At 70.9% G+C, this 55,804-nt stretch carries 58 protein-coding genes and 2 pseudogenes (1 of these 60 only partly in view); 22 read left to right on the top strand and 38 right to left on the bottom strand.

The window, feature by feature from the left end; genetic code table 11:
* Positions 1-73 precede the first annotated feature (73 nt).
* From AB0I68_RS05760 to AB0I68_RS05695, 14 genes are all read right to left on the bottom strand, one after another.
* On the bottom strand, positions 74-1,057 hold the full coding sequence (locus tag AB0I68_RS05760) for a hypothetical protein (RefSeq protein WP_363175923.1): 984 nt from the start codon (positions 1,055-1,057) through the stop codon (positions 74-76).
* 12 nt (positions 1,058-1,069) lie between these two features.
* Positions 1,070-1,978 (bottom strand): hypothetical protein, encoded by a 909-nt coding sequence (locus AB0I68_RS05755; RefSeq protein ID WP_363175922.1) that lies wholly within the window; start codon positions 1,976-1,978, stop codon positions 1,070-1,072.
* Between the two features lie 3 nt (positions 1,979-1,981).
* The gene (locus AB0I68_RS05750; RefSeq protein ID WP_363176113.1) at positions 1,982-4,393 is read right to left on the bottom strand and encodes a phage tail tape measure protein; all 2,412 of its coding nucleotides are present in this window, start codon (positions 4,391-4,393) and stop codon (positions 1,982-1,984) included.
* A gap of 231 nt (positions 4,394-4,624) precedes the next feature.
* A complete protein-coding gene (locus AB0I68_RS05745) occupies positions 4,625-5,113 on the bottom strand; it encodes a hypothetical protein (protein WP_363175921.1) in 489 nt (162 codons plus the stop codon).
* Positions 5,113-5,634 (bottom strand): hypothetical protein, encoded by a 522-nt coding sequence (locus AB0I68_RS05740; RefSeq protein ID WP_363175920.1) that lies wholly within the window; start codon positions 5,632-5,634, stop codon positions 5,113-5,115. The genes AB0I68_RS05745 and AB0I68_RS05740 overlap by 1 nt, the downstream gene beginning before the upstream one ends.
* Before the next feature lie 12 nt (positions 5,635-5,646).
* On the bottom strand, positions 5,647-6,078 hold the full coding sequence (locus tag AB0I68_RS05735; protein WP_363175919.1) for a minor capsid protein: 432 nt from the start codon (positions 6,076-6,078) through the stop codon (positions 5,647-5,649).
* Positions 6,075-6,425 (bottom strand): hypothetical protein, encoded by a 351-nt coding sequence (locus tag AB0I68_RS05730; protein WP_363175918.1) that lies wholly within the window; start codon positions 6,423-6,425, stop codon positions 6,075-6,077. Before AB0I68_RS05730 ends, AB0I68_RS05735 begins: the two co-directional genes overlap by 4 nt.
* Entirely contained in the window at positions 6,422-6,745 is a 324-nt protein-coding gene (locus AB0I68_RS05725; RefSeq protein WP_363175917.1) for a hypothetical protein, read from the bottom strand. The genes AB0I68_RS05730 and AB0I68_RS05725 overlap by 4 nt, the downstream gene beginning before the upstream one ends.
* On the bottom strand, positions 6,739-7,134 hold the full coding sequence (locus AB0I68_RS05720; RefSeq protein ID WP_363175916.1) for a hypothetical protein: 396 nt from the start codon (positions 7,132-7,134) through the stop codon (positions 6,739-6,741). The genes AB0I68_RS05725 and AB0I68_RS05720 overlap by 7 nt, the downstream gene beginning before the upstream one ends.
* A gap of 2 nt (positions 7,135-7,136) precedes the next feature.
* Positions 7,137-7,385, bottom strand: a complete 249-nt coding sequence (locus AB0I68_RS05715; protein WP_363175915.1) for a hypothetical protein — start codon at positions 7,383-7,385, stop codon at positions 7,137-7,139.
* The gene (locus AB0I68_RS05710) at positions 7,385-8,395 is read right to left on the bottom strand and encodes a major capsid protein (protein ID WP_363175914.1); all 1,011 of its coding nucleotides are present in this window, start codon (positions 8,393-8,395) and stop codon (positions 7,385-7,387) included. The genes AB0I68_RS05715 and AB0I68_RS05710 overlap by 1 nt, the downstream gene beginning before the upstream one ends.
* A gap of 17 nt (positions 8,396-8,412) precedes the next feature.
* On the bottom strand, positions 8,413-9,114 hold the full coding sequence (locus tag AB0I68_RS05705) for a hypothetical protein (protein WP_363175913.1): 702 nt from the start codon (positions 9,112-9,114) through the stop codon (positions 8,413-8,415).
* A 78-nt stretch (positions 9,115-9,192) separates the two neighbouring features.
* Complete coding sequence (locus AB0I68_RS05700; RefSeq protein ID WP_363175912.1) at positions 9,193-9,363, bottom strand: Rmf/CrpP fold protein; 171 nt, start codon at positions 9,361-9,363, stop codon at positions 9,193-9,195.
* Positions 9,364-9,374: 11 nt separating this feature from the next.
* Positions 9,375-11,630, bottom strand: coding sequence for a phage minor capsid protein (locus AB0I68_RS05695; RefSeq protein WP_363175911.1), 2,256 nt, complete (start codon positions 11,628-11,630; stop codon positions 9,375-9,377).
* Between the two features lie 122 nt (positions 11,631-11,752).
* Here AB0I68_RS05695 and AB0I68_RS05690 point away from each other — a divergent pair, with 122 nt between their 5' ends.
* Positions 11,753-12,301: a hypothetical protein gene (locus AB0I68_RS05690; RefSeq protein ID WP_363175910.1), complete on the top strand. Its 549-nt coding sequence runs from the start codon at positions 11,753-11,755 to the stop codon at positions 12,299-12,301.
* A gap of 9 nt (positions 12,302-12,310) precedes the next feature.
* On the opposite strand, the gene AB0I68_RS05685 is transcribed toward AB0I68_RS05690, so the two are convergent.
* The 15 genes from AB0I68_RS05685 to AB0I68_RS05615 all read right to left on the bottom strand — a co-directional run bounded on the left by AB0I68_RS05685 (position 12,311) and on the right by AB0I68_RS05615 (position 22,503).
* Positions 12,311-13,786, bottom strand: coding sequence for a phage portal protein (locus AB0I68_RS05685; protein ID WP_363175909.1), 1,476 nt, complete (start codon positions 13,784-13,786; stop codon positions 12,311-12,313).
* Positions 13,773-14,225 carry an HNH endonuclease signature motif containing protein gene (locus AB0I68_RS05680; RefSeq protein WP_363175908.1) on the bottom strand — a complete coding sequence of 151 codons (453 nt, stop codon included), beginning with the start codon at positions 14,223-14,225 and terminating at the stop codon, positions 13,773-13,775. The genes AB0I68_RS05685 and AB0I68_RS05680 overlap by 14 nt, the downstream gene beginning before the upstream one ends.
* Before the next feature lie 68 nt (positions 14,226-14,293).
* Entirely contained in the window at positions 14,294-15,526 is a 1,233-nt protein-coding gene (locus AB0I68_RS05675; RefSeq protein ID WP_363175907.1) for a PBSX family phage terminase large subunit, read from the bottom strand.
* Entirely contained in the window at positions 15,526-15,984 is a 459-nt protein-coding gene (locus AB0I68_RS05670; protein ID WP_363175906.1) for a helix-turn-helix domain-containing protein, read from the bottom strand. Before AB0I68_RS05670 ends, AB0I68_RS05675 begins: the two co-directional genes overlap by 1 nt.
* A gap of 3 nt (positions 15,985-15,987) precedes the next feature.
* Complete coding sequence (locus AB0I68_RS05665) at positions 15,988-16,497, bottom strand: hypothetical protein (protein WP_363175905.1); 510 nt, start codon at positions 16,495-16,497, stop codon at positions 15,988-15,990.
* 134 nt (positions 16,498-16,631) lie between these two features.
* A complete protein-coding gene (locus AB0I68_RS05660) occupies positions 16,632-17,411 on the bottom strand; it encodes a hypothetical protein (RefSeq protein ID WP_363175904.1) in 780 nt (259 codons plus the stop codon).
* Positions 17,408-17,761 carry a hypothetical protein gene (locus AB0I68_RS05655; RefSeq protein ID WP_363175903.1) on the bottom strand — a complete coding sequence of 118 codons (354 nt, stop codon included), beginning with the start codon at positions 17,759-17,761 and terminating at the stop codon, positions 17,408-17,410. Before AB0I68_RS05655 ends, AB0I68_RS05660 begins: the two co-directional genes overlap by 4 nt.
* Entirely contained in the window at positions 17,758-17,949 is a 192-nt protein-coding gene (locus AB0I68_RS05650; protein WP_363175902.1) for a hypothetical protein, read from the bottom strand. Before AB0I68_RS05650 ends, AB0I68_RS05655 begins: the two co-directional genes overlap by 4 nt.
* Complete coding sequence (locus AB0I68_RS05645; RefSeq protein ID WP_363175901.1) at positions 17,946-18,188, bottom strand: hypothetical protein; 243 nt, start codon at positions 18,186-18,188, stop codon at positions 17,946-17,948. The genes AB0I68_RS05650 and AB0I68_RS05645 overlap by 4 nt, the downstream gene beginning before the upstream one ends.
* Complete coding sequence (locus AB0I68_RS05640) at positions 18,185-18,997, bottom strand: hypothetical protein (protein WP_363175900.1); 813 nt, start codon at positions 18,995-18,997, stop codon at positions 18,185-18,187. Before AB0I68_RS05640 ends, AB0I68_RS05645 begins: the two co-directional genes overlap by 4 nt.
* Positions 18,994-19,941, bottom strand: coding sequence for a mucin-2 (locus tag AB0I68_RS05635; protein WP_363175899.1), 948 nt, complete (start codon positions 19,939-19,941; stop codon positions 18,994-18,996). The genes AB0I68_RS05640 and AB0I68_RS05635 overlap by 4 nt, the downstream gene beginning before the upstream one ends.
* A gap of 186 nt (positions 19,942-20,127) precedes the next feature.
* A complete protein-coding gene (locus AB0I68_RS05630; RefSeq protein ID WP_363175898.1) occupies positions 20,128-21,030 on the bottom strand; it encodes a recombinase RecT in 903 nt (300 codons plus the stop codon).
* The gene (locus AB0I68_RS05625) at positions 21,027-22,085 is read right to left on the bottom strand and encodes a lambda-exonuclease family protein (RefSeq protein ID WP_363175897.1); all 1,059 of its coding nucleotides are present in this window, start codon (positions 22,083-22,085) and stop codon (positions 21,027-21,029) included. Before AB0I68_RS05625 ends, AB0I68_RS05630 begins: the two co-directional genes overlap by 4 nt.
* The gene (locus tag AB0I68_RS05620; protein WP_363175896.1) at positions 22,082-22,357 is read right to left on the bottom strand and encodes a hypothetical protein; all 276 of its coding nucleotides are present in this window, start codon (positions 22,355-22,357) and stop codon (positions 22,082-22,084) included. The genes AB0I68_RS05625 and AB0I68_RS05620 overlap by 4 nt, the downstream gene beginning before the upstream one ends.
* Before the next feature lie 14 nt (positions 22,358-22,371).
* The gene (locus AB0I68_RS05615) at positions 22,372-22,503 is read right to left on the bottom strand and encodes a hypothetical protein (protein ID WP_363175895.1); all 132 of its coding nucleotides are present in this window, start codon (positions 22,501-22,503) and stop codon (positions 22,372-22,374) included.
* Positions 22,504-22,709: 206 nt separating this feature from the next.
* On the opposite strand from AB0I68_RS05615, the gene AB0I68_RS05610 reads away from it, so the two are divergent.
* Positions 22,710-23,156, top strand: coding sequence for a helix-turn-helix transcriptional regulator (locus tag AB0I68_RS05610; protein WP_033214554.1), 447 nt, complete (start codon positions 22,710-22,712; stop codon positions 23,154-23,156).
* Positions 23,157-23,544: 388 nt separating this feature from the next.
* On the opposite strand, the gene AB0I68_RS05605 is transcribed toward AB0I68_RS05610, so the two are convergent.
* Positions 23,545-25,290: a recombinase family protein gene (locus AB0I68_RS05605; protein WP_363175894.1), complete on the bottom strand. Its 1,746-nt coding sequence runs from the start codon at positions 25,288-25,290 to the stop codon at positions 23,545-23,547.
* Positions 25,291-25,332: 42 nt separating this feature from the next.
* Here AB0I68_RS05605 and AB0I68_RS05600 point away from each other — a divergent pair.
* A pseudogene (locus AB0I68_RS05600) lies at positions 25,333-25,620 on the top strand (phosphoribosyltransferase family protein); the annotation flags it as partial.
* Positions 25,621-25,699: 79 nt separating this feature from the next.
* Here the strand turns inward: AB0I68_RS05600 and AB0I68_RS05595 are convergent.
* The 3 genes and pseudogenes from AB0I68_RS05595 to AB0I68_RS05585 all read right to left on the bottom strand — a co-directional run bounded on the left by AB0I68_RS05595 (position 25,700) and on the right by AB0I68_RS05585 (position 30,227).
* Complete coding sequence (locus tag AB0I68_RS05595) at positions 25,700-26,608, bottom strand: Yip1 family protein (protein ID WP_363175893.1); 909 nt, start codon at positions 26,606-26,608, stop codon at positions 25,700-25,702.
* 821 nt (positions 26,609-27,429) lie between these two features.
* A pseudogene (locus AB0I68_RS05590) lies at positions 27,430-29,631 on the bottom strand ((Fe-S)-binding protein); the annotation flags it as partial.
* A gap of 110 nt (positions 29,632-29,741) precedes the next feature.
* On the bottom strand, positions 29,742-30,227 hold the full coding sequence (locus AB0I68_RS05585) for a sugar transferase (protein ID WP_363175892.1): 486 nt from the start codon (positions 30,225-30,227) through the stop codon (positions 29,742-29,744).
* A gap of 480 nt (positions 30,228-30,707) precedes the next feature.
* Here AB0I68_RS05585 and dnaK point away from each other — a divergent pair, with 480 nt between their 5' ends.
* From dnaK to AB0I68_RS05565, 4 genes are read left to right on the top strand one after another with little or no spacing between them, the layout of a single operon-like run.
* The gene (dnaK, locus tag AB0I68_RS05580) at positions 30,708-32,552 is read left to right on the top strand and encodes a molecular chaperone DnaK (RefSeq protein WP_363175891.1); all 1,845 of its coding nucleotides are present in this window, start codon (positions 30,708-30,710) and stop codon (positions 32,550-32,552) included.
* Positions 32,552-33,223 carry a nucleotide exchange factor GrpE gene (gene grpE, locus AB0I68_RS05575; RefSeq protein ID WP_363175890.1) on the top strand — a complete coding sequence of 224 codons (672 nt, stop codon included), beginning with the start codon at positions 32,552-32,554 and terminating at the stop codon, positions 33,221-33,223. The genes dnaK and grpE overlap by 1 nt, the downstream gene beginning before the upstream one ends.
* Positions 33,224-33,271: 48 nt before the next feature.
* Positions 33,272-34,456, top strand: coding sequence for a molecular chaperone DnaJ (gene dnaJ, locus AB0I68_RS05570; protein WP_363175889.1), 1,185 nt, complete (start codon positions 33,272-33,274; stop codon positions 34,454-34,456).
* A 1-nt stretch (position 34,457) separates the two neighbouring features.
* Positions 34,458-34,928 (top strand): helix-turn-helix domain-containing protein, encoded by a 471-nt coding sequence (locus AB0I68_RS05565; RefSeq protein ID WP_363175888.1) that lies wholly within the window; start codon positions 34,458-34,460, stop codon positions 34,926-34,928.
* A gap of 87 nt (positions 34,929-35,015) precedes the next feature.
* Here AB0I68_RS05565 and AB0I68_RS05560 read toward each other — a convergent pair whose 3' ends face one another.
* The gene (locus tag AB0I68_RS05560) at positions 35,016-36,029 is read right to left on the bottom strand and encodes a helix-turn-helix transcriptional regulator (RefSeq protein WP_363175887.1); all 1,014 of its coding nucleotides are present in this window, start codon (positions 36,027-36,029) and stop codon (positions 35,016-35,018) included.
* 102 nt (positions 36,030-36,131) lie between these two features.
* On the opposite strand from AB0I68_RS05560, the gene AB0I68_RS05555 reads away from it, so the two are divergent.
* Together AB0I68_RS05555 and AB0I68_RS05550 are read left to right on the top strand one after the other, a co-directional pair.
* A complete protein-coding gene (locus AB0I68_RS05555; protein ID WP_363175886.1) occupies positions 36,132-36,359 on the top strand; it encodes a hypothetical protein in 228 nt (75 codons plus the stop codon).
* Positions 36,356-36,670, top strand: coding sequence for a hypothetical protein (locus tag AB0I68_RS05550; RefSeq protein WP_030299141.1), 315 nt, complete (start codon positions 36,356-36,358; stop codon positions 36,668-36,670). The genes AB0I68_RS05555 and AB0I68_RS05550 overlap by 4 nt, the downstream gene beginning before the upstream one ends.
* 149 nt (positions 36,671-36,819) lie before the next feature.
* Here AB0I68_RS05550 and AB0I68_RS05545 read toward each other — a convergent pair whose 3' ends face one another.
* On the bottom strand, positions 36,820-37,233 hold the full coding sequence (locus AB0I68_RS05545; protein ID WP_363175885.1) for a TIGR03618 family F420-dependent PPOX class oxidoreductase: 414 nt from the start codon (positions 37,231-37,233) through the stop codon (positions 36,820-36,822).
* A 92-nt stretch (positions 37,234-37,325) separates the two neighbouring features.
* Between AB0I68_RS05545 and clpB the strand changes: the two genes are divergently transcribed.
* Positions 37,326-39,911 carry an ATP-dependent chaperone ClpB gene (gene clpB / locus AB0I68_RS05540; RefSeq protein WP_363175884.1) on the top strand — a complete coding sequence of 862 codons (2,586 nt, stop codon included), beginning with the start codon at positions 37,326-37,328 and terminating at the stop codon, positions 39,909-39,911.
* A 299-nt stretch (positions 39,912-40,210) separates the two neighbouring features.
* Positions 40,211-40,756, top strand: a complete 546-nt coding sequence (locus AB0I68_RS05535) for a YbjN domain-containing protein (RefSeq protein WP_363175883.1) — start codon at positions 40,211-40,213, stop codon at positions 40,754-40,756.
* A 13-nt stretch (positions 40,757-40,769) separates the two neighbouring features.
* Here AB0I68_RS05535 and AB0I68_RS05530 read toward each other — a convergent pair whose 3' ends face one another.
* Both AB0I68_RS05530 and AB0I68_RS05525 read right to left on the bottom strand, forming a co-directional pair.
* Complete coding sequence (locus tag AB0I68_RS05530) at positions 40,770-41,858, bottom strand: hypothetical protein (RefSeq protein WP_363175882.1); 1,089 nt, start codon at positions 41,856-41,858, stop codon at positions 40,770-40,772.
* Positions 41,859-42,071: 213 nt separating this feature from the next.
* Positions 42,072-43,289 carry a pyridoxal phosphate-dependent aminotransferase gene (locus tag AB0I68_RS05525; protein WP_363175881.1) on the bottom strand — a complete coding sequence of 406 codons (1,218 nt, stop codon included), beginning with the start codon at positions 43,287-43,289 and terminating at the stop codon, positions 42,072-42,074.
* Positions 43,290-44,007: 718 nt separating this feature from the next.
* Between AB0I68_RS05525 and AB0I68_RS05520 the strand changes: the two genes are divergently transcribed.
* From AB0I68_RS05520 to AB0I68_RS05490, 7 genes are all read left to right on the top strand, one after another.
* A complete protein-coding gene (locus AB0I68_RS05520) occupies positions 44,008-44,550 on the top strand; it encodes a DUF2617 family protein (protein ID WP_363175880.1) in 543 nt (180 codons plus the stop codon).
* A 140-nt stretch (positions 44,551-44,690) separates the two neighbouring features.
* Complete coding sequence (locus AB0I68_RS05515) at positions 44,691-46,331, top strand: polyamine aminopropyltransferase (protein ID WP_363175879.1); 1,641 nt, start codon at positions 44,691-44,693, stop codon at positions 46,329-46,331.
* Between the two features lie 47 nt (positions 46,332-46,378).
* Positions 46,379-47,269, top strand: a complete 891-nt coding sequence (locus tag AB0I68_RS05510) for an SRPBCC domain-containing protein (RefSeq protein ID WP_363175878.1) — start codon at positions 46,379-46,381, stop codon at positions 47,267-47,269.
* A 34-nt stretch (positions 47,270-47,303) separates the two neighbouring features.
* A complete protein-coding gene (locus AB0I68_RS05505; protein ID WP_363175877.1) occupies positions 47,304-48,092 on the top strand; it encodes an aldose 1-epimerase in 789 nt (262 codons plus the stop codon).
* A 30-nt stretch (positions 48,093-48,122) separates the two neighbouring features.
* Positions 48,123-48,686, top strand: coding sequence for an orotate phosphoribosyltransferase (gene pyrE, locus AB0I68_RS05500; protein WP_363175876.1), 564 nt, complete (start codon positions 48,123-48,125; stop codon positions 48,684-48,686).
* A gap of 225 nt (positions 48,687-48,911) precedes the next feature.
* On the top strand, positions 48,912-49,934 hold the full coding sequence (gene fbaA, locus AB0I68_RS05495; protein ID WP_363175875.1) for a class II fructose-bisphosphate aldolase: 1,023 nt from the start codon (positions 48,912-48,914) through the stop codon (positions 49,932-49,934).
* A 239-nt stretch (positions 49,935-50,173) separates the two neighbouring features.
* Complete coding sequence (locus AB0I68_RS05490; protein WP_363175874.1) at positions 50,174-50,578, top strand: hypothetical protein; 405 nt, start codon at positions 50,174-50,176, stop codon at positions 50,576-50,578.
* Positions 50,579-50,663: 85 nt separating this feature from the next.
* Here the strand turns inward: AB0I68_RS05490 and AB0I68_RS05485 are convergent, their stop codons facing one another.
* A complete protein-coding gene (locus AB0I68_RS05485) occupies positions 50,664-51,956 on the bottom strand; it encodes a transposase (protein WP_363175873.1) in 1,293 nt (430 codons plus the stop codon).
* A 199-nt stretch (positions 51,957-52,155) separates the two neighbouring features.
* Here AB0I68_RS05485 and AB0I68_RS05480 point away from each other — a divergent pair, with 199 nt between their 5' ends.
* The 4 genes from AB0I68_RS05480 to AB0I68_RS05465 all read left to right on the top strand — a co-directional run.
* Positions 52,156-52,569 (top strand): DUF3151 domain-containing protein, encoded by a 414-nt coding sequence (locus tag AB0I68_RS05480; protein WP_363175872.1) that lies wholly within the window; start codon positions 52,156-52,158, stop codon positions 52,567-52,569.
* A 263-nt stretch (positions 52,570-52,832) separates the two neighbouring features.
* Positions 52,833-53,678: a tryptophan 2,3-dioxygenase family protein gene (locus AB0I68_RS05475; RefSeq protein WP_363175871.1), complete on the top strand. Its 846-nt coding sequence runs from the start codon at positions 52,833-52,835 to the stop codon at positions 53,676-53,678.
* Positions 53,671-54,963 carry a kynureninase gene (gene kynU / locus AB0I68_RS05470; RefSeq protein WP_363175870.1) on the top strand — a complete coding sequence of 431 codons (1,293 nt, stop codon included), beginning with the start codon at positions 53,671-53,673 and terminating at the stop codon, positions 54,961-54,963. Before AB0I68_RS05475 ends, kynU begins: the two co-directional genes overlap by 8 nt.
* A gap of 156 nt (positions 54,964-55,119) precedes the next feature.
* A protein-coding gene (locus AB0I68_RS05465) for an alpha/beta hydrolase (protein WP_363175869.1) crosses the window boundary here: on the top strand, positions 55,120-55,804 show its 5' portion. Its footprint extends 200 nt past the window's final position; 685 of the gene's 885 nt are visible here — the first part of the coding sequence; its start codon is at positions 55,120-55,122; its stop codon lies off the right edge, out of view.

Raw genomic sequence — 55,804 nt, 5'->3', positions numbered from 1 at the left:
GTCGAGCACCTGATCGGTGCGCAGGTCGCACAGGACGACCCGGTACGCGGGGGCGATCAGACGATCACCCCCTTTACGCGTCGAGGGGGTACTGCACCCCGGAGAGGGCGGCCCACGTGGTCAGTCCCGCGCTGGAGATGAGCCGTAGCTGCCCGCTGGTCTGCGCGTCGAGTTTGATCGCTGCGCCGCCTGCTGCGATCGGTACGGATGTGAGGGCGGCGGGGCGGCAGTTTGCCGGCAGCACTGCGGTGAGCAGGTTCCCGGTGTTCGGCGGCGAGCCCGAGGTCGCCCACGAGACGCCGCCTCTCAGCTGTAGGAAGGGGACGCCGGCGACGGTGATCCGCCGGTACTTGATGTCGCCCTGCGCGTTGCCGTTGTTGGTGTAGCCCGAGGCGAGGGTGAGCGGTGTCCACCCGACGGTGGGTTCGAGGGGCTGCCACGCTGCGCCGTCCCACCGGTCGAGGCCGGTCCCGTTGTCGCGGTACTGGCCCGGGTACGAGCCGGAAAAGCCGAGTCCCCATCCGCGGGGGATGATCCCCGCGTACGACGAGGTGTAGCGGCGGCGGTCGGCGAGCGCCGAGGCCCAGGTGATCCCGCCGGTACCGGCCGAGGTGCCGGCGGGAACCGTGATCTCCCACAGCCGCAGCGCGGCGGCGGGCAGGGTCGGGGCGACGGGGGGCGAGGTCGCGGCGCCTTGGATGATCTCGGCGCGGGCGAGGGTCTGCCCGTTGATGTCGTACGAGGAGTCGAGGACGCGCAGCACCACGGCGTCGATGCGCCCGAACTGCGCGTGTCCGTCGGCGACGGTGAGGGTCTCGGGCGCGGTGACGGCGACGGGGTAGGCCCCTTGCGCGTCGGTGCCCTGCACGAGGGCGCGGCCGACGGCGAGCTGTACTTGCATGGCGGCGATGCCCGTTGCGGCGAGCGCGGTTCCGCCGGCGATCACGCCGTCGCGGGAGGTCATCGCGGACTCGGGCGCCATCGTGCCGAGCGGCACGAGGCGGGTGTCTTCGCGGGTCTGGCCTGCGGGGAGCAGCCATCCGGCGCGCACGGTCACGTCGGTACCTCCTTACCAGTAGGCGGAGCGCCATCGCAGCGAGCACGAGGCGCGGGGGTCGGTTGATCCGGGCGCCGCCCGGAACAGGAGCGAGGTCGTGCCGGGGGCGAGGACGAACAGGTTCTCGGGGGCACTGCGGGCGGTCGCGGTGTATAGCCGCGCCGCGGTCCCGTTCAGGGTGACCGTGCCCTCGCGGGTGTCGGCGAGCAGCTCGTCGTCGAGCGCGAGGTCGATGTCGTACTCGACCGCCTCGCCCGTGGCGAGGTTGGTCACGGACGGAAGGGAGACCGGGCCACGGATCGAGATCACGGGATGGCTCGGGGCGTCGCCCTCGTTGACGGCGAGCAGCGACCCCGTACTGCCAGGGCTTCCGAACTGGACGGGGTAGAGCAGCCGTTCCGGCCCCGGGGACACCTGCCAGTCGAGGCCAGGCTCGGCCGACGGTAGACCGGTCTCGGCCTGCTGCTCGACGAGGCTGTACCGGCGCGGGTCGGTCGCCTCGAATTGGAGCGCCGCCCCCTGCACGATGCCGATCGCGTACCCGCCCACTTGGACGGGGACCGAGCGGCGTAGGCAGCGGGCGAAGGAGAGCAGGGGCGGCTCGTCGTCGAGCTGCACGACGAGCGGCTGCTCGTCGTCGCGGAGCGCGGTCGCCGCGCGCAGGGTGCGCACGGCGGCGCCCATCCGGCGCGGCTCTGTACGGATCACGACGTCGTCGATCGTGATCGTCCGCGGCTGTGCGAGCAGCCGGCCGAGGTAGGCGCCGTGCGCATCCGACCGGGGAACCGTGCCCGAGTCGAGGGCGGGGGAGTCCTCCCAGCCGTCGAGGGTCCGCCACCGGTAGGCGGTGCCGGGGCCGAGCAGCAGCTCGTCACCGAACTGGACGTGTCCGGGGACGGCGACGCGGTCGCCCGCAGCCATCGGTCACCCCCTGCCCTTGGCGTGCCAGGCGAGCGCCGCCGCGGTCTGATCCGCGGTCGCGCTGCCTGCGTTCCAGTTCTCGATGTGGACGGCCGGACCGCCCCAACCCCCGCCCGAGCGCGCGCCGTTGCCGGGTGCGCCTGCGGTGGCGAACTGCGGGCCGGCGGGTACCGGGACGAGGCTGCGCATGGTGCGGTCGATCGCGGGGGCGCCCGCTTTGATGCCCTCGACGATTCCCGCGGGGATAAACTTTCCGATCTTGTCGCGCATGAGGCGACTCGGAGAGTGAATTCCGAGCGCCTTTGCAATGGGCCCCGGAATGAGATTCTTGGCCCAAGACATCAGGGTTGACCGCAGCCAACTGCCCATGCCCCGGATGCCGTTCCACAATCCGTAGATCAGATCACGGCCACTGTCGTAGAGCATCGAGCCGAAATTGCCGAAGTATCCGGCGATCATTCCGGGCAAACCTCGCACCCAATCGAGCATTTCACCGGCCTTGCGCACGGTGCCCGACTTGATCGAATCCCAGTGCTTGATAATCAGCCCGACGAGCGTCCAGTTCAGGAAGAAATCAACGATGCGGCCCGGGATGCCGCGGACCCATTCAACGGTGGCATTCCAGGCGGATACGGTCCCGCTCTTGATGGCATCCCAGTGCTTGATGATCAGCCCGACTAGCGTCCAGTTCAGGAAGAAATCGAGGATCATCTGACCGACCCACTTGAGCTTGCCCCACACCCAATCCCAAGCGGCCGACGTCGCCGAAACGATCGTGTCCCAGTTGGCGACGACAAGCGCAACGATGCCGACCACGGCGGCGATGATGAGCCCTACCGGGCCCATGGCGATAAGCCAGGCAGCGGCCATGCGGGCGCCTTGAATCAGGCTCTGCGTGCCCATGAGCACCCACGCGCCGACCACGCGCAGCGCGGCAGCAGCCGCGCCCGCGCCCTGAGACACCCACCCCGCCAACATCATGATGTTGAGCGCGACGAACCTCGCTGCTGCAACGGCGCCGGCCGCGGTCTGCGTGGCCCAACCGGTGACAACGGCCGTGGTGGTTGTCCATGCGGTGATGCCGAGCGCGACGAGCGTCGGGATCATCAGGACCGTGATCACGCCGGCGGCGATCGAGAGCGCCGTCGAGTGCTCGCCGATCCACCCGACCGACGCGCGCAGCGCGCCGCCGAGGCCACCCTCGCCGATCCAGTCGGCCGCCGTTTCGAGCGCGGGAACGACGTTGTTCCCGAGTACAGTTACGACTTTGTCGATCGCCGCCCGCTTGAATGCCTCGAATTTCGTCGCGGCATTGTCTCGCATTGCGTCGCCCGCCGCATCCGTCGCGCCCTTGACATTGCCGAGGGCGGCGACGGCGGTTTTCGGGTCGAGCTTGAAAAGGGCTTGCTGTAGATCCTCGGCCTTGGTTCCGAATAGCGCGACGGCCGTCGCATTTCGCTCGGCGGGGTCCTTGATTGCCTTGATGCGGGTAAGGACTTCCCCGAGGGCTTTCGAGGCTTCCGGTCCACCCTTGGTGAACGTCTTCGCCATTACGTCCGCGTTGAGCCCGATGGACTGGAAAGCCTCTACGCTTCCCTTGCTCATGTCCTTCGAGCGGATCGCGAACTCTTTCAGCGCGTCCGCGACCGTATCGGCGTCGCGTGCGCCGCCTTGCAGGCCCTGCTGCATGAGGCCCATTGCTGTCTGGGCGTCGAGCCCCAAGTCTCGGAACTGCGTGGGGTATTCGGCGAAGGTGTCGAGCAAATCCTCGGCCGCATTGGTGCCCGACTGACTGCCCTTTACGAGCACGTCCATTGCTTCTTCGGCGTTCTTCGCGATGCCGGATTTCAGCATCACGCCGACGGCGCGGGACACCTTGCCGACGTCCTCGCCCATGACCGAGGCTGTATCAGCGACGCGGGTCGCCATCTGCTTGATCTGGCCCTGCGTCGCCTCGGGCGGCAGCAGACCCTGCTGCGCGATCCCCTTCAAGATGTCGGCGCCGTCGGCGACGCTCTCGACGATGGCGCCTGAGTAGAGGGCGCCGGCGACCTTGCCGTATTCCTTGGCCACCGGGCCCGAGGTGCCGAGCTGCGCTTGCAGCTTGCCGGCGACCTTGCCGCGGTCCATGGCTTCGGCGATGCCGCCCATGAGCGCGGTACCGATCGCCCCGCCTACCGCGGCGGCGGCGAAACCTTTCAGCGCGGCCCCCATGCCGGAGGACGCGCGCTCGCCGCCGTCGGCCGCGCCCTCGGCGAGACCGTCGCCGAGGGCGTCGCCCGCTTCCTGCCCTGCCTGATCGGCCGAGGCGGCGATCTGGTCGCCGCCCGCCTGCACCGCGGCGCGGGCGCGCGCCATTCCGGCATCTGCGCCCGAGTCGTCGATCGTGATCGTGGCGGCGAGCTCGCCCACCATGAGGGCCACGGGCTCACCTCCTGGCGGGTGCACCTCCCGTCGGGGAGGCATCGGGCGGAGGGGTGAGCACCCGGGCGAGGCGAGACTCGGCCGAGAGAAGAGCGAGGATGCGTACGCGCAGCCATCGCCAGGAACGGGCTTGCAGCAGCCCGGGGTCGCCTACGTCGATGCCGTAGACCTCGTGCAGATCAGCCTCGACGAGCGGCCACTCGGCGAGGATCGCCGCCCAAGTCAGTGACGCTTGCGGGCCTTCTTGCCCGCGCCGCGGGCGGGCGCCGGGCGGGTACTCGTACCACTCGTAGAGCCCCGACTCGGCGTCGAACTCGCCGCACCCGACTGGTGCCGGCGGGCCGCCCGGTTCGGGGCCAGTCGAGAAGGGTCGCCGGCCGCGGTCCAGTAACGTTCCGCGGCCGTCTTGTCCTGCGCGATCCACACCATGGCGGTGATCGCGCAGTGTTTGAGGGTCGGCCACTTCACGCCGTCGGCGATCATCTCGTCGTGAGCGGGGCCGAGTACGTCGCGGTAGAGGTCGCGCTCGGCGGCGTCGCCGAGCACCTGTTCGTCGGCGCGCCCGCCGTCCGCGGCGACCGCGGCGGCATGGATGAGTGCCTGTGTCCGCAGGCCGATCTCGGCCGACGGCGCGGGCACGGTGTAGAGGCGGCCGGCGACGGGCAGCTCGATCGACTCGTCGAGCAGTTCGCCGAGTTCCTCGAACGCCACTACGCGTCACCCCCCTTGGCAGCGAAGGTTCCGCCACCGGCCGCGGGATTGGTGATCTCGGCGAGCGGGCCCGATCCGGTCAAGGTGACCTTGATCGTGTCGACCTCGTCGGGGCCGCCCCCATCCGGTTCCCACGTCACCAGGGCGAGGCCCTGCTGCGCGTCGTCGGCGCCGTTGCGGTCGAAGTAGCGGACGCTCACGTACGACTTAGCGCCGAAGCTGCGGGATGCCTTGCGCAGGGCCTCTTGGGCGCTGTTGAACTTGCCGGTCACGGGGTGCGCGCGGTGGGCGATCGTGGTCTCGATCGACCACGCGAGCATGGTCACGGCCTGCTCGCTCCACCCCTCGGCGTCGTAGGTCGTCACCTCCTGCTGCGTCGGTTCGATCTTCGGCGTGAACTCGGTGACTCCCGGAACGAGGGTCCAAATCGGGGTGCCGGGCGTCGTGCCCATGTCCAGCTCAAGGCGGTAGCGGCGGGCGAGCGCGGTTACGGTCTCGGCCGGGGGCGTCGGGGTACTCAAGTGGGCGCCTCCTTATTCGAGGTGGGGGTGCGCCCGATGGGCGCGAACGTGGAAGTTGGCGGAGCGCTCCCAGCGGCCGGCCGAGTCGGCGCCGATCGGGGCGGCCGAGACGCGGTAGACGAGTTGCACGGGGACGGCGCCGAAGCGGTGCGGTCCGGACGCGTGCAGCACCTCGTGCACCTGGTCGTCGAGGGCGTCGACCTCGCGGGGGTCGGCCCCCGCGCGGGTGCGCGCCTGAACCCCGGTGGTCGTGTCGGTGAGCACGGGGGAGTCGGTGACCGGGTAGGCGGCGAGGCAGATCACGCGGTCGGGAACGGGGGGAAGTGCGGCGATGGTGATCGCGGTCTCGCCCGCGGCGTACACGCCGTCGGGGCGGTAGATGCCGACCCCCTGCTCGTGCAGCAGGCGGGCGAGACCGTCGAGCAGGTCGACGGTGTAGGTCATGAGCGCAGCGCCCGCCGGATCTGCGCGGCGATCAGGGCCTGCACCTCGCCGGCGGTCTCGGGCAGTACCGACTCGACGTACTTCGCGGAGCGGCCGGGGGAGTGCCGGGCGGTCATGTCCTCGTGGACCCGCGCGGCGTACGGGGTGTCGTAGCTGACGGCGGCCGTCATGGTGGCCTCGTCGACCGAGGTCGCGCCGGAGCGTTCGAGGGTGCCCTCGGCGATCGGTACGCGCTGCCTGCTCGCCCCGAGCACGTGCTCGGCACTGAGCAGCAGTCCGCGGGCGGCGGCCTGCTTGATCGCGGCGGTGGCGGCGTCGCCGTTCCAGCGCAGGCGGGCACGGCTCATTCGCACATCACCTCCGAGCAGGCCGGTACGGGCAGGCCCGGGGCGCTGTGGCGGGTGATCGAGAGCGCGGTCGCCGTCCGGCCGTCAGGCAGGGTGACCCGCGATCCGGGCGGACAGTCGAGATCGGGCGCGGCGATGACCTGCGCGCTACTGGTGACCTCGCGCCCGTCGGGCGTGCGCACCATGCGGACGGCGGGCGAGATGAGGGCGGGCACGGCGGGGACTGGGGCGCCGTAGCGGGGCCCATACGCGGACTCGCCGAGGTACGGCTCGATCGTGATGCGGTGGCGCAGCAGCACCTCGGGGATACGGCTCACCATCCGATCACCCGCCCCGGGGTCAGACCCGCGCGGCGCAGCGCCCGGTCGGCGCGCGGAGCGAGCTCGACGCCGGCCGCCGCGGTGCGCGAGCTGCGCCCCGACAGGCTCACTGGGCCGATGCTGACCGAGTCCCAGAGTCCGCCGGCGCCGGTCCCGTCATCGCCGCCGGCGAGCTGATGCTCGACCTGCGCACAGGTGGCGTTGGCGAGGGCGGCGCGCACCTCGGGGTCGAGGGGGTCGCCGTCCTCGTCGACGGGGTAGATCGCGGTGAGCAGGGCCGAGTCGATGTCCTCGCCGGCCCGTGCGAGGAGCCGTTCGGCGTCCGCGGGGGCCGGTTGCCCGGTCCATGCGGCGAGCTGCTCGGGGGTCGCGTAGGGCTGGCGGGCCACGATCACCCCCTCTTGCTGCGGGCAGCAGAACGGCCCGTCGACGTGGTGTCGGCCGGGCCGTCCTGCTCGCTGTGCTGCTCGGTATCCGGCGGATCGTCGCCGAGGGGCTCGACCGTGTAGCCGGCCCCCTGGCAGTAGCCGATCACGGCCGGATCGCTCGTGGTCGCGATGCCGTCGACGAAGGGAATCCCGCCGGGCCCGTCGCCGGTGAAGTCGGTGACCGGGGCCGTGATGCGCATGATCACGGGCATCACGCGCTCTTGATGTTGCGCAGTACCGCGGCGGCCTTCGTCGCCTTGAGAACGGGGGCAACCGGCCCCATTTCGACTTCACCGGTCTTGACGGCGCCGGAGCGGTCGAACTCGGGGAGCCACGTGTTCACGAGCGGCGAGCCGCCCCCGACAGAGGCACCGTGGAACCCGTCGAGCCCGTACCGGACGGCGTACAGGTCGCCGAGACCGGTCACGTTCCCGCCCCCGCCCGCGCCGTCCGGGTCGCGGGTCACGAGGCCGATCACATCGGCGTTGCTCCCCGCCTTGCTCTTGAGGTCGATCAACGGGATGCCGTTGTACGCGGTGACCGGACGGCCGAACGCGTCGGTCGTCTTGTCGAGCTGCTCGGTCCATGCCGCAATCCGCTTGAAGAGCGACAGGGTCTTGCGGTTGCCGTAGATCACATCGGGGGCGTCATCCATGGCGGCGAGCCAGTTGTCGATGTGGGTCTGCGCGGCGAGCGCCGCGGCCTTGTCGTTGATCGCGGTCCAGTCGAGGAACCCGGCGGCGACGCCGTTCGCGAGCGGCAGGTACTCGGTCGAGCTACCGGTGAGGATCTTCGAGAGACCGTCGAACCCGTTCGTCTCGACGGCCTTATCGCCGTTGATCACGGCATCGGCGAACCGCGCCCGCGATGCCTTGATGAGCTGCTGCATATTGAGAGTGACGGCGCCCGAGGCGGCCGGCCCGATGCGGGCGATCACCCGGTCGATCTGGAACGAGCCGCCGAGCGGAACGAGATCGACGGTGTAGCGCTGCGTCTGGACCTCAGCCGGGGTGTACTCCGAATTGAGCGCGCGGAAGTCGGCCGAGCGCTGCGTGATCAGGCGCCGGTATCCGTAGGTGAGGGTGTCGCCGCCGGTCGGCGACACGACGTTGTCGAAGGTGAGGCGGTCGAGGATGTCGGACGACTTCCGGAACTCGTCGATCACCATCGTGTCGACGTCGTCCTGCGCGTTGTTCCGCGCCTCGGCAAGGGAGGTAGGCAAAGCGTTTCTCCTGGGGGTTAGGCGCCGCTCATGCGGGCGGCGACGGCGTCGTGCAGCGTGGCGGCGCGGCGCTCGCCGCCCGGGGCACCGTGGAACTCGGCGCCGCCGCGGGGCGGCCCTGCGGGTGCGGCGCGGTAGAGGTCGGGGTCGGCCGTGACTGCCGTGGTGATTGCGGCGGCGAGCTTGGTGTCGAACTCGGCCGCGGTCGGATCGAGGTCGGCGACCGAGGCAAGGAAGCTGCGGGAGTTCAGCAGGCGGTCGCCGCGGGCGCCCTGGTCGGCGGCGGCGCGGGCGACGGCGAGTTCGACGCGGGCCGAGCGCAGTTCGCCGGCGTGCTCGGCGAGCAGCCGGTCGCGTTCGGCGACAGCGGCGGCGAGCTTGGTCGGGTCCTGCTCGGCCTCGCCCCCGTTGGGGTTGAGCGCGCGGGTCACGGCGTCAAGGGCGGCGCGTAGATCGTCGCGCTCGGCCGCGGCCTGCTCGGCTCGGGTCGTTGCCTCGGCGAGCTGCTGCTCGGCGGCGGGATTCGCGGCCGGCAGGGCGGCGGGGTCGGTGTTCGGGGCGGTGGCCGGGTCCGCGGCGGGCGCGGTGCCCGGGTCGCCGCCCTCGCCCGAGCCGCCCTTGATGGGCCAGATCGGGCGGCCGTCGCGGCGGAAGCCGAGGGCGTGCTCGCCCGTGCGGGGGTGGGTGGGCAGGGTGCCGTCGAGGATGTTCTCGGGCATGGTGGGTCGGCCCTCCGGGGCTCGTGCGGGCATGAAGGAAGAGCCGCCGGATCGGCGGCCCTATAGAGGGGGGAGCGGCTACGGCTCGGGTGGGTCGAGCTGCTGCTCGGCGGCGACGTACCCGCGCACCCATGCGGCGCGCAGCAGCGGCTCGTCGCCGCGGTGTGGGCACTCGGTCGCCGGGCGGCCGGCGACCGCGGCGGCGGCGCCGGACTCGCGGGCGCGCACGGCGTCCTCGCGGAACCCCAAGCGATCACCCCCTAGAACTTGTTGCGTTGGTCCTCGCGGGCGGCGCGTGCGGTATCTCCTGCGGCGGTCCGGGCGCCGGTCACTTGCTCGGTGAACTCGGTCAGCGTGACCCGCGGCGAGACCTCTTCCCAGAAGCGGATCAGGTCCTCACTCGCCCTCGCGTAGGCGACGTGTGCGGGGCCGCTGAACAGAGAGAACGGGTCGACGCCGGCGGCGCGCGCCCGACGGTTCAGCATGAATCCGTTGGTGTAGTCCTCGGCGGCGAGCACCTGCAAATAGACGTGCTCGCGGTACATCTCCCGGATCTCCTTGCGGCTGTACGCCTCGCGAGCCGCGCGTGCTTCGAGTTCCCGCTCGTACGCCCACCGTTCGACGGCGGACATGTGCTCGGTCCCGTCGGGGCCCTTTTCGAGGTCGCGTCCGTAGGCGCCCCACTCGTCGGGGTCGGCCGGCGGCGGGTCGTCGAGGCGTACGGGCTGCATGGCCTCGTCGAGGGCGGCCCGGGTGGCGAGGGTGTCGGCGACTCGTGCGCCCGCGGGGGCGGGCGGCGGCGCGGTGGGGTACCGGCGGTCGATCTCGGCGGCGATCCGGGCGGCGTCCTCGGGGGAGGCGTAGCGCACGCCCCACACGAGCAGGTCGTCGCCGAGTGCGGACAGGTCGGCGGCGAGCCTACCGGCCGGTAACAAATTCTCGAGCGCGGCTCTGCGGTGAATTTCAGCGCCGATCGCCGCCCGGTCCTCTGGAACGTTGCGGGCGCGGGCGGCGAGGTCGCGTTCGGCCATGCCGACGAGGTCGCGGCGGATACCGGGCATGGCGGCGTCGATGTCGCGCCGGTCCATCTCGCCCATGATCCGCAGCATGTCGTCGTCGCCGAGGTGGAGGGCGACGGCGGCGAGCTCGTCGTCGGAGAACTGCGAGAGGTTCTCGACGAGCCGGCCCTGCGGCCGGATGCGGTCGAGCAGCACCTGCTCGTCGCGGCGCTCGGCCTCGCCGCGGATGCGGTCGAGGTCTCGCTGATCGAGCACCCCGGGCCGGATCGCGGCGCCGAGCTGCTCGTCGGTCATCTCCGGCAGGGTGCGCTCGTCGCCAGAGCGGACGCGCGCGGCCTCGAACGCGTCCTGCGGCGGACGCGGCGCCGTGCTCGGCAGGTTGCCGGCCCCGGGCTGCTCGCGCTCGCGACGCCGGATGAGCTCGGGGTGATCGGCGAGGTGGGCGCGCTGGTTGCCCTGCCACTGCCGCACCTTGGCCTCGGCCACCCGCCGAGCCTCGGGGGTCGTGGCTGCGGCGGCGCGGTTCTTCCAACGCCGAATCCCGCGCTCGATCGCGCGCTGCCGCTGCGTGGCCTCGTACCCGTCGGGGTCTTCGGAGTGCTCGACGGGGGCCCGGGTCACCCCGGGGAGGAATGCCGACAGGCTGTGCCTGCAATTGGGGTGCTGGAAACCGCGCTGCCGCGCCTCGTCGATGCTGCCCGCGATCTCTACGAGGACGGTGCGCCCGTCCTCGACGGCGTGCTCGACCTCGACCGTACGGGCGCCGCCCGGTCCGTCGAGGCTCAACACCTTGCCCTCGAACGGCTTGCAGATTGGGCACTCGTGCGGCGCGTTGCTGACGATCACGAGGTCGAGGCCCGCGGCGCGCAGCTTGTCGCCGTGCGCCTCGACCGCGGCCCGTCCGGTCGCGGTCCGTACCGCCATCTCCGCATAGGAAGTCATCTGCCACGCGCGCCCGCCACGGTCGACGAACGTCCGCAGCCCCCGATCGGCAAACCGTTCCATCGCGGATTGGGTGGCCTGCCTGCGGGTGTCGACGCCGAGCAGGGGAGTCGCCGACACCTCGGCGATCACCTGCCGATAGTTGTCCTCGACGCCGCGGAGAATCCCGCGGTGCGTGGCCGTGACGAGCTCGACGGTCTCGGCGGCGAGCCGATCGACGGCGCGCGTGTTCGGCGTCGTCTCGGCAATCCGGCGCAGGTCGTTGTCGTGCAGCGCCCCGAGTTCGGCGAGCCCGGACCGGGCGCCGACGTTGTACGCCTCGGCGACGGCGTCGAACACGTCCAACCGCGTGGCCTCGGCGAGGGCATCGACGACACCCTGCGCGCCGCGCCGCAGCGCCTGAATGTCCCTGAGCTTGTTGGTCGCCCACCCCGGGGCCTCGAACCCGTCGGCCAACTGACGGGCCACGATGCCGAGCAGCCGCTGCTCGGCGTCCGCGTAGAGGTCGCGGACGCCGACCGAGAGATCCTCGACCATTCCCGGGTGGATCGGCACGAGCGCCCCCTCCCGTGATCAGCCGAGAAGCGGCCGTTAGTACCCTGCCAACTTGCCGCTCAGGGGACAGCGAGGGCTAATGGAAGAGGGGAACTCTCGGTGAGCGAAAAGGGGCGCTTGCGATGTTCGCTAACGCCGTGAATCTAGCTGCTGATTCAACTTTCAATGCCACTTTTTGGCTCGCCCTTGCGGGCATATTGGCCACGCTGCTCGGTACTGTTGGCGCGGGAATTCTTAGCTACCGGGCAACCAAGTCCACAGCCGAGAGCGCTGCGAGTGCTCAACTTGCACTCAAGCAAGAGGAGGAGCGGGCTAGTACTCGTTCGGGGAAGCGTCGCGAAAAGCTCGCGGCCATTGACGGGTTCATGGATGCGGCAGACGCTTACTGGCAAATGGAAAACGATCTGTGGGATCGAGTCAAAAACAACGAGCCGATACGGTCCTTTCGAGCGGAAACGGCAACGGCTACCGCACGTCTAACTCAATCGAAAATCAAGCTTGAATTGGTCTCCGGTAAAGAGCTGCGCGATGCGGTGAACGCCTACGTTGATGCAATGGTGGAGACTGCTAAAGCCGTTAGTGAAGAGCATAAATGGAGCCCTCCCGATAAGGGCCTGTATCACGCCATGATGGATCGTGGGCGAGACGAGCTCAATTACGAGAACGTGTGAGCAGCATGATTAGGGGAGAGCGCCGGCCTGCATCGGGTCGGGCACGGCCTGCCCGGTCTCGGTGAGGATGCGGCCGACCTCGGCTTGCACCGCGTCCTCGTCCCACTCAGGGTGGATCATCCGAACCTTGGTATCGACGCTGACGGCCTGCGCCTGCTGGTACAGGGAAAGGGTCTGCGCGAGGGCAGCCGGGTCCTCGCTCACGGTTCCGCCGAACGCGATCCGGGGACGCTCGGGCACGATGCCCCGACTGAACATGATCCGGTCGAGCAGCAGCATGACGTGCAGCATCTCGCCGAGGGGCGGTGACCAATACCGGATCTTCTTGCCTCGGGTGGTGAGGCTCCGGCGCTCCTTGGCCTTGACCTCGGTCGCGGTAATCGCGGCCCCCTGGTCGTCGATGCCGAAGGTCTGCGCGGCGTAGCCGGCGGACCGGACGGCTTGCCGGGTCGCGGCCTCGGCGCTCCTCTCGTGTTCCTCGACCCGGATCGCGAACTGACTCAGGGTGATGCCGCCCTGTTCGGTGGGCGGGATGTTCAGGAGCTGCCAGATTTCCCGGTCGTCGTCGAACGAGGCGCCGCGGCCGGGGCCGTGGTCGCGCAGGTAGGCGTCGGGGATGATCAGGCGGGCGCGGGCGAGGCGGATGTCGCGAATCCAACTCGTCCATGTCGTATCGAGGGCGTCGAGCAGGTCGTACAGCGGGGCGGCGTAGTCGGAGCGTCCGAAGTCCGAGCCGCGGTGCTTCCTGTTGGGGCCGATGTTGCGGACGTAGGCGGCGGTCAACCGCTCGATGCCGGTTTCGATCGACTCGCCGTCGGGGCCGAGGGCGTCGGCGAGCGGGGCGACCGCGGGATGCTCGGTCAGCGGGACGCGCCGGCCGAGGTTGTCGGGTGTGCCCTGGTAGAGGGCGTGCAGGATGCGCCCGCGCTCGTGCCGTTCGAGGTGGCGGAGCACGGTCGCGCCGTCCGAGGCAAGCTCGTGCCAGAAGGTGACGGCGCGCAGGATGCCGAACGAGAACTCGGGTACCGCACTGTCCGGGTGCACGGTGGTGAGCAGCGGCCGGTCGACGAGCGAGTGATCCCAGGTGATCCGCAGGTACACGCCGCCGAGGGCGGCGGCGACCTCGGCGGATTCGAGCAGGGTGTTCGCGATGCCGTCGGCGTCGGTCAGTTCGTCGAGCCGGTCCTGCGTCGGGCGGTCCGTCACGGTGAACGTGGGCGGCTCGGAAAAGAGGAGATCCGCGCTCGCGGTGGCGATGTCGCCGGCGAGCGGGATGTGCAGGCGAGCGTCGCGCTTGCCGGGCGTCGGTGTCCGGCGGCGCCCCCACAGGCGCGAGGTGCCGTCCTTGCGTGTCGGGCTGTTGCCGTAGACGGCGGTCAGCTTCGCGGGGTCGCCCGAGTACCAAGCGTCGTCGACGCGGATCTCGGCGAGGGTGGCGGCGAGGTGCGGCGGGGGCCACGGGGCGTTGGTGTCAGGCAGCGGCACAGTCCACCCCCGTCCTGCTCCGAGCGCGCGTGCGGGCGCGGGCGCGCGCGGCCGTGCGGCACGTGCGGCACTTACGGGTGCCGTTGCCGGCCGCCCGGTAGGTGTTGGCCTCGTCGAACGGATGGCCGTGGATGCACTCGGTCTGTCGGGCGCGGGCGGCGACGTGCGACTCGCCCCTCAGTACGTTGACCCTCTGCGTCACCGGTTCCAGGTGGGCGGGGTTGACGCACCCGCGGTTGCGGCACAGGTGGTCGATCACGAGACCGGCGGGTATCGGGGCGACGAGCGCCTCGTACGAGGCGCGGTGCGCGTACTGGCGCTCGCCGCCAACGGCGATGCGGGCGTACCCGTTGGGCATGAGGTAGCCGGTCCACTGCCAGCAGCCGGCCGGGGTGTCGGTGACGCGGGCGAGGAATCGGTCGGTCCAGTCGGCGCGCATGGCGGCCCCCCTTGGGCATGGCAAAGCCCCCGCGCCGACTCGGCGGCGGGGGCCGTGGTCGGGTTGGGTTATGCGGCGTGCGTGAGCAGGGGACGCCACTCGTGCGCCGTCGAATGGATCACGTAGCGCAGGGCGTCGACGCTGTGATCGTCTTTCTTCACCGGCTTGTCTTCACCGCGGGCGGCGGCCTCTTCTGACCACACGTAGTTGGGCAGCTCGCCGAGCAGCCCCTCGCACGAGCGATGGATGCGCAGCAGGCCGGCATCGAGGGCGTTCGACACGCTGCGAATTCCGTCGATGACGTCGTTCACCGCGCGGGTGACGCCGGGGTGCCCGTCGGCCCAAAGCTGATTGGAGTACGAGGCGGCGCTCGGGTCGATGAACGTCCACTCAGGGACGACGTCCAGTTCGGCGAGCCAGTCGCGGACGGCGCGGCTGTACTGCGCGTCGGTCATCTGGCGGTGTGCGGCGCGGGAGTCGTGGCGCCACTCGTTCACCACGTACAGCCGGTCGTCGTCGCCGAGGCCGAGCAGCAGTGAGGCGAAAGGGTTCGCCGTGCCGTAGTCGATGCCGACCCAGTAGCGGCGCATCGGGGGCAGCTCGTCGACGACGTGCTGCTGCTCGTCGTACGCGTCGTAGATCGCACCCTCAGCGACGACCCACTCGCCGAGGATCATGCGCCGGCGCCAAAGGCCGGTGAACTCGGCGGCGAGCGCGGCGACGTACGCCTCGCTCAACGAGGGGTTGTCGGCGAGGCGGAAGTGAAAGGCGGCGAGGTCGAGGTCGCCGGCGCGGTCGAGGTAGTCGGTCCGCAGCCAATGCCGGGGCGAGTCGGGGTTCGTGGTCCCGATCAGCTTCGCGCCGGGGGCGGAGAGGCGGGCGAGGAGCTGCCGGAAGAACGCGGCGGGCAGCAGCGTGACCTCGTCGCAGTAGGCGAGCGAGGCGGTCATGCCGCGCAGGCGTCCCTCGGCGCGCGCGTCCGAGGCGCCGACGAGGTGAACGACGCGCCCCAGGATTACGGCGGTTGTGGCGCCGCGGGTGTGGTGGACCTCGGCCGCGACGTCGCCGAACAGCGTTGGGTCGGCGAGGACGTCGAGACAGTTCCGCTCGATCGTCTGGAGAGACCGGCCGCAGATGACGATCAGGCCCGAGGCGGGGGCGCGGCGGATCATGAGCAGGAAGCAGACGAGCGAGGCGATCGTCTTTCCTGACCTGACGCTGCCGTGCCAGATGTTGATACGGCGGGTGGCGCCCCGGATTGAGGCGACCTGTTTCGGGGAGAGCGGGGCAAGGGTGGTCACTACACCCCCTCGTGATCACCCCCGGCCGGCGGCCCGAGCAGGGCGTCGGCGAGGCGGTCGAGCATCGAGCCGCCGCTGCTCCCGTTGCTGCTGTGGCGGGCGAGCTCGGCGACGCGGGCGTGCACTTCGGTGAGGGCGCGGGCGGCCGTGGCATGGTCGCGGGCATCGCGGGCCGACTCTGCGCCCGCCGTGCGGGCGACTTGCCCGAGGGCGCCGTCGAGGGCCTCGTCGGCGAGCTGCTCGCGGCGTGCGGCAGCATCTGCTCGTCGGGCCTCGGTCGCGGCGGCGACGCGGGCGCCCCCTGCGAAGGTGAGCCCCTCGGCCTTTGCGATCTTGCTTACGGTCGCCGCGCTGCGCCCGGTGAGTCGGGCGATCTCGTTGCGGCTCTTGCCCTCGGAGTGGAGGCGGCGCACCTGCTCGCGGTCAAGGTGGTTGATCGGTCCAGGCAGAGCGGTCACCCCCTATGGCGCTGTACCGAGCGCTGAGCGTGCCCGTTCGCGGAACTCGGTGCACACGCGACGGAGGTCGCGCAAGGCACTTTGGAATGCGTTGGTCGTGATGATCGAGGGCGCGGGAGCGGCGTGGGCGTCGATCGCGATGTCGTGCGCCGCCGCGGCTGACGAGAGAACGTCGTAAGCGATGTGGCACAGAGCGTCGGACTCAGTTACTTGAATGCGGCCCACTTGCTTCCGCAGGTCCCCGAGCTTCGCGTTAAGTTCCGTAGACAGTTCATCCGGAACCGGGCCGGGGGCCTCCCAGAAGCGTTCCAACAGGCCGCGCAGTTCTTCCGCCAGAGACAGGAAGTCGCCGTATCTCGCCTCGCGTTGCTCCCGTCCGCGTTGGTCCTGCTCACGACTCCACTGGGAACGCTCGCGCGAGTTGGTAAGCCAACCGCCGAGGTAGGCGCCGCCGAGTGTTCCGACCACTCCTGTCCCTGCTGTCGCCAGGGCCAACCATGATGAAGCTGCCATGAGTTGATCATGCCGTGTCAGCTCTGCGAGCGGTGAAGGAATAAGACATGCGTACGCCCCGCCGCAGGGGGGCGCGGCGGGGCGTACGGGATCGGGGGGTTTCCGGGCACGCCGGAGACGCCCCCAACATTAGGTCACGAACTGATAACGGCGCAAGCCTGTTCGGTGACGATGTCTCCCGACTCCATCGAGGCGGCGAATCGGGCGAGCAGGGGGCCCATGTCGGACCGCTCCCACACCCGGTGTCCGTCGAGGTCGAGGCGGGCCGGCGCCGAGCACTCCGGACCGCCCGAGCACGTGATGCGCTGCACGTCCCCCGAGGCGGAATACAGGGTGAGCGGGGCCGCGCACCACGGGCACGGGTACCGGCCGGCCGCTCCCCGTTCGTCGTGGCGGAGGGTGCGCAGTACGCGGTCGGCGCACTGCCGCGCGACGCGGTGCGCCTCGTGCAGCGCCCACTCAGGCAGGGGACCGAACAGCGGGTCGGGCCCGTCGGTCTGCTCGCCGAGCACGCGCCCCTCGACGTACACGCTTGCCCAGTGAGCGCCCTGCGCCCGCGATCCGGGCCCGTGCTGCGTGCGGTAGTTCCAGCGGTGCAGCTCGTCGAGGGGAGTGCGTTCCTGCGCCACGGCGGCGCAGGTGTCGGCGAGGTCGAACAGTGCAGTCTCGACGGCGACCACGGCATCGTGGGCGGTCAGGTTCAGCGGCGCGGGGTGCGCGCGCAGGGCGTACGGCTCCCGGTCCTCGACGAGCAGGGGCCCCTCGGCGACCTTGTCGAGGAACGCGGTCGTCTCCCTCGGCGGCCAGTCGGCCGCGGTGGGCGGGGCCTCGACGGCGGCGAGCAGGGCGCCCCACTTGTCGCGCACGAGGCGCAGGGCGGCGACGGTCTGATCTGTGGCACGTGTGTGGTTCATCGGTCCCCCTCGGTGACGACGTGCTGCTCGCGCAGGGCCTCGGCCTCGGCGAGCGCGCGGTCGCGGTCGGCCTCGGTCTCGACGAGGGCCTGCTCGGCGGCCTCGATCCGGGTGTGCAGGCGCATCGCTGCTGCCTGCTGTCCGCCGGCGCTGCGGCGGTGGGTGTCGCTCTCGGCGATCTCGGCCTCGACGTCGGCGCGCAGGGCCGCGCAGTCCTCCGGGGTGAGCACGCCCCGGTCGGCGCGGGCGAGCAGCAGCAGGAACCGCTCGCGGCGCGCCTCCCGGGTGAGTTCACGAACGAGGACTCGGCCGCGGCGGGAGTCGGTACGGGTACGGGCGTGCAGCGTCATGCGGGCGTGTCTCCGTTCGAGGCTCGGCGGGCGGCCGACGAGCAGGCGGTGCAGCAGGGCGGGCAAGGCAGTGAGGCGAGGGTGCGCGCCTCGCGGTCGAGGCGGCCGTCGAGCCGCACGGCGCCGACGAGGGCGGCGACAAGGGCGAGGGCGAGCGCGGCGACGAGGGCGAGCAGGGCCGAGGTCATGCGGTTCTCTCTCCGTCCGTACGGGCACGGCGGAACAGCCGGACGAGGGAGCGCCGAGCGCGCGGTTCCCGCGCGCGAGGCGCGACCGGTCGCGCGTGGTGGTTGCTGTTGATCTCCCATCCGTCGATGGCGAGGCGGTCGAGCAGGGATGCGGCGGTGAGTGTGGCGAGGTGGGGGTGCACGTCGAGCGTGTCGGTCAGGTGGGCGGCGATCGAGGCGCGGGCGGCGGGCGGGGTCATGGGCGCATTCCTCCGGCGGTGTGGCGGGCGCGGTTCTCTCGCGGGACGGGCGGGGCGGACATGAGGCGGGCGATGCGGTGCTGCTCGGCCTCGTCGTCCTCGACCGATGTCGCTCGGATGCGGGCGGGGTGGGGCTCGGGCGCGTTGCAGTGCTGGCCGGGGCCGGCGCCGCACTCGGGGCAGGTGGCGAACTGGACGGCGTGCGCGTCGCGGCGGCGGCCGTGAACGGTGATCCGCAGCTCGATCCCTGCGCCGCGCTTGCAGAGGCGGCGAGGGGCTGCTCGGCAGGTCTCGACAGGGCAGGCGACGGCGAGGGCGGGCATTGCGGCCCGTTGGTTGGGCAGGGTCGCGCGGACGGCGGACCGCTGCTCGGGCGTGATGTACGGGCGCGGCTCGTCGTCGACGGACCGGCCAACCCCGGCGGTCAGGGCGAGGACGGCGGCCGGCGGGGCGGCGTCGAGTGCCTGCGTGATCGAGCGCGGGGGCAGGTGTCCGTCGGCCGCGGCGGCGAGCTGCGCGCGCCGGCGCTCGGTGAACTGCGCTCCGGTCTCGGCCGGGTTGCCGTTGTAGACCGGGTGGGCGGCGCCGATCCGGGCCTCGCGGATACGGGCGCGAATCCTGCGCACGTCCGCGGGGGTTGCCCGCTTCTCGGTCACGCCGTAGTGGTCGGCGACGGCGCGACGGGTGTCGTCGTCGAGGGGGACGTCGCGCAGGGCGTAGGCCCATGCTCGGGCGTCCGCCTCGCCGATGGTGCGCAGGTCGAACGCGGCGCACAGGGCGAGGACTTCGGCAGCGTCTGCGGGTGTCATTGGGCGTTCTCCTGTTCTCGGAGTTGGGCGGCGAGGTCGAGGCCGGCGCGCACCCGCTGATCGGTGGTCGAGGGGCGGGCGGCCCCGGGATTGAGCGGTACGACGTTCGGACCGGCCCCGGGGGCGCGCGGGGGCGGGGTGGGCAGGGAGCGCCAACCCGAGACGAAGTAGCGGGCGGAGCGCGGGCGAGTGCGGGCGGCCTGCCAGGCACCGCCGGCGTGATCGACGAGGACCTGTACGCCGCACCGCTCGATCAGGGCGTGCAGCAGCAGCCACTCGGCCGAGGAGAGTTCCCAGGAGACGACCATTCCCGCGGCGCTCATGGCGTCGACGAGGGGCCGTACAGGCTCGGCGATCCGAGGACCTTCGGAGCTAGCTTGTTCACCTCTACTTCCGAAGGAAGTAGAGGGGTAAGGCTTGGTGCTGGCTTGGGAGCCTGTGACGCTATCGACGGCGTCACGCTGTGACACCCCCTCTTGACCTGCGGATTCGCGCTGAAACGGGGGTGCGTTTCGGGTCTGATTCGTTGCCGATCCGCGCTCGTTTCGCGCACGATCCGCGGCCGATTCGCCGCCGATCCGTGCCTCGTTTCGCGTGCGGCTCTTCGCCTTGCGCTCCGCGGCGGCGGCCCGGTTGGCCTCGACCTGCGCCCGGGTCGAGTTCCTTCCGCCCTCGAAAAAGTCGTGCACCATGAAGTCGCCGACGGGGGGCTGCGGGCAGCGCGGGCAGCTGTGCCCGTGCTCGTGCCACAGACCGACCGAGACGAGCTTGCGGACCTGCGGGGCGGTCCCGTACTGGCGGGCGACCACGGCGGGCACGGTGCCCTCGGTGAGGTGCTGCGCGGAGTAGGCGCCCGCCCTCACCCACAGACCGAGGGCGGCGTTACCCGCCTTGACGATCTTCGGGTGCATGTGCGAGCTGTCGTCGATCTTGAACCACGCCACGGCGGGTGACTCCTTCCTGATCTGCGGGGGGTGGGGTGCCCGGCTCGGGCCGGCCGGCGATGGCGGCCGGGGTGTGCAACGGGCAGCGGAAACCGGGCAGATAGCGGCGGGCGCCCGGGGCGCCGCAGTAACGGCGCCCCGCCCCGCTCCAGTGCCGGCACCGGTAGTCGATGGCCGGCCCCGGGGTCACTGCGCGGCCGGCTCTGCGGCCTCGGGCCATCCGGCGAACTGCGAGGGCACGTCCTCGACCGCCGGCTGCTCGCCGCCCTGTACGGACGGCTGCTCGACGATCTCGCCCTCGATGTACTCCCCGGGCACGTCGAGCCCTTCCGGGGTCGCATCGCGCCGCACGGTCCCGTCATGGGCCACGGCGCGGGCAAGCTCGGCCGACTTGGGCAGCAGCTTGAACAACTGCCGTACGGCGGTCTTGCAGGCCATCGCGTCGTAGTCCGTGGACCACGGACCGAAATCCTTCGCCTTGCTCCGCTTGCGGATCGCCTCGACGTCGTCGACGTCGAGCACCACGAACGCGCTTCCCCCATTGGCCAGTCGGGCAACGGCGTAGTAGTGCGTCGCCGGACCCCTCGCCGAGCCGCGCGCCGGGACGTGCCGCAGCTTGGGGTCGAGTCCGTACTCGTACTCGAACTCGTCGCCCTCGTGCACGGTGCCGGTGTCGAGGCCGGCGGCGAGCGGATGTTGCCAAAACAGCTTGATCATGCCCTGGTACCCGATGACGAGCTGTACCTCGTACCCGCGGATCTTCTTGTTCCAGAACGGCAGCAGGTACGCCTCGCCGGACACGCCGCCCGGCTCCAGCCCGAGGGCCGAGCAGGTCATCAGGGCGCCGGCGAACGACTCGCGGCTGCACTCGGCGAGGTGCTCGACCCTGCGCAGCTCGGTAAGCGCGATCCGGGCGATACGGTCGGCGCCGCCCATGTGCGCGGGCAGCGCGCGCTCGATCTCGGGTCGCATCTGCTGCACGAACTGCACGAGCGTGGCGGTCGGTTGCGCGGCTCGGGTGGCGGGGACGGCGGGCGTACGGGTCTGCGCGCCTCGGGTGGCGACGCGGTCGGCGAGATTGCTGGTCATGCTGCGGTGCTCTCTTTCGGGACGACGAGGCGTCGGGCGCGGTGCGCCCGGAACTCGTCGGGGCGCTCGGCGGCGAGGCGCGCGGTATCGAGCGCGTCGACGCGGTGCGTGTACTGCTGCGCGAGGTCCGGGTGCGCGGCGGTGAATCGTTTCTGTGAGAGCGGCCCGTTCTGCTTCCACGTGAACGCGACGGCCCCCTGCGTCTTGACGACCTCGGCCTCGCCCGCGGTGGCTTTCAGCCGGTTGTCGATCTCGCGCAGCTCGTCGGCGGTGCGCTCTTCGCGCGCCTTGAGTTCGCGGCGGCGCTCCAGCAGCGGCAGCACCTCGGCAGGGTCGGCGACGGCCACGCGGCCGGCCGTGACCGAGTAGAGGTGATCGAGCAGGGACTCGGTCGCCTCCGAACCGTCGATCGGCGGCGGGACGCGATCGAGCACGCCCTGCCAAAATTGGCCAACGATCTCGATGAGGTGCTCGACGAGGGTCTCGTCGCGCTCGACGCGGTGAATCAGCAGCCGGTTACCGCCGAGCAGCGCAGCGACGTGCGCGTGCTCGTACCCGGTGACGGCGAGGTACCAATGCGTCTGGAGTGCCGGACCGTCCGGCACGCCGAGCAGCCACTCGTCGAGCTGATAGGCCGAGCGAGTCTTGATCTCCAGCAGGCTCGACGGCGACGAGTCACCCTCGGCGAGCACGTACCGGTCGACGTTCGCCAGCATCCAACGACGCTCGACGTGTGCGAGCGTCCCCGGACCCTCGACGACGCCGAGATTGGTCCGCGCTGAGAACGCGCGGGCGACCGTCGGCTCGTGCTCGTGCCCCCAGAATGCGGCCTCGGCGAGGACGGGATCGAGGGGGCGGTCGAGCGGCAGCTCGCCCACCTTGTCGAGGTAGACCTCGGTCGGCGAGATGTACTTGCTCATCCCCAGAATCGCGGCGACCTCCGAGCCGCCAACTCCCGTGCGGCGCACGGTCAGCCACTGCTCACGGTCGAGACCGGGCGCAGCGACGACAACCGCCGTGGGTGTGACTAGTGTCGGCGCCGGGGCGCCGCTCACTGCCCACCCCCGACGTACCGGGCGTAGACCCGGTGCTCGGTCGAGTTGCCCGAGGTGATCGTGCGGGCGACCGCCTCGAACGATCCCGCTGGTGAGTAGGACGGAAGACGTGCGTTACGGATTGCCTGCGCCGCGGACGCTGCGCGGGTGATGCTGGCCGGCTTGCCGACCACGCCCCACACGTTCGGGTGCGCCCGAAGATCGGCGGCGATTACGGCGTGCTTGGTGTTCCGCTGCTTGGGCGGCGGACCAACGAACTCAACGGTGCTCACGTGCTGCTCTCTCCTCACGCTGCGGACTGCTGCTCGGCTCGTGCTCGGTGGATGTGCGGGGCGAGGATTCGGCGGATCAAGTCGATCTGCTCGGCACTCGGCGACCCGTCGTCGTCCGGCTCGGTCGGCGTCTCTTCAGCGGTCACGGCTCCCCCTCCGCGTGTTGCAGATTTCGAACACTCAAGGGCGTGAAGCGGTACATAGCCCCCGGTTGGTTGTTGCAGATGTCGAACAACGGCAACCGTAGGCGGCCGAAAAGTGCACGTCAACGAGTTAGTTCGATGTGCAGTTCGAGGCGATGGCTGATTAGATGAGAGTGTTCGAGTTATGCAACAAGAACAGGAGTAAGAGAGTGTCGGAGACCGACACCCCCTTCCGCGCTCCGTACGGCACCCCTTTCGGGGACCTGCTGCGCGCTGCGAGAGAAGAGACGGGGCTTTCGTATCGCAAGCTCGCCGCGCGGGCGATCGACCCGACGACCGGGGTCGAGGTGGGCTACACGACTCTGCACCGCATAGCGGCGAACAAGTCGATCATGCTCTCGCCCGGCGTCGTCGGCGCCGTCGCCGCGGCGATAGGCCGGCCCGAGCGCGACGTTCGAATAGCCGCATCACAGCAATATTGCGGACTCGTCGCCGACGACCCGTTCGGGATGAGCGACGACGAGACGACCGTCGTCGTCGTGCACGCTCCCGGCATGGGTCGCAAGGACATGCCGAAGGTCGAGGCACTCCTGCGGCGCTATGCGGCGGGTGAGCTTCCGCCGGAACTTTCCGAGGGGGACCGCTCGTCTTCCTAGATGATCACGTGCTGTCGTATGCGCGTGACCTGCGGTGTTGGGATGAGTAAGGTGGTTCGGGCGCCTTGACTCGTGCAAGTGTTCGAGCCGAGGTTCGTCATGCCACGAGGGGGGCACCACCTTGATCCGCGTCATCCGCACCCAACTCGATACCGGAGCGATCACCGTAGTCCGAGCCACTGAGAACGGACTCACGATCGACATGGACGGCCGCCACATCACCCCCACAGGTGCGGCAAGCCTCCAGCAAGCCCTGAACGGCCTCGCCCCCCACGCGGACGCCGAAACAGGCGCCCAACGCGTACCCGAGGCCGATAGCGCCGGGCGGCGCAGCTAACGAAGAGGGCCGCACGGCATCCGCCGCGCGGCCCTTCCACTGTCCGCCCCCTTATGCAACCTTGGCGAGCTGCTCCTGCTCCGTCACGGTCGGCCGCAACGACTTGCGGACCACAGTCACGTACGAGCTGATCGCCACCCCCGCGCGGCTGTGCCGCCCCTTCCCGACGGGGTGCAGCTTGATTTCGAGCAGGGAGTCGACGACGAGCCGCTGCTGCGGAAGCGTGAGCCGCTTCCATGCGGCCTCGACCTCCTTGCGCGACGGGCCGACAAGATCCTTCACCACGTCGGGCGTACGCAGCGTCGCAGCGACCTTCTCGGCCTCGGCGATCTTCGGCGCGAGACCCGCCTCGATCGCGGCGAAGCTGTCCGCGGACAGCTCGCCGGCGATGGCCTTGTCGCGGAACTCGGTCAACCGGGCGCTGAGGATCTCGGCGTTGGCCTCGGCCTCGGCGATCTTCTCCTGCAACTCCTTATCGCCCGCGGTGTACGCCTTGACGAAGTTCGGCGAGGACAACCAACCGAACAGCTCGCCGAGCACGTACGCGTCGATCGGCTCCTGCTTCCCGCTCACGTGATAGCCCCTGGCCCCATCAACCCCCGGGGTCTTGCACTGGTAGTTCATCCCCCAATCCGTCGGATTGGAGACAACGGGAACCGAGCACTCAGAGCAGCCCATGATCGCCGACAGGAGATACCGCGCCATGCCGGGCCGAGAGTTGGTCGGCTTGCTGGCCCGTGCCTTGATCACCGACTGGCACTTGAGATAGATCCGCTTCGACACGATCTTTGGCCACGCCCCATCACTCGTCACGGCCCCATGGTGCGTACGGGCGCCGGTGTACCGGATGTCGGTCGCGTAGTCCTTGATCGTGGCGCCGTGCCAGACAGCAGCGATCAGCGGCTCGTCACGCTCGTTGAAGTCCTGCGCAATGGCGAGACTGTCCTCGCCCCGGGCGAGCCGCACCACTGCCTCTTCGTACAGCGGCAGGTGCGCAGGGACGGCAGGCTTGAACCGCGACAGGCGGACGACCATGCCCTTAGTCCAGCGCAGCGCCGGCGCCGGTACGCCACGCTTCATGAGATCGGTCGCAATGGCCTTGTACGCCTCGCCGTTCGCGACCCGCTTGCAGATTTCCTTGACGATGGGCGCCTGCTCGGGGTGCTTCTCCTCACACAGGAACGCGCCCGTCTTCTCGTCGTACACGCGCCGATACCCATACGGAGAGGTCCCGTGCGGCCGACCCATGACAGCGTTCGCGCGCAACGTCCGCTTGACGTTGTCGCGCAGCTCGTCGACCTCACGCTCACCGATCAGAGCGTCGAGGCCCGTGCGGAAACGGTCGTCCTTGTTCGACAGGTCGTAGACCTTGCCGCCGTAGCACCACAAGACGCCGTGCTTCGCACACGCGTTACGCAGTCGCGTATACACGTCTAGCTCGCGCTGGAGCCGAGTGGACCCCCACGCGAGAACGATGTCGAGCTTCCCCTGCTCGACCCACTCGATCATGCGCTCGAACTCTTCGCGCTCGCGGTCGCGGAAGCGAGAAGCCGAACGGTCGTCGTCGACGAAGTCCTCGACGAGGTTCACGCCGAGGCGGTCGGCGTCGTCCTGCGAGCCTGCAAGCTGCTCGCGCACCGAGAACCCTCGGCGCCCACTCTTTCCCCGGTAGGCACTCTTCCGCGCGTACCTGCCACCACGCAGACCAGCTAGAGAGCGAGGGCCCTCGCCCCCACCCCCGTTAAGGACCAGCGAGCCGGGATTCTCGCGCTGACCAGTAACAACAGACGTTGTCATGGGCCCACCCTCACACTTCGAGACTGGGTCTTGCACGGGATTACTCTGGAGATGCCGGTCATGCTGGCGCCCGTGCCCGAGGCGATCGACTTCACCGACAAGAAGGTCCTCATCGCCGATGACGTGGCCGACACCGGGAAGACCCTGAAACTCGTCCACGACTTCTGCCTGGGCCACGTCGCCGAGGTCCGGTCCGCCGTGATCTACGAGAAGTCCCACTCGCTCGTGAAGTGCGAGTACGTGTGGAAGAAGACCGACGAGTGGATCAACTTCCCTTGGTCGGTCGAGCCGCCCGTCGTGAAGCGTGAGGGTCAGGTTCTCGACGCCTGATCCGGATGGCTGTGAGAAGGGCCCCGGCGCTTGTGCGCCGGGGCCCTTCTTCCTGTGCCGCTGCTCGGGCGGCGGCTGCCTACAGCGTGCCCAGCTTGATGAGCGACAGCACGGCGACCAGCTGGATCGCGGACGCGCCCAGCGCCTTCGGCCAGGGCAGGTCGTGCGACTTGCTGACGAGCGACGTGAACAGGGCGCCGGCCGCCACCCAGGTGGCCCAGCCCAGCACCTGCACGAACATGTTGTTCCCGCCCAGGAACACGGCGAAGAGCAGGCGCGGCGCGTCCGTGATGGACATGACCAGCATCGACAGGCCCACGGTGGGCTGCCACGCACCGTCGCCGCCCAGCTGGCGGGCCAGGGTGTGCGTGACGGCGCCCAGGATCAGGCCGAAGACGACGAAGGCCACGCCCGCGCTGAGGACGACCGGGACGGCATTGGCGAGGGTGGCCTTCATGACGTCCTTGCGGGCGTCGTCGAGGCCGAAGACCGCGAGCAGGCCGTACACGAAGGTCACGATCAGCGCCGGGCCCCAGACGGCGTAGTCGCGCATCTGCAGGAAGGTCGGCCCGGGCCGCATCACGATGCCGCGGAGCAGCTCCTTCCACGGCAGCCGCGGGCCCATCGGCGCGGCCGCCGCGGCGCCCGCGTGGTAGGTCGCGCCCTGGCTGTACGGGTCCTCGCCGAACGCGAAGACCTGGGTGTGCCCCGGGTTGTCGTTCGCGTACGAGCCGCCGCCGCCTCCGTGGTCGTACGGGGGCTGCTGCTGCGCCCGGGGAGGCGGCTGCTGCTGTCCGTACGGGTCGAAGTACTCGGGCTCGCCATGGCCTCCGGCGGCGGGCTGCTGAGGCCACTGCTGCTGGGGAGGGTAGGGCTGCTGGCCGTACGGCGCCTGCTGCGGTTGCTGCTGACCGTACGGCTGCTGCCGCGGGGGTTGTTGGGGAGCGCGGTTGTTGTCCCTGCCGCGTCCGATCCTGAATCCAGCCACGTGATCGAACGTACCTGGTCCCGAGGACGGTGGTGGGCGGGCTGCCGGAATAGGCACCGTTTGCGGCTGACCTGTGACATCCCCTAGGGGAACCCCGGGGTGCTGTCCCCACCACGGGGGAGGGGTGTGAATGGTCGGGTTTGCGTGGTTGCTGCTCCCGTCGGCCTCCCTGAACCGGGGCTGTGCCCGCGGACCCCCGAAACGCCGGAACGGCCGGTCCCCCTGAGCGGGGGACCGGCCGTTCCGGCGTCGCGTCGTACGGACTACTTGGCGCTGCCGCCCTCGGCCTTGGCCGGCTCCGCCGCAGCGTCCGGCTCGGCCTTCGCCTCGGCCGCGTCCGCCTTGTCGGCAGCCTCGGGCTCGGCCTCGGGCGCAGCTTCCGCGCCGGCGGTGTCCTCGGCCTCGGCCTCCGGCTCCGTCGCCTTCGCGGCCTCCGGCTCCGCCTCGGCGGCGTCCTCGGGCTGGGCAGCGGGCGCAGCTTCCGCCTCGGCGGCGGCCTCGGCCTCGGCTTCAGCGTCCGCGTCCGCCTTGGCCTCGCCCTCGCCCTCGGCTTCCGCCTCGGCCTTCGCAGCAGCCTCGGTCTCCGGCTCGGCCTTCGCTTCGGCTTCCGCCTTGGCCTTGGCTTCCGCTTCCGCCTTCGCTTCGGCTTCCGCCTTCGCCTTGGCTTCCGCTTCCGCCTTGGCCTTTGCGGCGGCCTCGGCCTCCGCCTTGGCCTTGGCTTCCGCCTCCGCCTTCGCCTTTGCTGCGGCCTCCGCCTCCGCCTCCGCCTCGGCCGCAGCCGCCTCCTCGGCGGCCAGTTCGGCCTCCGTCGGAGCCGGTGCCTTCACCGACTCCAGCAGGAGCTGGGCCACGTCGACGACCTGGACGGATTCCTTGGCCTGGCCGTCGTTCTTCTTGCCGTTGACCGAGTCGGTCAGCATGACGAGGCAGAACGGGCAGGCGGTGGAGACGATGTCCGGGTTCAGGGACAGGGCTTCGTCGACGCGCTCGTTGTTGATGCGCTTGCCGATCCGCTCTTCCATCCACATGCGCGCGCCGCCGGCGCCGCAGCAGAAGCCGCGTTCCTTGTGGCGGTGCATCTCCTGCTGGCGCAGGCCCGGCACGGCCGACATGATCTCGCGCGGCGGGGTGTAGACCTTGTTGTGCCGGCCCAGGTAGCAAGGGTCGTGGTAGGTGATCAGACCGTCGACCGGGGTGACCGGCGTCAGCCGGCCCTCGTCGATGAGGTGCTGGAGCAGCTGCGTGTGGTGGATGACCTCGTACTCGCCGCCCAGCTGCGGGTACTCGTTCGCGATGGTGTTGAAGCAGTGCGGGCAGGTGGAGACGATCCGCTTCGCCGACTTCGGCTTCCGGGTCGACGGATCTTCATCGTCTTCACCGAAGGCCATGTTCAGCATGGCCACGTTCTCCTGGGCGAGCTGCTGGAACAGCGGCTCGTTGCCCAGGCGGCGCGGGGAGTCGCCGGTGCACTTCTCGTCGCCGCCCATGATCGCGAACTTGACGCCCGCAATGTTCAGCAGTTCCGCGAAGGCCTTGGTGGTCTTCTTGGCCCGGTCTTCCAGAGCGCCCGCGCAGCCGACCCAGTACAGGTAGTCGTACTCGGAGAGGTCCTCGGCGTCCTTCCCGACGATCGGGACCTCGAAGTCGACCTCCTTGGTCCACTCCACGCGCTGCTTCTTGGCCAGGCCCCAGGGGTTGCCCTTCTTCTCCAGGTTCTTGAGCATCGTGCCCGCCTCGGACGGGAAGGCGCTCTCGATCATCACCTGGTAGCGGCGCATGTCGACGATGTGGTCGATGTGCTCGATGTCGACCGGGCACTGCTCCACGCACGCGCCACACGTCGTGCAGGACCACAGCACGTCCGGGTCGATGACGCCGTTCTCCTCGGCCGTGCCGATGAGCGGGCGCTCCGCCTCCGCCAGAGCCGCGGCGGGGACGTCCTTCAGCTGCTCCGCCGAAGCCTTCTCGTTGCCCTCCATGTCCTTGCCGCCGCCGGCGAGCAGGTACGGGGCCTTGGCGTGCGCGTGGTCGCGCAGCGACATGATGAGCAGCTTCGGGGAGAGCGGCTTGCCCGTGTTCCAGGCCGGGCACTGCGACTGGCAGCGGCCGCACTCGGTGCAGGTGGAGAAGTCGAGGATGCCCTTCCAGGAGAACTGCTCGACCTGGGAGACGCCGAAGACGTCGTCCTCGCCCGGCTCCTCGAAGTCGATCTCCTTGCCGCCGCTCGTCATCGGCTGGAGCGCGCCGAGCGCGGTGGCGCCGTCGGCGTTGCGCTTGAACCAGATGTTCGGGAAGCCGAGGAAGCGGTGCCAGGCCACACCCATGTTGGTGTTGAGCGAGACGACGATCATCCAGATCAGCGAGACGCCGATCTTGATCATCGCGGTGAAGTAGATGGCGTTCTGCAGGGTGCCGAGCGAGAGGTTCTGGAAGGCCAGCACCAGCGGGTACGAGGCGAAGTACGCCGGCTCGTACGAGTCCACGTGGTGGATCGCGCCCTCGAGACCGCGCAGGCACAGGATCGCGAGGCCGATGGTGAGGATCACGTACTCGACGAAGTACGCCTGCCAGGCCTTCGAGCCGGTGAAGCGCGACTTGCGGCCCGCCCGGGAGGGCAGCGACAGCAGGCGGATGGCGATCAGCACGGCGATGCCGAGGATCGTCATGACGCCGATGAACTCGATGTACAGCTCGAACGGCAGGAAGTCGCCGACGATGGGCAGGACCCAGTCGGCCTGGAACAGCTGGCCGTACGCCTGCAGCAGCGTCGGCGGCAGCGTCAGGAAGCCGATCGCGACGAACCAGTGCGCGAAGCCGACGATGCCCCAGCGGTTCATCCGGCTGTGGCCGAGGAACTCCCGGACCAGGGTGAGCGTTCGTGCCTTCGGGTTGTCCGTACGGCTGCCTGCCGGTACGGGCTGTCCGAGCTTCACGAAGCGGTAGATCTGCGCCACGGCTCGGGCGAGCAGCGCGACGCCGACCACGGTCAGGACCAGCGACACGATGATCGCGGCGAGTTGCATGGGAGGGCTCCTCGGGCGGGACTTACTAAGCGGTAACTTATTGAGTCAAGGCTTGAGGTTACCCATTCTCCGCGCCGCAATGTAGGTGAGCGTGCGGTGATCTGTGTCGCTCAGGCATGCCTGTGTCGACAGGCCGCCCGAGGGGTCTGAGCCAGGATCGCGAGATCCATCCCCAGCCAATGGCTCTCCACATAGTGCCGGTCCAGCAGAGCCATCTCCTCCCAGGGGAGGTCGGAACGTGCGCTGACCTGCCACAAACCGGTCATTCCGGGCCGTACGAGGAGCCGGTCGGCCCGATCCGTACGCGGCTCCGGGCGCGGCCCGACCAGCGACATCTCGCCGCAGAGCACGTTCAGCAGTTGCGGGATCCCGTCCAGGGCGCACCGCTTCACGGCCGTGCCGAGCCGTCCTGCCGCGTCCGTGCGCAGCCGCCAGGTCCGAAACGGCCGCCCGGTCAGCCCGGCCGCCGGCTCCCGTACGAAGACCCGCCCGCCCTGGGCTGCGGACAGCAGGGCGGCGACGGCCAGCAGCGGCACCGCGAACAGCCCGAGCAGCGCCACGGCCCCGAGGAGGTCGACCACCCGCTTCGCGGACACGTCCGGCCGGTACCGGAGCGACCGGAGCGGGAGGGGGTGCGGGGGAGGGGGCGAGGGGGGTCGCGGGGGTGCGGGTCGCCGTCGCGCGAGGCGCCGGATCGGGGAGAGCATGAGCGGCGGCAGCGGCATGGGGGCACCCTGCATGCGCCTCCGGCGGTTTCCGCGGTGCCGCGCAGTGGACCGGCTCGGCATCGCCCGCTCGGCCCCCCGTGCGGGTGCGGGGCCGGTCGCCGCGCGGTCGGCTTCGAGTGATCCTGGAGTCGTTTCCGGCCTGCCCTCCTACATCGCCGACTGGGGTGTTTCCGCAGGTGAGGCCCTCGCGGCCGCTCGTTCGACAGCTGCTTCAGGCCGCCCGGGCCCGTTGCGTGAGCGTAAGTCGGAGATGAAAGTTGAGCCGCCTACGCTCACCTCTGTTGACGCAAACGCAGCGGTGCGGCATGGTTGAGTCTGTTCCACTCAAGTCAGCTGGAGGAAATCAAAATGGCACGTGCGGTCGGCATCGACCTGGGCACCACTAACTCCGTCGTCAGCGTTCTCGAAGGCGGCGAGCCCACCGTCATCACCAACGCCGAGGGCGCCAGGACCACGCCGTCCGTCGTCGCCTTCGCCAAGAACGGCGAGGTCCTCGTCGGCGAGGTCGCCAAGCGCCAGGCGGTCACGAACGTGGACCGGACCATCCGCTCCGTCAAGCGCCACATGGGCACTGACTGGAAGATCAACCTGGATGGCAAGGACTTCAACCCGCAGCAGATGAGCGCCTTCATCCTGCAGAAGCTGAAGCGCGACGCCGAGGCGTACCTGGGTGAGAAGGTCACGGACGCGGTCATCACCGTCCCGGCCTACTTCAACGACTCCGAGCGTCAGGCGACGAAGGAGGCCGGCGAGATCGCGGGCCTGAACGTCCTGCGCATCGTCAACGAGCCGACGGCCGCCGCCCTGGCCTACGGCCTGGACAAGGACGACCAGACGATTCTCGTCTTCGACCTCGGTGGCGGCACCTTCGACGTCTCGCTCCTCGAGATCGGCGACGGCGTCGTCGAGGTCAAGGCCACCAACGGTGACAACCACCTCGGTGGTGACGACTGGGACCAGCGCGTCGTCGACTACCTGGTGAAGCAGTTCGTGAGCGGCCACGGCGTGGACCTGTCCAAGGACAAGATGGCGCTCCAGCGTCTGCGCGAGGCCGCCGAGAAGGCGAAGATCGAGCTGTCCTCCTCCACGGAGACCACGATCAACCTGCCCTACATCACGGCTTCCGCCGAGGGCCCGCTGCACCTGGACGAGAAGCTCACGCGCGCCCAGTTCCAGCAGCTGACCGCGGACCTGCTGGACCGCTGCAAGACCCCGTTCCACAACGTCATCAAGGACGCCGGCATCCAGCTGTCCGAGATCGACCACGTGGTCCTGGTCGGCGGCTCCACCCGCATGCCGGCCGTCGCCGAGCTCGTCAAGGAGCTGACCGGCGGCCAGGACGCCAACAAGGGCGTCAACCCGGACGAGGTCGTCGCCATCGGCGCGACCCTCCAGGCCGGTGTCCTCAAGGGTGAGGTCAAGGACGTCCTGCTCCTCGACGTGACCCCGCTGTCCCTCGGCATCGAGACCAAGGGCGGCATCATGACCAAGCTCATCGAGCGCAACACCACGATCCCGACCAAGCGGTCGGAGATCTTCACGACGGCCGAGGACAACCAGCCGTCCGTGCAGATCCAGGTCTACCAGGGTGAGCGCGAGATCGCGGCGTACAACAAGAAGCTCGGCATGTTCGAGCTGACCGGCCTGCCGCCGGCCCCGCGCGGCGTCCCGCAGATCGAGGTCTCCTTCGACATCGACGCGAACGGCATCATGCACGTCACGGCCAAGGACCTCGGCACGGGCAAGGAGCAGAAGATGACCGTCACCGGCGGCTCCTCGCTCGGCAAGGACGAGGTCGACCGCATGCGCCAGGAGGCGGAGCAGTACGCGGACGAGGACCTCCGCCGCAAGGAGGCGGCCGAGTCCCGCAACCAGGGCGAGCAGCTGGTCTACCAGACGGAGAAGTTCGTCAAGGACAACGAGGACAAGGTCCCGGCCGACGTCAAGACCGAGGTCGAGGCCGCCGTCACCGAGCTGAAGGACAAGCTCAAGGGCGAGGACACCGCCGAGATCCGCACCGCGACCGAGAAGCTCGCCGCGGTCAGCCAGAAGCTCGGCCAGGCCATCTACGCCGACGCCCAGGCCGGCCAGGCCGCCGCCGGCGCCCCCGGCGCCGAGCAGGCCAAGGCCGACGACGACGTCGTCGACGCCGAGATCGTCGACGACGAGAAGCCGAAGGGCGGCGCTGCCTGATGTCGGAGGAGACCCCGGGTTTCGAGGAGAAGCCCGAAGTCCCCACCGGCGCCACGGCTGACGACGCCGCCGAGCCGAAGGCCGCAGCTTCCTCCAAGGAGGAGGCCGCGGCCCCGGCCGGGGACTCCGGAGCACCGTCCGCTCAGGAGACGGCTCTGCTGGCGCAGCTGGACCAGGCCCGTACGGCGCTCGGCGAGCGCACCGCGGACCTCCAGCGGCTCCAGGCGGAGTACCAGAACTACCGCCGCCGGGTGGAGCGGGACCGGATCGCCGTCAAGGAGATCGCGGTCGCGTCCCTCCTGACGGAGCTGCTCCCGACCCTGGACGACATCGGCCGGGCGCGGGACCATGGCGAGCTGGTCGGCGGCTTCAAGTCGGTGGCCGAAACGCTGGAGACCGCCGCGGCCAAGATGGGGCTGCAGCAGTTCGGCAAGGAGGGCGAGCCCTTCGACCCGACGATCCACGAGGCCCTGATGCACTCGTATGCGCCGGACGTCACCGAGACGACCTGCGTGGCGATCCTGCAGCCGGGGTACCGGATCGGCGAGCGTACGATCCGCCCCGCGCGGGTCGCGGTGGCCGAGCCCCAGCCGGGCGCGGCTCCCAAGTCCGAGTCCGCGGACGGCGACACGCCTTCGGACAAGGACGCGGATGCCCCCGACAAGGGCTGACGTCCGTCAGGTTGGACGTGTAGGAGCACGAGAGGAGGGACACCGGGGATGAGCACGAAGGACTTCGTCGAGAAGGACTACTACAAGGTCCTCGGTGTCCCGAAGGACGCCACCGAGGCCGAGATCAAGAAGGCGTACCGGAAGCTCGCGCGCGAGTTCCACCCGGACGCCAACAAGGGCGACGCCTCGGCCGAGGAGCGCTTCAAGGAGATCTCCGAGGCGAACGACATCCTCGGCGACGCCAAGAAGCGCAAGGAGTACGACGAGGCCCGCGCCCTGTTCGGCAACGGGGGCTTCCGCCCCGGTCCGGGCGGGGGCGGCTCGTTCAACTTCGACCTGGGTGACCTCTTCGGCGGCACCCAGCCGGGCGGCGCGGGCGGCGGCTTCGGCGGCGGCGGCGGCGGTCTGGGCGATGTCTTCGGCGGACTGTTCAACCGCGGCGGCGCGGGCACCGGGACCCGTGTCCAGCCGCGCCGCGGCCAGGACATCGAGTCCGAGGTCACCCTCTCCTTCACGGAGGCGGTGGACGGGGCCACGGTCCCGCTCCGGATGTCCTCCCAGGCGCCCTGCAGGGCCTGTTCGGGCACCGGCGACAAGAACGGCACGCCGCGCGTGTGCCCGACCTGCGTCGGCACCGGCCAGGTCTCTCGGGGCAGCGGCGGCGGCTTCTCGCTGACCGACCCCTGTGCGGACTGCAAGGGCCGCGGCCTGATCGCGGAGACCCCCTGCGACGTCTGCAAGGGCAGCGGGCGCGCCAAGTCCTCCCGCACCATGCAGGTCCGGATCCCGGCGGGCGTCTTTGACGGCCAGCGGATCCGGCTGCGCGGCAAGGGCGCTCCGGGCGAGCGCGGCGGTCCCGCCGGCGACCTGTACGTGGTCGTCCACGTGGGCGACCACCCGGTGTTCGGCCGCAAGGGCGACAACCTGACGGTCGTCGTCCCCGTGACGATCGCGGAGGCGGCCCTGGGCGCCGACATCAAGGTCCCGACCTTGAACGGCCCCGCGGTGACGCTGAAGCTCCCGCCGGGCACCCCCAGCGGCCGCACGATGCGGGCCCGCGGCAAGGGAGCGGTCCGCAAGGACGGCACCCGCGGCGACCTGCTGGTGACGGTGGAGGTCGCGGTTCCGGCCTCGCTGTCGGACAAGGCCCGCGAGGCGCTGGAGATGTACCGCGACGCGACGGAGTCGGAGGACCCTCGCGCCCTGCTGTTCGAGTCCGCGAAGGGAGCATGACATGGACGGCCGCCGACGACCGCCCCGGTTCGGCAGCGGGGCGTACGAGCTGACCGACGAGACGCCGGTCTACGTGATCTCGGTGGCCGCCCAGCTCTCCGGCCTGCATCCGCAGACCCTGCGCCAGTACGACCGCCTCGGCCTGGTCTCCCCGGACCGGACGGCCGGCCGCGGCCGGCGCTACTCGGCCCGCGACATCGAACTGCTCCGCACGGTGCAGGCGCTGTCCCAGGACGAGGGCATCAACCTGGCCGGGATCAAGCGGATCATCGAACTGGAGAACCAGGTCGTGGCGCTCCAGCAGCGCGTGGCCGAGCTCTCGGCGGCGGTGGACGGCGCGGCGGCCGTGCTCCAGCAGCGCGAGGCCCAGGTGCACGCCTCGTACCGGCGAGATCTGGTCAAATACCAGCCGCCGGTGCCGGGCAACGCCCTGGTCGTCTGGCGCCCCGCGCCGAAGCGCCAGAGCGACTGACGTCGGCTTCGTCCGCTCCGTCCGCTCCGTTCGCTCGCACGAACGCGCAGGCCCCGTCCGGGATCCCCCGGGCGGGGCCGGCGCGTTTCAGTCGCCCTCGTCCTCCAGGATCCCGGAACGGGCGATGAGGAAGCCGAGCTGGGCGCGGCTGCCGCTGCCGAGGGTGCTGGCGAGCTTCGCGATGTGCGCGCGGCAGGTCCGTACGTTCATGCCCAGCCGGCGGGCGATGGCCTCGTCCACGTGGCCCTCGACGAGGAGCTGGGCGATGGTGCGCTGCACGCCCGAGATGCCGCCGCGGGTGTGCTGGTACGTCACTTCCTCCTGGAGGGGCACCGCGCGGTGCCACAGCTGCTCGAACACCTTGATGAGGTAGTCGACCAGCCCCGGGTGGCGCAGCTCCAGGGCGACCTGGCGGTCGTCGCTGGCCGGGATGAAGGCGACGGTCCGGTCGAAGATGATGAGGCGCTCGAAGAGCTCCTCCAGCGTGCGTACCTCGACCTTGCCCGCCTTGAGGAGGTCGACGTACGCGAGCGTGCCGCGGCTGTGCCGGACGGTGTGCTGGTAGAGGGTCCGGATCCGGACACCGCGGTCGGTCAGCGGCTGGTCGCGCTCCAGGGCCTCGGTGAGCTCGAGACTGGGGCGGGCGCCGCCGGGCTGGATGGTGAGCATCTCGGTGTGGCACTCGGCGGTGGCGAGGTTGAGGGCCGCGTTGATGGGGTCGAAGCCCTCCAGCACGGTGATGGCATGGGTGCTCGCCGGATTCTGCGCACTGATGGCGAGAAACGGCTCGAAGGCCTCGGACAGTTCGAGAGAATCTCGGCGTCTGTCGCGGATCTCCCGTTCGATCGGATGCAGCCGCTGTGCGAGGGCGACCGCCGGTGGAACCGGACGGAGCGAATTGGCGTCATCAGGGTCTGGCTGCAACAACGCCAGATCGAGCAAACAGGGCGCCGTTTTGACGTCCCCACGTGCGATACGTCCGGTCCGCAGCGCGCTCGTGTAGAGCCGCGCCCCCTCGCCGCACAGCTCCGTGACCGCGTGGGGATGTGTCGCTTTTGTTCTGTTTATGGTCAAATCTCCACCCCCCAGGGTCCTGAACATGCAAGAACATGATGCATCGTCCCTGTGGCAGTGATGTGCCTGAATGAGCCATCGTCTGACAGGCGGGGGAGAGGATTTCATCAAGTGAGGACGAAGCCGACCATGAACAAGAGAATGCTTCGCTCGGCGCTTGCCACCGTCATCTTCTCGGCTGTGGCCGGTCTGGGACTTGCCGGGGTCACCCTGGGGGGCGCCGAAGGGGGTGCCGCAGGCCTCCAGGCGGCACCGCTCGAGGACAGCGGATGGCGCGCGGCACCGATGGACAGCGGATGGCGCTCGGCCCCCGCGGACGCCGATGCCGGCGCCCTTGTGGCGGAGACCGCGGTATGACCCCCGACGATCGCGGATTCCGTCGCGAAATGGCCTCTGCCTACCGTTCCGGCTGGCAGTTCATCGACCTCGCCACGGCCATCCCCCACCCTGGCGACTCGTTGATGGTCACCCTGTTCGGACAGCCCATCGTCATCACGCGCGAGGAGGACGAGGACGTCCGGGCGTACCGGTGCCTGCGCCGCCCCCGCGGCGCGCCGCAGCCCGTCCGCTGCGAGGTGCGCTACGGAATGGTCTTCGTCAACCTTGATCAGCGCGACCACCAGCTCTTCGAACCCGATATCACCACCGCCACCCCCCGCAGTGCCTGAGGCGATTCCCCCGTCGTTGCAGATCGCTCCAGGTGCTCCCCCACACAACGGCGCCATCGTGGACCTGACCACGATGGCGCCGTTGTGATGTCCGCGTCCAGTGCTTGAACCGGACAAGGTGAAAGCTGAACCGTTTCGTCCCCGCCGGTTCAGGCGCGGCCCATCGCCCGGTCGAGGGTGATCTCCAGGACGACCCGGTCCGGATTGGGCGAGGGCATCCGCCCGTAGCGCTCCGCGTAGCGCGCCACCGCCTCGGCGACCGAGGCCTCGTCCGTACGGATCACCGCGCGCCCCTCCAGGGTCGCCCAGCGGCGTCCTTCCATCTGGCACACCGCGACCCGGGCCGGGCCCTGCCGCGTCGCCTGGGCCGCCAGCACGTTGCGGATCTTCTTGCTGTTCTTGTTGCTGATCACCCGGGCCAGGCCGGCCTCCGGGTCGTACGTGACGCCCACCGGCACCACGTGCGGGGTCCCGTCGGGGCGGGGGGTGGTCAGCGTGCAGACGTGCCGCTCCCGCCAGAAGGCGAGGTACTCGGGCGTCGGGTTGAGTACGTCAAGAGCCATGGCCCGAGGGTACGACTGCGGCCTTGAGTGGAATAGACTCAACTTTGCGCACGCTGACATACTCAAAGCCTGTCTGAGAGGAGAGGTCGAACGTGGATGCCGAGCTGACCAACAAGAGCCGGGACGCGCTGAACGCGGCCACCAGCCGGGCCGTGAAGGACGGCCACGCGGATCTGACCCCGGCGCACCTGCTGCTGGCCCTGCTGGCCGGCGAGGACAACGAGAACATCACCGACCTCCTCGCGGCCACCGAAGCCGACCAGGCGGCGGTCCGGGGCGGCGCCGAGCGCCTGCTGGCGGCCCTCCCCAGCGTCACGGGCTCCACGGTCGCGCCTCCGCAGCCCACCCGCGACCTGCTCGCCGTACTCGCCGAGGCCGACCAGCAGGCCGGGAAGCTCGGCGACGAGTACCTCTCCACCGAACACCTCCTCATCGCGATCGCCGCCAAGGGCGGCGCGGCCGGTGAGGTCCTTTCCGCCCAGGGCGCGACGGCGAAGAAGCTGCTGGACGCCTTCGAGAACGCACGAGGAGGACGCCGGGTGACCACCCCCGACCCCGAGGGCCAGTACAAGGCCCTCGAGAAGTTCGGCACGGACTTCACGGCAGCCGCGCGCGAGGGCAAGCTCGACCCGGTCATCGGCCGCGACCACGAGATCCGGCGCGTCGTCCAGGTCCTGTCACGCCGTACGAAGAACAACCCGGTGCTCATCGGCGAGCCCGGCGTCGGCAAGACGGCCGTCGTCGAGGGCCTGGCGCAGCGCATCGTCAAGGGCGACGTCCCCGAGTCCCTGAAGAACAAGCGGCTGGTCTCCCTGGACCTCGGCGCGATGGTCGCGGGCGCCAAGTACCGCGGCGAGTTCGAGGAACGCCTCAAGACGGTGCTCGCCGAGATCAAGTCCAGCGACGGCCAGATCATCACCTTCATCGACGAGCTGCACACCGTCGTCGGCGCGGGTGCCGGCGGAGATTCGGCCATGGACGCGGGCAACATGCTCAAGCCCATGCTGGCCCGCGGCGAGCTGCGGATGGTCGGCGCGACCACCCTCGACGAGTACCGCGAGCGGATCGAGAAGGACCCGGCGCTGGAGCGGCGCTTCCAGCAGGTGCTGGTGGCCGAGCCGAGCGTCGAGGACACCATCGCGATCCTGCGCGGCCTCAAGGGCCGCTACGAGGCCCACCACAAGGTCGTCATCAACGACAGCGCGCTGGTGGCCGCCGCGACCCTCTCCGACCGGTACATCACCTCCCGCTTCCTCCCCGACAAGGCGATCGACCTGGTCGACGAGGCCGCGTCCCGCCTGCGCATGGAGATCGACTCCTCCCCGCTGGAGATCGACGAGCTCCAGCGCTCGGTGGACCGGCTGCGCATGGAGGAGCTGGCGCTGAAGAACGAGTCCGACCCGGCCTCCCTGGAACGCCTCGACAAGCTCCGCAAGGACCTGGCGGACAAGGAGGAGGAGCTGCGGGGCCTGACCGCCCGCTGGGAGAAGGAGAAGCAGTCCCTCAACCGCGTCGGCGAGCTCAAGGAGCGCCTGGACGACCTGCGCGGCCAGGCCGAGCGCGCGCAGCGCGACGGCGACTTCGACACCGCCTCCAAGCTGCTCTACGGGGAGATCCCGACGCTGGAGCGCGAGCTGGCGGAGGCCACCGAGGCCGAGGCCGAGGCGTCCAAGGGGACCATGGTCAAGGACGAGGTCGGCCCCGACGACATCGCGGACGTGGTGGGCGCCTGGACGGGCATCCCGGCCGGCCGGCTGCTGGAGGGCGAGACGCAGAAGCTGCTGCGGATGGAGGCGGAGCTGGGCCGGCGCCTGATCGGCCAGGGCGAGGCCGTACGGGCCGTCTCGGACGCCGTACGCCGCACCCGGGCCGGGATCGCGGACCCGGACCGCCCGACCGGCTCGTTCCTCTTCCTGGGCCCGACGGGCGTCGGCAAGACGGAGCTGGCCAAGGCCCTCGCGGACTTCCTCTTCGACGACGAGCGGGCCATGGTCCGCATCGACATGTCGGAGTACGGCGAGAAGCACAGCGTGGCCCGCCTCGTCGGCGCCCCGCCCGGCTACGTCGGCTACGAGGAGGGCGGCCAGCTCACCGAGGCCGTACGCCGCCGCCCGTACTCCGTGGTGCTCCTGGACGAGGTCGAGAAGGCCCATCCCGAGGTCTTCGACATCCTGCTCCAGGTCCTGGACGACGGCCGCCTCACGGACGGCCAGGGCCGCACCGTGGACTTCCGCAACACGATCCTGGTCCTGACCTCGAACCTGGGCAGCCAGTTCCTCATGGACCCGGCGAGCTCGGAGGAGGAGAAGAAGGCCAGGGTCCTGGAAGTGGTCCGGGCCTCCTTCAAGCCGGAGTTCCTCAACCGCCTCGACGACCTGGTGGTCTTCTCCGCTCTGACGAGGGACGAGCTGGCCCACATCGCCGAACTCCAGATCGGCCGGCTCGCGGGGCGCCTGGCCGACCGCCGCCTGATCCTGGACGTCACCCCCGACGCCCTGGCCTGGCTGGCGGACAAGGGCAACGACCCGGCGTACGGCGCCCGCCCGCTGCGCCGCCTGATCCAGACGGCGATCGGCGACCGGCTGGCCAAGGAGATCCTGGCGGGCGAGGTCCGCGACGGCGACACCGTCCGGGTCGACGTGGCCGGCGACGACCTCCTGGTCGGCAAGGCGCTCTGAGTCGCTCCGGGGCGCTGCGAGGCGCTGCGAGGCGCTCCGGCCCGGCCGAGGCCCCGGGCCGGCGGCAGGACCGCCGCCGGCCCGGGGCCCTCACACCGTGCCGGCGATGCCGATGACCAGCGGTGCGGCCAGTACCGCGATCGCGGGCCCCCGTATGCCGCCACGGCCTGCCATACCCCCCCTGCCGGCCTTATCGGCGGCTTACTCCTGTCCGCCCTGCGCGGATCGCACGTGTGGGGGTGGACAGGGGGTAGGAGCGATGGGGGAGGATGACATCATCCGCACGAAGGGAAATCACGGTGAGCATCGACCCGGCCTCGATTCCGAACTTCGGAGGGCAGCAGCCCGATCCGCAGGCCACAGGACCGGCGGGCCCCGTCGTCCCCGACCAGGATCTGGTCAAGCAGCTGCTGGAACAGATGGAGCTCAAGTACGTCGTCGACGACGAGGGTGACCTCGCGGCGCCGTGGGAGGAGTTCCGGACGTACTTCATGTTCCGCGGCGAGGACGAGCAGCAGGTCTTCTCGGTGCGGACCTTCTATGACCGCCCGCACGCGATCGAGGACAAGCCCCAGCTCCTCGAGTCGATCGACGACTGGAACCGCCGGACCCTGTGGCCGAAGGTCTACAGCCACACGCACGACGACGGCTCCGTTCGCCTGATCGGCGAGGCGCAGATGCTGATCGGCACCGGCGTCAACCTGGAGCACTTCGTTTCCTCCACGGTCAGCTGGGTCCGGGCCTCCATCGAGTTCGACAAGTGGCTCGTGGAGCAGCTCGGGCTGGAGAAGGAGATCGACGGCACCGACGGCGACGACAAGGACGGCGACGACGGCGACAACTAGCCGTCGCCGCCCGTCACAGCGGCACCCGGGCCACCAGTAGCAGGTACAGCCCGTAGCCGTACGAGAGCCCGGCCAGCCCCGCGGTCACCATGACCGCGGAGCGCGGCCGGGCTCGTGCCATTACGGCGGCGACCGGCAGGAGCAGCGGGAACGCCGGCAGCAGGAAGCGCGGCTTCGACTCGAAGTAGCCGGCCCCGCCGTAGGTGATCAGCAGCAGGACGCCGGTGTACGCGAGCAGCGGCAGCGGCATCCGGTCGAGCAGCAGGAGCACCGCCAGCAGCCCGGCCGCGGCCAGTACGGCCACGGTCACGACGGTGGCGACGGGTACGTGCCCGCCGGTCAGCACCCGCCAGACGGAGCCCATCGTGTACGAGCCGAAGTCGAAGCGGGAGCCCCAGCGCCGCTGCACGGTGAAGTACCCGGCCGGATCCCCCGTGCGTATCCCGACGGCCGCGACGTACGCCGCCCAGCCCGCCGGGGCCAGCAGCCCGGCCGCCCACACTTCGGGCGCCCGGAATTTCCGTACGAGCAGGGCGTGCAGGGCCACGGCGGACACGGCGGCGGCGACGGCGATCCCGGTCGGGCGGGTCAGCCCGGCGAGCACCGCGAGGCCCGCGGCCCACAGCCAGCGCTCGCGCAGCACGGCGTACAGGGCCCAGGCGGCGAGCGCGGCCAGCAGCGGCTCGGTGTAGGCGAGGGTCAGCACCACCGCGTGCGGGGTCGCCGCCCACAGCGCCACCAGCAGCACCCCGGCGCGCGCGCCGAGCACCAGCTCCCCGACCCGGTACACCCCGGCGGCGGCCACGGCGGCGGCGGTCCAGGCCACGAGCAGCCCGGCCCAGGGGGTGGCTCCGGCCAGCCGTACGAGCAGCGGGTAGAGCGGGAAGAAGGCGTAGTCGCTCTGCACCAGCCCGGAGTCGGCCCACATCTGGGTGCGGCCGTAGCCGTGCACGGCGATGCCGAGGTACCAGACGGAGTCCCAGGAGTGCCCGAGCACGCGGACGGGGCTCCGGCCGGCCCACCACGCCCCGACGGCGAGCACCACCGCCCCGCCGGCCCGGACGGCGGCGAACACCCCGAGCGCGACGAGGGCCGCGGGCACCCTGCCGGCCTGGAGCCGTTGCGGCCGAACGGAAACCGACACACTGCCCGTCGCCGTCATGAACCCCGTCTTTCCCGCGCTGCGCGTACGCCCATCCCGACGAGGAGAGCCTCGGGCACCCTAAAGCTCACCGGCTTCCTGCGGGCGTGAATGCCCCCGGAATGTCCGGTGAAATCAGTCCTCCCGCCCGGCGTCGCCGCGATGAGCCCGTGCTCAGAGCCGCCCCAGCCGGGCGGCGGCCTCTTCGAGGACCTCCGTCTTCTTGCAGAAGGCCCAGCGGACCTGGGTGGCGCCGGCGGAGCGGTCGTCGTAGAAGACCTGGTTCGGGATGGCGACCACGCCGCAGCGCTCCGGGAGGGCGCGGCAGAAGGCGAGGCCGTCCTTTTCGCCGAGCGGGGTGATGTCCGTGGTGATGAAGTACGTGCCCTGCGGGCGGAAGACCTCGAAGCCGGCCGCCGTGAGGCCGTCGGCGAGGATGTCGCGCTTGGCGGCGAGGTCGGCGCGGAAGCCGTCGTAGTAGCTGTCGGGGAGGTACAGGGCCTCCGCGATGGCGTACTGGAACGGGCCCGAGGAGACGTACGTCAGGAACTGCTTCGCCGAGCGGACCGCCGAGACGAGCTCCGGCGGGGCGGTGATCCAGCCGACCTTCCAGCCGGTGAAGGAGAACGTCTTGCCCGCCGAGGAGATGGTGACCGTGCGCTCGCCCATGCCGGGCAGCGAGGCCAGCGGGACGTGGGCACCCTCGAAGACCAGGTGTTCGTAGACCTCGTCGGTGATCACCAGGAGGTCGCGCTCCACCGCGAGTTCCGCGATCGCCGCCAGCTCGGCCGGGGTCAGGACCGTGCCCGTCGGGTTGTGCGGGGTGTTCAGCAGGAGCAGCCGGGTGCGCGGGGTGACCGCCGCCCGCAGTTCGTCGAGGTCGAGGGTGAACGCCCCCTCGGCTACCGCCGGGGGGGACCCCCAGGCGTGCGGGCGCAGGGTGACCGGGACGCGGGTGGCGCCGGCCATCGCGATGCAGGCCGCGTACGAGTCGTAGTACGGCTCCAGGGCGATGACCTCGTCGCCCGGTTCGAGCAGGGCGAGCAGCGAGGCGGCGATGGCCTCCGTCGCGCCCGCGGTGACCAGGACCTCCGTGTCCGGGTCGTAGGCCAGGCCGTAGAACCGCTGCTGGTGCTGCGCGATCGCGGTGCGCAGCTCCGGGATGCCGGGGCCCGGCGGGTACTGGTTGCCCAGGCCGCCGAGCACGGCCCGGGAGGCGGCCTCGGCGATCTCGGCGGGGCCGTCCGTGTCGGGGAAGCCCTGGCCCAGGTTGATCGACCCGGTGCGGGCGGCCAGGGCCGACATCTCCGCGAAGATCGTCGTGCCGAAGGACGCCAGGCGGCGGTTCAGGAGGGGGCGGCTGCCGCCCACGGGTGCGCTCATGGGCGCCATCCTGCGGGGAACCTCTGGACTTGCTCAAGTGTGCTTTGGCCCGGGTGGCCTGCGGGCATCCCCCCTTCACGCGGGCCTCGGCCCGTGAACGGGAACAGTCCGCTCCTCGGGGGACCCGGGGCGATGAACGGGGGTTGAGGGCCATGTCCTTCTTTGGTCTGTTGTTCGTGGGGCTGGTCATCGCAGGCTTCGTGGTCCTGGTGAAGAAGGTGTTCCGCAGCTGGACCGGATCCGGCTCCGGCTCGAGCTCCGGCTCCGGCTCGTCGTGGTGGGCGGGGGACGGCGGCGGTTCTTCCGGCTCGTGCTCGAGCGGCTCCTCCTGCGGTTCCTCTTCGTCCTGCGGCGGATCGTCGTCCTGCGGCGGCGGAGGATGCGGTTCCAGCTGACACGGGGCAGCTGGCGCCGCGTACGTCGGGCCGCCCGGCGGCGTTAACTGCCGTCGGGCGCGCCCATGTTCGGGCTCCCGGATCGGCCGTGGGGTGACGCGCGGGACGCGCGAGGTTGAACACGTGAACTGTGTAGCCCCCGGGGGGATGTAAACCCAATCAAGTTGGGTAAAAACGCTGTGAGTGCCGTGCCTTTCATGATTCCCTCGGTTGAGTAGACCAGTCCTCGGACCTCCCTGGACTTCCTGTGGACCCGTGCCGGTGCCCCCCACCCGTTGACCACCGCTGGCGGGCCCCGGCCCATCTCCCTCGCGCGTTTGCGGAGCCGACTCATGCTCACGACCCTCCAGACCACCTACACCGACACGCGTGCCGCCGATCTCGCCTGGGCCCTGGGTCGGGACCGGCTGCCCGCCCTGGCCGTACTGAACCTCGAACTGGTGGGCGCGAAGGTGGAGTTGCGCCTGCTCGGAGCCTCGCACCAAGTGCTCCTGGAGGAGGGCGCGGTGCACTGTTCGGAGACGGTCGCCTGCATGCCCGGCAGCAGTACGCCGCTGCCGCTCGGTGTGGCCAAGCGGATGGGCGACTGGGAGTACGAGTTCGCCGCACGGGTCGAGACCCTGTCGCAGGGCTCCTTCGCGGGGCGTGCGCAGGAGCTGCTCGCGCTGGTCGCGGATCACCCGAACGGATTGGCCGGAACTTTCCCCGGCAGCCCGCACGCCTTCACCGCCATGCTCGCGCAGCGCCACGAGGGACAGGTGCGCTGGCGGACCTGGCACGCGTACCCGCAGGAAGGCCAGTTGGTGGCCACTCGTACGAGGGTCGCTGTGCGCACGGGCGCGCCCGCCGGGGCCCTGGAGTCCGCCGCACGGTAGTGCGGGACTGGGCTGGGCGTTCCGGGGCGCAGGCGCCGCGGGCGCCCCCCGTGCGGTTACGCCAACCGGCTGAAACAGTACGTCACTTGCACCCATGTGGGTGACGGGATGTGGGTGGGTGGTGACGTACCGTTCGCTTCATGATCGACCGTTCCGTCCCGCGCCGGGTGCTCCCGGCTCCGCCGCCGCGGGGCGTGGCGACCCTCCCGGCCGCCCTGCCCGTACGGCCCCGGACCGGCCGACTCCTCGTCCTGGCCACCGTGTTCGTCTGCGCCGCCTGCGGGCTCGTGTACGAGCTGGAGCTGCTCGCCCTCGGCTCCTACCTCATCGGCGATTCCGTGACCCAGGCGTCCGTCGTGCTGTCCGTCATGGTCTTCGCGATGGGGGTCGGCTCCCTGCTGGCCAAGTGGCTGCGCAGGCGGCCCGCCGTCGGGTTCGGCGTCATCGAGGCGGGCCTCGCCCTGCTCGGCGGGCTCTCGGCGATAGCGCTGTACGCGAGCTTCGCCTGGCTGGGCGAGTCCCGGCCCGCACTCGTGGCCTTCTCCTTCGCGATCGGCGTGCTCATCGGCGCCGAGATCCCGCTGCTCATGGTCCTCATCCAGCGGATCCGCAGGCAGGACGCGGGCGGCGCCGTCGCCGACCTGTTCGCCGCCGACTACGTGGGCGCCCTGGTCGGCGGGCTGGCCTTTCCGTTCCTGCTGCTGCCGGTGCTCGGCCAGCTCACCGGCGCCATGCTGACCGGCACCGTCAACGCGGTCGTCGGCGCGGGCCTCGTCCTGTGGCTGTTCCGCCGGGACCTGAGCAGGCGCTCCCGCTGGCTGCTGATCGTCGCGAACGTCACCGTGCTGGCCGTCCTCGCCTGCGCGACCGTCCTCGCCGACGACTTCGAGCGGGTCGCCCGGCGCGCCGTCTACGGCGGCGAGGTCCGGGTCGCGCAGCAGACAGGCGTCCAGGAACTCGTGCTGACCGGCCCCGCCACCGGCTCCCCCCGCTCCCTCGACCTGTTCCTCGACGGCCGGCTGCGGGTCAGCGGCTACGACGAGTACCGCTACCACGAGGCCCTCGTGCACCCCGCGATGACCGGCCCGCACACCCGGGTCCTGGTCCTGGGCGGCGGCGACGGGCTCGCCGCGCGCGAGGTGCTGCGCTACCGGGACGTCGCCTCCGTCACCATCGTCGAGCTCGACCCCGGCGTGGTCCGGCTCGCCCGCACCGATCCGATGCTGTCCGCGCTCAACGGCCGGGTGTACGAGGATCCGCGCCTCGCGGTCGTCACGCAGGACGCGTTCCGCTGGCTGCGGGGTCCGGCTGCCCGTGACCGGTACGACGTCATCGTCTCCGACCTGCCCGACCCGGGCATCACGCCCAGCACGAAGCTGTACTCGCAGGAGTTCTACGGGCTCGCCGCCCGGGCCCTGCGCCCCGGCGGGCGGCTCGCCGTGCACGCAGGACCGCTGGCCACACGCCCGCGCACGTACTGGACGGTCGAGGCCACGCTGCGCGCGGCCGGCCTGCGCACCGCGCCCTACAGCGCGGGCGGCCGGCTCTCCGGCTTCGCCGCCGGCCCCGACCGCAGCCCCGGCACGAGCGCCGCGCCGCCGCAGGACTGGGGCTTCGTACTGGCCGGCCGGGACCAGGTCCCCGAGCTGCGCGTGGACCGCGACACGCCGGGGCTGCGCTCCTTGTCCACACAGTCCCTGCGGGACGCCGCCCGCGACGCGGAGCGCACCCGGGTGGCGGGCCTGCCGCCGTCGACGCTCCCGCACCCGCGGTATTCGTAAGTGCCGGACCGGGTGCGGGAGGGTCTCGCGTCGGTAGGCTCGACCACATGGAGCATCAGGTGTTCGTTCCGGTACCGGCAGACGACCTCCGCGCCGTGCTGCGCGACCCCGCCCGGGTGGCCCGCTGCGTACCCGGACTCCAGCAGGACGCCGACGCCGCGTCCGGGCCCGTGTCGGGCCGCCTCAGACTGCGGGTCGGCGGGAACACCGTCACCTACCGCGGGGCCCTGGCCGTCACCGAACGGGATCCGTTCCTCTTCGCCGTGGCCGGTGAGGGCACGGAGATCCGCGGCAACGGCACCGTCAAGCTGTCGCTCGGGCTGCTGCTGACCCCGGTGGCCGACGGGACCCGGCTGGGGTTCACCGCCGAGGCCGCCGCCGACGGGCGGGCCGCCGCCTTCCCGCAGGAAGCCACCGCGACCGCCGTCCGGCGGCTCCTGGACCGGGCCGCCGAGCAGCTCGCGGCACTGGCCGGAGCGGGGGAGCCGGTGACCGACGTCGTCGCCGAGGCCGAGGAGGCGGAGGGCGACGCGCCCGGCGCGGAGGACGGGGAGGACGACGGCGTCACGGGGGTCACGGCCTCCGTCTTCGACACCGATGTACCGCGCCCGTCCCTGGACCCCTTCATGGACGGCGACTTCGAGGGCCTTCCCGACTTCGGCCAGATCGGGGAGAGCGGGGAGAGCGGCGACATCGGGGAGACCGACGAGTTCGGCGCGGCCGCGCAGCCCCCCGCCGAGGCCGCCCACGCCCGCCGCACCATGATCGGCCGCAGCGCCGAGGAAGTGGACCACGCACCCCCGCGCGGCCGCTACGCCCCGGTCCCGGCCCCCGCGACCTCCAGCGCCGGCGCGAACCTGCGCTGGATCGCCCCGGCCGCCGCCCTGGCCCTGGCCTCGGCGGTCGTGGTCGGCCGGGCCCTGCGCCGCCGCCGCTGACCCTCGTCGGAGCCGGCTCGTTAGAGTCGGCCGCATGAGTACGCAACTGAGCGCAGGCGGCGCCGAGGTGACCGTCGACCAGGAGAACGGCTGCCGGATCAGCAGCCTGCGCATCGACGGCACGGAGCTGCTGCGCCAAGGCCGCCCTTACGGATGCTTCCCCATGGTCCCGTGGTGCGGGCGCACGGCGAACGGACAGTTCCGGGACGGGGCCGTCGTCCGCCGGCTGCCGATCAACCAGCCGCCTCACGCCATGCACGGCTTCGGCCGCGACGCACCCTGGCGCCCCGCCCGCGTCACCGGCACCGAGGCTGCGTTCACGTACGACCTCGTCGAGCCCTGGCCGCACGCGGGCCGGGTCACCCAGATCGTCGAGCTCGGCCCGGACTCGCTGACCCTCACCATGGGCGTGGAGACGTACGGGGACTCCTTCCCGGCCCAGGCCGGGTGGCACCCCTGGTTCCACCGCAACCTCGGCACCGGCGGCGAGGACGTACGCCTCGACTTCGCACCCGCCTGGCAGGAGGAGCGCGGCGCCGACCACCTCCCCACGGGCCGGCGCATCGAGCCGCTGCCCGGCCCCTGGGACGACTGCTTCGGCGTGCCGGACGGCGTCGAGGCCACCCTCACCTGGCCCGGCGCGCTCGAACTGAAGATCACCAGTCGGGCCGAATGGGTGGTCGTGTACGACGAGCAGCCCGAGGCCGTCTGCGTGGAGCCGCAGTCCGGCCCGCCGAACGGGCTGAACACCCTGCCGCGCCTGGTCAGCCCCGTGGACCCGCTGGAGATCTCCACGACGTGGACCTGGCGGCGGCTGTCCTAGTGTCGGCTCGGCGCAATTAAGCTCGGGGTCATGAGTGACGTCAACGAAGTAACGCCGTCAGGCACACGCGATGCGCTTCTGCAGCAGATCAAGGACAAGGCCGTCGTGCACGGCAAGGTGACCCTCTCCTCCGGCAAGGAGGCCGACTACTACATCGACCTCCGCCGGATCACCCTGGACGGCGAGGCCGCCCCGATGGTCGGCCAGGTCATGCTCGACCTCACCGCCGACCTGGACTTCGACTGCGTCGGCGGTCTGACCCTGGGCGCCGACCCGGTCGCGACCTCGATGCTCCACGCGTCCGCCGCGCGCGGCGCACGCCTCGACGCCTTCGTCGTCCGCAAGGCGCAGAAGGCCCACGGCATGCAGCGCCGTATCGAGGGCACCGACGTGAAGGGCAAGCGCTGCCTGGTCGTCGAGGACACCTCGACCACCGGCGGGTCCCCGCTGACCGCCGTCGAGGCCGTCCGCGAGGCCGGCGGCGAGGTCGTCGCCGTCGCCACGATCGTGGACCGCGGGGCCGCGGACGCCATCGCCGAGGCGGGCCTGCCCTACCTCACCGGCTACCGTCTCGCCGACCTCGACCTGGCCTGATCTCGCATTCTGGCCCCCCTGAGAACTGGTGACTCCGGTCCCCGGGGCTCCGGGGACCGGTCCTGACCTGCTCTTTCCCGGCCGGGCGGAGTGTTTCACGTGAAACGGATCACCTGGCACGGGTGGAGTGTCGCGCGGAGTCTGGAAAGATGAGCCCGACGGTTACGTCGCCCCCAGGTCAGGGCCAGCAATCGCACACTCCCCGCACATCCAAGGAGCGGACAGATGCCCATCGCAACCCCCGAGGTCTACAACGAGATGCTCGACCGGGCGAAGGCAGGCAAGTTTGCCTACCCGGCGATCAACGTGACCTCGACGCAGACCCTGCACGCTGCACTGCGCGGCTTCGCGGAGGCCGAGAGCGACGGCATCATCCAGATCTCCACGGGTGGTGCGGAGTTCCTGGGTGGCCAGTACAAGAAGGACATGGTCACGGGCGCGGTCGCCCTGGCCGAGTTCGCGCACATCGTGGCGGCGAAGTACGACGTCACCGTCGCGCTGCACACGGACCACTGCCCCAAGGACAAGCTGGACGGCTACGTCCGCCCGCTGCTCGACATCTCCGCCGAGCGCGTGGCCAAGGGCCTGAACCCGCTCTTCCAGTCGCACATGTGGGACGGCTCCGCCGAGACCCTGGCCGACAACCTGGCCATCGGCCAGGAGCTGCTCGCCAAGGCCGCCGCCGCGAAGATCATCCTCGAGGTCGAGATCACCCCGACCGGTGGCGAGGAGGACGGCGTCACCCACGAGATCAACGACGAGCTGTACACCACCGTCGACGACGCGATCCGCACCGCCGAGGCCCTGGGCCTGGGCGAGAAGGGCCGCTACCTGCTCGCCGCCTCCTTCGGCAACGTGCACGGCGTCTACAAGCCGGGCAACGTCGTCCTGCGCCCCGAGCTGCTGAAGGACCTGCAGCAGGGTGTCGGCGAGAAGTACGGCAAGAACAGCCCGTTCGACTTCGTCTTCCACGGCGGCTCCGGCTCCTCCGAGCAGGAGATCGCCACCGCGCTGGAGAACGGCGTCGTGAAGATGAACCTCGACACCGACACCCAGTACGCCTTCACCCGCCCGATCGCGGACCACATGTTCCGCAACTACGACGGTGTCCTGAAGGTCGACGGCGAGGTCGGCAAGAAGTCCACCTACGACCCGCGCACCTGGGGCAAGCTCGCCGAGGCGAGCATGGCCCAGCGTGTCACCGAGGCGTGCGCGAACCTGCGCTCGACGGGCACGAAGCTGAAGTAGGCAGTAAGCAGTAGCGACGACCGAAGGGCCCGGCCTCACCGTCTTGCGACGATGCGGCCGGGCCCTTCGGCGTCGGCACGCGGCTGCGTGGCCGGCCTCGACCTCCGGTCGACATCCCGGAGAGGTCGAGCGAGGATGGGAGAGCGGTCGCCTTCCGGCCTCCAGATCACAGCTGTGGCGATGATTGCCGGCACTTCTGCGACCCGCTTTCCCGGCTTCTCCCTGATGGGAGCACCATCATGCACCTGCACATCCGACGCGCCGTGGCTTCCCTGTTCGCGTCCTCACTCGCACTGTCCGGCGCGATCGCCCTCGCGCCCGCCGCCGGTGCGGTACCTGCTCTACCCGCTGCAAGCTGCACGGTCACGCCCTCCGCGGACGGGACGTCCGTCACCATCTCCGGCGAGGGCTTCACGGCACCTCGCAACCTCAACGACGGCGAGTCCACCGAGCCCTTGAACGTGGACGCGAATGGCAACTTCCTGCTGAAGCGCTTCCAGAAGAACGTCAACTACACCGTTCTCGCTGTCAAGGACAGCCAGAACTTCACCTTCGTGAACTGCAAGGTCGTCCAGTCTCCGACGAGCCAGCAGCCCAGCCCCAGCTCCAGCACAGGGCACCACCAGCCCCGCCACAACAGGTGAATCCGGCTCCCGCCGCCCCGTGGGGAGGGCGGCGGGAGCGAGTGAGCGGGTGAGCGGGTGAGCTCGGGGCCGCAGGGACGCTGTGTCAGCGGGCGGCCAGAGCCGGGTGGGGGCGAGGGCGGCGGACCGTGCCGTGCCGCACGGGAACCGGGGGCGCAACCGGCGCCAGGCAGCGGGCCGCGTGGGCCACTGACGCGAGGGTCACGTGTCGGTGCCAGCCCGGCAGGGAGCGGCCGGAGAAGTCCCGGAGGCCGACCTCCTGCACGCTGCGGCCGGCCGTCGCCGACACCGTGTGCGCCGTCTTCGTCATCCGCACCAGCACACCGGGCTCCGTCCGCAGCATGTCCGTCACCCACAACTGCGTCGGCAGCCGGCGGGCCGACTCCCACTCCCCGAACAGCAGCACCTCGCGCCGCCGCCCCGGTGCCGGATCCGGCACCATCACCCTGACCGCCGCCACCAGCGACGTCCGCCGCACCCCCGACGCATCCGGGTCGGGCCACTCCACCGGCATCCGCAGCCCCCTGACGTTCTGCAGGATGTCCCGCGCGGCCAGCGTCCCCGCGCCGAAGCCCGGCAGCCGCGGGTCCGTCACCAGCAGCCGTGCCTCGGGGCTGATCCGCCCCACCACCGGCACCCGCGCCTCCGCGAACCGGTTCAGCGTGGCCCGCGTCGCGATGTCCCGGATGTCCAGCACCACCGGCCGCGCCGCCAGGCCCGACTCCCGCAGGGTGTCCAGCACACCCGTCACCGCGCACTCCTCGTAGCCCTCGTACGACTCGGACTGTTCGGACTGCGCTGAATGTCCGGGCTGCTCGGACGGCGCGTGCACCGCGTGCGACGACACGTCCGAAGCCTCCGGCTCCTCGCCGAGGAACAGCCGCCACCCCACCGGCGTGACCATCCCCGGCGACGTGAACCACATCCCGAACGCCTGCTGCCCGCGGAACATATGCCCCTGGTGCGGGTCGAAGCGGTGCCCCGCCCCCACCGAGTGCTCCCCGCCCTTCGGGATCGCCATCGGCTGCGCGACCCACACGTTGAGCGGAGCCGACTGCCCCAGGTACTGCGCCAGCGCGGCGCGGATCGGCTGCCAGTCCCACGTCGACGCCGCGATGAAGTGGTGCAGGCTCTGCTCCGCCGCCGCGGTGCCCGTGCCCGCCCGCAGCTGCTGCGCGATGTTGCGGATCGACTTGCGGCCCTCCGCCGCGAGCAGCCCGCGTACGTACTGGCGCCCCCGCTCCCGCTGGTCCCTGCGCCGCAGGGACGTGAACACCGCCGCGCACAGCTCCTCGACGGCCTCGTCGGCGAGCTCCCGTCGTGCCGCCCGGACACCCTGGTACGTACTGCTGCTCGCGCTGCTGATGGTGGTGTTCACGACTCCCCCTTCGTCGATGGCCCTCCTACCGTCCGCCCGAGCCCCCCTCCCCGGGGAGGTGTGCCGGGCACACGGCTGGGCCGCCTGGCGGTGGGGCGCCCACCACCCCCCACCCGCGGGATCCGCCGCGGTGGTCGGACCACCGCCCGTACGCGGCGCCACCGCACCGCGGAGGGGCCCGATACCCCAGACTTGGTCCATGTCGATTCACCAGAACCTGCTCGGGGGCCCCGCCCCCACCCACCTCCCCGACGAGCCGGGCCGCGAGGCCCTCGCCGCGGGCACCCCCGCCGTCGAGGTGGCCGCCGCGCACCCGACCTCCTCCCTCGCCTGGGCGACCCTCGCCGACGAGGCGTTCGCCGCCGGCCGCACCGTCGAGTCGTACGCGTACGCCCGTACGGGCTACCACCGCGGCCTCGACGCCCTGCGCCGCGCCGGCTGGAAGGGCCACGGCCCGGTGCCGTGGGAGCACGAGCCGAACCGCGGCTTCCTGCGCGCCCTGTACGCCCTGTCCCGCGCGGCCGGGGCGATCGGCGAGAAGGAGGAGTTCGAGCGCTGCTCGACCTTCCTGCGCGACTCGTCCGAGACGGCGGCGGACGCCCTCGGCGCCTGAGCCGTACGGCGTCCGTACCGGGGTCCGTACCGGGGGTCGTACGGAAGCCGTACGGCCCCCGGACGCGCACACGTACGGGGTCGGGGCCTCGCGCCGGAGGCCCCGACCGGCCATAGTGTCCTAAAAGTGACTGTGACCCCGGTCACACCTCGCTGGAGAGCGCCCGGCAACCGGTCCTATGATGCGGGCAGGGGACCGGGGCTCCACTTCACCCATCGGAAGGAGCGGACCGCTACCCGGAAGCACGTGTCGAGGAGACAGCGATGTCGAACACCCTTGATGCCTCCGGAGCCGGTTCGGACACCCCGAACCTCGACTTCGACGGCACGACCCCGTACGAGGACTACGTCCAGGCGGACGTCCTCACCCACCTCCAGCACCTGCGCTCGGACGATCCGGGCGAGATGGTCTTCCTGGTGACGACCCAGGTCATGGAGCTGTGGTTCACGGTCATCGTCCACGAATGGGAGACGGCCGCGAAGGCCCTCCGCGAGGACCGCATCCCCGTCGCGATGGATGCGCTGAAACGATCCCTCCGCGAACTGGAGGCCCTCAACGCCTCCTGGCGCCCGCTCGCCCAGCTCACCCCGGGCCAGTTCAACGCCTACCGCGCCGCCCTCGGCGAGGGTTCCGGCTTCCAGTCGGCGATGTACCGCCGGATGGAGTTCCTGCTCGGCGAGAAGTCGGCCTCCATGCTCGTCCCGCACCGCGGCGCCCCGCGCGTCCACGCGGAGCTGGAGAAGGCCCTCCACGAGCCCAGCCTCTACGACGAGGTCCTGCGCCTGCTGGCCCGCCGCGGCCTGCCGGTCCCGCAGACGGTCCTGGACCGCGATCTCTCCCAGCGGTACGAGCCCTCGCCCGAGGTCGAGACCGTCTGGACCTCCCTGTACGCGGACCCCGACGCCCAGCTCGACCTCCACCGCCTCGGCGAGGTCCTCACGGACGTCGCGGAGCTCGTCTGGCGCTGGCGCAACGACCACCTGGTCGCCACCCGCCGCGCGATGGGCGCCAAGACCGGCACGGGCGGCTCGGCCGGAGTGACCTGGCTCGAGAAGCGCGCCACGAAGAACGTGTTCCCCGAGCTGTGGACGGCGCGAAGCCATGTCTGAGCCCACGACGACTTCCGCGGACCAGGCGCCGGCCGGCCCTGCCCGCCCGCCGCTCTCGCAGCAGGCGCCCGCACAGCGAGCCCCCGGCGGCTCCCGCTCGTCGGACCTGGCCGCCCGCGCCGCGGAACTGGACACCGCCGACGAGCTCGGCAAGCTCCGCGAGCGCTTCGACCTCCCCGACGGCGTCGTCTACCTGGACGGCAACTCCCTCGGCGCCCTCCCGACCGGGGTCGCGCAGCGTATCGCCCAGGTCATCACCCACGAGTGGGGCACCGAGCTCATCCAGTCGTGGAGCACCGGCACCTGGTGGACCGCCCCCGAGCGGATCGGCGACAAGCTGTCCCCGCTCATCGGTGCGGCCCCCGGCCAGACGGTCGTCGGCGACTCCACCAGCGTCAACCTGTTCAAGGCCCTGGTCGGCGCCGCCCGCCTGGCCCGCCCCGGCCGCACGCAGCTGCTGGTCGACGCGTCCACCTTCCCCACCGACGGCTACATCGCCGAGTCGGCCGCCCGGATGACCGGTCTCACCGTCGTCCCGGTCGACCCGTCCCACGCGGCCGGGGCGATGGGGGAGGACACCGCCGTCGTCCTCCTCAACCACGTCGACTACCGCACCGGCCGCCTCCACGACCTCCCGGCCCTCACCGCGGCGGCCCGCGCCGCCGGGGCCGTCACCGTCTGGGACCTCTGCCACTCGGCCGGCGCCCTCCCCGTCGACCTCGACGATCACGCCGTCGACCTGGCGGTCGGCTGTACGTACAAGTACCTGAACGGCGGCCCCGGTTCCCCGGCGTACCTCTACGTCGCCGCACGTCACCAGGCCGCCTTCGACTCCCCGCTCCCCGGCTGGAACGGCCACGCGGACCCCTTCGCGATGACCCCGGACTACACCCCGGCGGCCGGTGCGGTACGCGGCCGGGTCGGCACCCCGGACATCCTGTCCATGCTGGCCCTGGAAGCGGCGCTCGACGCCTGGGACGGGGTCGCGGTGGAAGCCGTACGGGCCAAGTCCCTCGCCCTGACGGACTTCTTCCTGGAGTGCGTGGCGGCGTACGTCCCGGCCGGGAAGGTCGAGTCCGTCACCCCGGCCGAGCACGACCGGCGCGGCAGTCAGGTCTCACTGCGCACCGAGAACGCCCGCGAGGTCATGGACGACCTGATCTCCCGTGGCGTGATCGGGGACTTCCGCGCCCCGGACGTCCTGCGTTTCGGTTTCACCCCGCTCTACGTCGGTTTCGCCGATGCGGAGCGTGCCGCCCGGACACTGGGTCACATTTTCGGGTGATGCAGGGGAGAAACGTCACGGCAACCGGGCGGGCGGGGCTTCGGCTCCGTCCGCCCCGCACATCCCGGCCGCCCACCACCGACGCTCCCGTTCCGGCCTGATACGGTCCCGCTCTGCCGAAACAGCAGTCCCACGCGTTACCGAGAGGTTGAGCCGATGACGGACCCCGCAGCCGAACGGGACGCCGCCGAGGCCGCCTCGGCCTTCGCCCACCCGCCGGTCGCCCCGGACACGACCGGCGCGTACGGGGACCACCCCGACCAGGTGATCGACTTCTACGCCCCGCGCGGTGACACCGCCGAGGGGGCGGCCCCGCTGGTCGTGGTCCTGCACGGCGGTGCGTGGCGGGCCCCGTACGACCGGCACCACATCACACCCCTCGCAGACTTTCTGGCCCGCCGGGGTTTCGCCGTCGCCAACGTCGAGTACCGGCGCGGCAGTTCCCTGCCGCGTCAGAACGCCGAGGGCCACGTGGCCGGCCGCTGGCCGGAGACCTTCGACGACGTCGCCGCCGCGATGGACGCCCTCCCGGACCTGGCCGCGGCCCACCTCCCGCAGGCCGACCCCCGCCGTACGGTCATCACCGGCCACTCGGCGGGCGGCCAGCTCGCGCTGTGGGCGGCAGCCCGGCACGTCCTGCCGCCCGAGTCCCCGGCCGCCTGGAGGCTGCCTTCCCCGCCGCTGCTGCGCGGCGTGGTGGCACTGGCCCCCATCGCGGACTTCGTGGCCTCGGAGGAGCTGGGTGTGTGCGGAGGCGCGTCCGCGCAGCTGCTGGGCGGCGCCGACCAGTGGGCGGAGCGCCTGCCGTTCGCGGACCCGGCGGCCCTGCTGCCGACCGGGA

Origin of the sequence: Streptomyces sp. NPDC050448, from assembly GCF_040655295.1 — a bacterium.
Classification (GTDB): Bacteria; Actinomycetota; Actinomycetes; order Streptomycetales; family Streptomycetaceae; genus Streptomyces.
Note: the sequence above shows the minus strand (reverse complement) of the source record. Positions and strands in the feature narration are given on the sequence as shown.

Coding starts and splice junctions, on each gene's coding strand:
- AB0I68_RS05755 (WP_363175922.1), bottom strand. CDS start 1,978: ATGGCTGCGGGCGACCGCGTCGCCGTCCCCGGACACGTCCAGTTCGGT.
- AB0I68_RS05750 (WP_363176113.1), bottom strand. CDS start 4,393: ATGGTGGGCGAGCTCGCCGCCACGATCACGATCGACGACTCGGGCGCA.
- AB0I68_RS05735 (WP_363175919.1), bottom strand. CDS start 6,078: ATGACCTACACCGTCGACCTGCTCGACGGTCTCGCCCGCCTGCTGCAC.
- AB0I68_RS05730 (WP_363175918.1), bottom strand. CDS start 6,425: ATGAGCCGTGCCCGCCTGCGCTGGAACGGCGACGCCGCCACCGCCGCG.
- AB0I68_RS05725 (WP_363175917.1), bottom strand. CDS start 6,745: ATGGTGAGCCGTATCCCCGAGGTGCTGCTGCGCCACCGCATCACGATC.
- AB0I68_RS05715 (WP_363175915.1), bottom strand. CDS start 7,385: ATGCCCGTGATCATGCGCATCACGGCCCCGGTCACCGACTTCACCGGC.
- AB0I68_RS05705 (WP_363175913.1), bottom strand. CDS start 9,114: ATGCCCGAGAACATCCTCGACGGCACCCTGCCCACCCACCCCCGCACG.
- AB0I68_RS05690 (WP_363175910.1), top strand. CDS start 11,753: ATGTTCGCTAACGCCGTGAATCTAGCTGCTGATTCAACTTTCAATGCC.
- AB0I68_RS05680 (WP_363175908.1), bottom strand. CDS start 14,225: ATGCGCGCCGACTGGACCGACCGATTCCTCGCCCGCGTCACCGACACC.
- AB0I68_RS05665 (WP_363175905.1), bottom strand. CDS start 16,497: ATGGCAGCTTCATCATGGTTGGCCCTGGCGACAGCAGGGACAGGAGTG.
- AB0I68_RS05660 (WP_363175904.1), bottom strand. CDS start 17,411: ATGAACCACACACGTGCCACAGATCAGACCGTCGCCGCCCTGCGCCTC.
- AB0I68_RS05655 (WP_363175903.1), bottom strand. CDS start 17,761: ATGACGCTGCACGCCCGTACCCGTACCGACTCCCGCCGCGGCCGAGTC.
- AB0I68_RS05650 (WP_363175902.1), bottom strand. CDS start 17,949: ATGACCTCGGCCCTGCTCGCCCTCGTCGCCGCGCTCGCCCTCGCCCTT.
- AB0I68_RS05645 (WP_363175901.1), bottom strand. CDS start 18,188: ATGACCCCGCCCGCCGCCCGCGCCTCGATCGCCGCCCACCTGACCGAC.
- AB0I68_RS05640 (WP_363175900.1), bottom strand. CDS start 18,997: ATGACACCCGCAGACGCTGCCGAAGTCCTCGCCCTGTGCGCCGCGTTC.
- AB0I68_RS05630 (WP_363175898.1), bottom strand. CDS start 21,030: ATGACCAGCAATCTCGCCGACCGCGTCGCCACCCGAGGCGCGCAGACC.
- AB0I68_RS05605 (WP_363175894.1), bottom strand. CDS start 25,290: ATGACAACGTCTGTTGTTACTGGTCAGCGCGAGAATCCCGGCTCGCTG.
- dnaK (WP_363175891.1), top strand. CDS start 30,708: ATGGCACGTGCGGTCGGCATCGACCTGGGCACCACTAACTCCGTCGTC.
- grpE (WP_363175890.1), top strand. CDS start 32,552: ATGTCGGAGGAGACCCCGGGTTTCGAGGAGAAGCCCGAAGTCCCCACC.
- dnaJ (WP_363175889.1), top strand. CDS start 33,272: ATGAGCACGAAGGACTTCGTCGAGAAGGACTACTACAAGGTCCTCGGT.
- AB0I68_RS05565 (WP_363175888.1), top strand. CDS start 34,458: ATGGACGGCCGCCGACGACCGCCCCGGTTCGGCAGCGGGGCGTACGAG.
- AB0I68_RS05560 (WP_363175887.1), bottom strand. CDS start 36,029: ATGTTCAGGACCCTGGGGGGTGGAGATTTGACCATAAACAGAACAAAA.
- AB0I68_RS05555 (WP_363175886.1), top strand. CDS start 36,132: ATGAACAAGAGAATGCTTCGCTCGGCGCTTGCCACCGTCATCTTCTCG.
- AB0I68_RS05550 (WP_030299141.1), top strand. CDS start 36,356: ATGACCCCCGACGATCGCGGATTCCGTCGCGAAATGGCCTCTGCCTAC.
- AB0I68_RS05545 (WP_363175885.1), bottom strand. CDS start 37,233: ATGGCTCTTGACGTACTCAACCCGACGCCCGAGTACCTCGCCTTCTGG.
- AB0I68_RS05525 (WP_363175881.1), bottom strand. CDS start 43,289: ATGGCGCCCATGAGCGCACCCGTGGGCGGCAGCCGCCCCCTCCTGAAC.
- AB0I68_RS05520 (WP_363175880.1), top strand. CDS start 44,008: ATGCTCACGACCCTCCAGACCACCTACACCGACACGCGTGCCGCCGAT.
- AB0I68_RS05515 (WP_363175879.1), top strand. CDS start 44,691: ATGATCGACCGTTCCGTCCCGCGCCGGGTGCTCCCGGCTCCGCCGCCG.
- AB0I68_RS05510 (WP_363175878.1), top strand. CDS start 46,379: ATGGAGCATCAGGTGTTCGTTCCGGTACCGGCAGACGACCTCCGCGCC.
- AB0I68_RS05505 (WP_363175877.1), top strand. CDS start 47,304: ATGAGTACGCAACTGAGCGCAGGCGGCGCCGAGGTGACCGTCGACCAG.
- pyrE (WP_363175876.1), top strand. CDS start 48,123: ATGAGTGACGTCAACGAAGTAACGCCGTCAGGCACACGCGATGCGCTT.
- fbaA (WP_363175875.1), top strand. CDS start 48,912: ATGCCCATCGCAACCCCCGAGGTCTACAACGAGATGCTCGACCGGGCG.
- AB0I68_RS05490 (WP_363175874.1), top strand. CDS start 50,174: ATGCACCTGCACATCCGACGCGCCGTGGCTTCCCTGTTCGCGTCCTCA.
- AB0I68_RS05480 (WP_363175872.1), top strand. CDS start 52,156: ATGTCGATTCACCAGAACCTGCTCGGGGGCCCCGCCCCCACCCACCTC.
- AB0I68_RS05475 (WP_363175871.1), top strand. CDS start 52,833: ATGTCGAACACCCTTGATGCCTCCGGAGCCGGTTCGGACACCCCGAAC.
- kynU (WP_363175870.1), top strand. CDS start 53,671: ATGTCTGAGCCCACGACGACTTCCGCGGACCAGGCGCCGGCCGGCCCT.